This window comes from Pseudomonas sp. SWRI81, assembly GCF_014268545.1.
In the GTDB taxonomy this organism is placed as follows: Bacteria; Pseudomonadota; Gammaproteobacteria; order Pseudomonadales; family Pseudomonadaceae; genus Aquipseudomonas; species Aquipseudomonas hamedanensis.
The window spans coordinates 111,898-169,568 of the sequence record NZ_JABWQS010000004.1 but is presented as its reverse complement, the minus strand read 5'-3'; the positions used below and the strand labels follow the sequence as shown (position 1 = coordinate 169,568).

Genomic DNA, 57,671 nt, shown 5'->3' with positions numbered 1-57,671 from the left:
ACGCGTCGTGTTGTTCGATCACGGCCCGCAAGGCCTGCTGCAAACGCTGCGGCTCAAGGATCACGGTCGGTTTTAGCAACAACGCCTGGTTCCAGTGCTGACGCTGGGGAATCTCGGTATCGAAGAACCAGTGTTGAATCGGCGTCAGGCGCGAGTCGCCGCCCACCAGACCTTGTTCGGCGCTCACCTGCTGCGTGCGGCTGGCGACAGCGGCGAGGGTCTGCACGGTCTGATGCTGAAACAGATCGCGCGGGCTGAAGTGAAAGCCCTGCTGGCGTGCGCGGCTGACCACCTGAATCGACAGAATCGAGTCGCCGCCCAGTTCAAAGAAATTGTCGTTCAGCCCCACCTGTTCGACGTTGAGCACCTCGCACCAGATCTGCGCCAGCGCCTGCTCCATCTCGTTACTCGGCGCTACGTAATCCTGACGATTGAGTTTCGGATCCGGTGCCGGCAACGCGCGGCGGTCGAGTTTGCCGTTGGCGGTGAGCGGCATGCTCGCCAGCAGAATCAGGTGCGTCGGCACCATATAGTCCGGCAGTTGTGCCTTGAGGTGCGACTTGAGGGTTTCGCGCAGTTCAGCCTGTTGCGCTTCGCTGTGTTCGGCGACTTCGGTCGCCAGGTAGCCAACCAGTTGCTTGCCGCTCGGCGCCTCAAGCGCCAGTACCACCGCTTCGCGGATCGACGGGTGATCGAGCAGACGCGTTTCGATTTCGCCCAGTTCGATGCGGAAACCACGGATTTTCACCTGATGGTCAATCCGCCCCAGGTACTCGACCAGACCGTCGGCACGCTGGCGCACGAGATCGCCGGTGCGGTACATGCGCCCGCCGTCAGCAGCAAACGGATCAGCGACAAAACGCTCGGCAGTGATGCCGGGACGGTCGTGATAACCCTGCGCCAGACCGGCGCCACCGACGAACAATTCACCGGTCGCGCCTTGCGGCACCAGGGCCAGATCGGCATCGAGAATATAGGCGACGCGCGCGCCGATCACACTGCCGATCGGCACGCTGCCAGCGCCCTCTTCCAGCACGTCCGGGGCCAGACTGGCCAGCGGCATGACCACGGTTTCCGTCGGCCCGTAGGCGTTGAGAAACGCCGTCGGTTGGAAGGCTGCGCGAATCCGTTGCAGATGTTCACCGGTCAACGCTTCGCCGCCGGTGATGATCATCCGCACCGGCAGGACCTGGTTCTGCGAGGCGAGGAATTGCGCGAGCTGGCTGCCGTAGCTCGGGGTGAAACCGAGGACGTTGATTTGATGGGTACGGATCAAGCCGCAGATTTCTTCGGCATCCCACTGACCCTGCGCACGCAGCACCACCTGCGCACCACTGAGCAGCGGCACCAGCAGACGCTCGGTGGCGGCGTCGAAGTTGATCGAATAGAAGTGCAGTTCGCAGTCGTCCGGGCGCATGGCGAAACGCTCGATCACCGCTTGGCAATGCATGGCGATCTCGCCGTGGGAAACCACCACGCCTTTTGGTTTGCCGGTCGAGCCCGAGGTGTAAATCAGGTAAGCCTGATGCTGCGGCAGGCTGATGAATGGCAGCTCGCCGGCCGGGTAATCGGCCAGTGCCGCGCGGTCGTCTTCCAGGCACCAGCGCGCCACACCTGGCGGCAACTCACCGAGGGCCTGGAACATCGCTCGGTCACTGAGCAGCAAACTAATGCGGCTGTCTTCGATCATGTAATGCAGGCGGTCGAGCGGGTATTCCGGATCCAGCGGCACATAGGCGCCGCCAGCCTTGAGAATCGCCAACAGGCCGATGACCATTTCCAGCGAACGCTCCAGCGCCAGACCGACGCGCACCTGCGGGCCGACGCCGCGCTCGCGCAGCGCCCAGGCCAGACGATTGGCGCGGGCGTCGAGTTCGGCATAGCTCAGGGTCTGCCCGGCGAAGGTCACGGCCGGTGCGTCTTTGCGCGACAGCGCCTGCTCGGCAAACAGATGATGGACGCACTGATCGAGACGATGCACGCCCGGCTCGACGCCAAGGCTGTCGAGCAGTTGCTGTTGTTCCGGCGCATCCAGCAGCGGCAGTTCGCTGAGGCGTTGCTGCGGATCGGCGATCAGCGCTTGCAGCAGGTTGCACCAGTGTCTGGCCATGCGCGCAATGGTCGGTTCGTCGAACAGATCGGTGCTGTAGGTCAGGCAGCAACCGAGGCGATGATCCAGGTCGGTGACTTCCAGATTGAGGTCGAACTTGGTCGCCCGCGCATCGTTGGCCAGGTACTCGACCGTCATGCCGGCCAACGTCCGGCTCTGCTGGAATTCCCAGCGCTGCACATTGCACATCACTTGGAACAGCGGGTTGTAAGCGGCGCTGCGCGGTGGCTGCAAGGCTTCAACCAAATGATCAAACGGTAGATCTTGATGCGACTGGCCTTCGATAACCGTATGGCGCACCTGCTCGAACAGTTCACCCACCGACATCTGCCCGTCGAGCTGGCAACGCAGCACCTGGGTATTGAGGAACGCACCGATCAGCCCTTCGCTTTCCGGGCGAATGCGGTTGGCCACCGGCGCGCCGATGCGCAGATCGGTCTGGCCGCTGTAGCGGTAAAGCAGCGTGGCGAGCGCGGCGGTCATGGTCATGAACAGGGTCAGACCGTGCTGCGCGTTGAAGGCACGAACCCGCGCGGCGAGTTCATCGCTCAGATCAAAGCGGAACAGTTCGCCCTGATGACTTTGCACCGGTGGACGCGGTCGGTCGCCCGGCAGCTCCAGCAGAGGATGTTCATGGCCCAGTTGCGCGGTCCAGTAATCGAGTTGCCGTTGACGCTCGCCGGATTCCAGCCACTGGCGCTGCCAGACGCTGTAATCAAGGTACTGCACCGGCAACGGTTGCAGCGGCGAATCGCGCTCATCGACGAACGCTTCGTACAGCGCGCTGAGTTCGCGGGCGAAAATATCCATCGCCCAGCCTTCGGTGACGATGTGGTGCAAAGTCAGAACGAAGTAATGCTCCTGCTCGGCAGTCTTCACCAGACAGGCGCGCAGCAGCGGACCGGTTTCCAGGTCGAACGGCTGGTGCGCTTCTTCGTCGGCCAGGTGCTGGACGCTCTGCTCACGCACTTCGAGCGGCAATCGGGAGAAATCTTTCCAGCCCATGCGCACGCCCGTCTCGGCATGCACGTGCTGACGAGCAACGCCATCGATGCTGGGGAACGTCGTGCGCAGGGTTTCGTGACGCAGGATCAGCGCCTGCAACGCCGCCTCGAAATGCTCGACATGCAGCACGCCACGCAGGCGCGCCATACCGCCGACGTTATAGGCCGGGCTGTCCGGTTCCATTTGCCAGAGGAACCACATGCGCTGTTGCGAATACGACAACGGCACCGCTTGGCGGCGGTCGACTTTGCCGATCGGCAGTTGCTGGTTGGTGCGGCCGCTGGCCTGGATCAGGCGGATCTGTTCGGCGTAATCGCCGAGTTCGCTGTGCTCGAACAACGTGCGCAGAGGCAACTCGACGTCACAGGCCTGACGGCTGCGGGAGATGATTTGCGTGGCCAGCAGCGAATGACCGCCGAGGGCGAAGAAGTCGTCACGCAGGCCGACCTGGGCCAGGCCGAGCACTTCGCGCCAGATCGCGGCGATCTGTTGCTCCAGCGCGGTAACCGGTTCGACATGCTCACGCACTTGCCACTGCGGCTCGGGCAAGGCGCGGCGGTCGAGTTTGCCGCTGGGGCTCAGGGGCATCGCGTCGAGGCGCAGCAGTTGCGCAGGGACCATATACTCCGGCAACTCGGCAGCCAAAGCGGTTTTCAGGCGAGTGATTTGCTGGTCGGCGTTTTCATCGGCATCGGTCGCCGTGAAGTAGCCAATCAGTTGCGCACCGGCAGCGGTTTCGCGCACCAGCACCACGGCTTGGGCAACGCCGTCCTGAGCGAGCAGACGCGCTTCGATTTCCTGCGGTTCAACGCGAAAACCGCGCAGCTTCACTTGCTGATCGAGACGGCCGAGGTATTCGATCACGCCATCAGCTGTCCAGCGCGTCCGGTCACCCGTGCGGTACAAACGCGCGCCCTGCTCGCCCAGCGGATCGACAACAAAGCGTTCTGCGGTCAACGCCGCGCGACCGAGATACCCCCGGGCCAGACCGATGCCGCTGATGCACAGCTCCCCCGGCACACCGGCAGGCACAGGGTTGAGATCGGCATCAAGGATGCGGCAGACCACATTGCCCAACGGGCGGCCAATCGGCGAGCGCTCACCATCGGCGCTGGTGCAATGCCAATGGGTAACGTTGATCGCGGTTTCGGTCGGGCCGTAGCGGTTGTGCAATTGCACCGCCGGCAGTTGCGCCAGCACACGGTTGCGCAGCTCGGCTGGCAGTGCTTCACCGCCCGAAAATACCCGGCGCAGGCTAGTGCATTCAGCCGTCAGTGGCTCATCGATAAACAGCGCCAGCAACGGCGGGACGAAGTGCAGCGTGGTCACGCCATATTTCTGAACCAGCTGCGCGATGCGATGCGGGTCGCGGTGTTCGCCCGGGGCAGTAATCAGCAGGCGCGCGCCGGTGATCAGCGGCCAGAAGCATTCCCACACCGACACGTCGAAACTGATCGGCGCCTTTTGCATCAGCACGTCAGTTTCATCGAGACCGTAGGTGTTCTGCATCCATTGCAGACGTTCGGCCAGCGCGGCATGAGTGTTGCCGACGCCTTTCGGTTGCCCGGTAGAACCCGAGGTGTAAATCACGTAAGCAAGGTTGTCGCCGTGCAGGTGCAGACCCGGTGCCTGGCTCGGCCAGTTTTCCAGGTGCAACGCGTCCATCGCGATCACACTGACGCCGGCGCTGGCCGGCAAGCGCTCAAGCAGTTCGGTCTGGGTCAGCAGCAATTCGACGCCACTGTCGCCGAGCATGTAGGCCAGGCGCTCCGCCGGGTAATCCGGGTCCAGCGGCACATAGGCGCCGCCGGCCTTGATGATCGCCAGCAGACCGATCAACAGTTGCGGCGAACGCTCGGCGGCGATGGCCACGCACACGTCCGGGCCGACGCCTTTATCGCGCAGGTAATGGGCCAGACGGTTGGACTGCGCGTGCAACTCGGCAAAATCGAGGCTGCCGCCGTCCCACATCAGCGCGGTGCGTTGTGGGCTTTTGCGCAGTTGATCGTCGAGCAGTTCCGGCAGCCACTGTTGCGCGGGAGTGCACGGTGCCACGCTCCAGTCGTCCTGCTGATGTTGCTCGCTGACGGTCAGCAAGCGCAGATCGCCAATCGCCTGCTGCGGCCGTTCGCAGACTTCGCTCACGAGGTTATGGAAATGTTCGGCGAGTCGCTCAATGGTCGCGCCATCGAACAGTTCGCTGGCGTAGTCGAACGACAAGGTCAGCCGACCATTGCGGTCTTCTTCGCTGTGCAGTTGCAGGTCGAACTTGGCTTCGCGGCTGTGCCACGGCAGCTCTTCGGCGAGCAGGCCCGGCAAGCGTTTAAGCGCGCTGAGGTCGCGCTGCTGATGGTTGAACATGACCTGAAACAGCCCCTGCTCACGGGCTTGCGGGAAGGCCTCGAGCAGTTGCTCGAACGGCAAATCCTGATTCGCCTGGGCGCCGAGTGTGGCCTGGCGGGTCTGAGCCAGCAGTTCGACAAACGGCAGGCGCGAATCGATCTGCGCACGCAGCACCTGGGTGTTGATGAAAAAGCCGATCAGGCCTTGGGTTTCCAGACGCGGGCGGTTGGCGTTGGGTACGCCAATGCGAATATCGCGCTGGCCGCTGTAGCGGTGCAACAAGCTCTGGAATGCCGCGAGCAGCAGCATGAACGGCGTGGCTTCATGCGCCTGGGCGGTCTGCCGGATCGCCTCGCTGAGCTTCGCGCTCAAGCGCACACTGTGGCGCGCGGCGCTATGGCTGTGTTGCGCCGAACGCGGGTAGTCGGTGGCCAGTTCCAGCGGCGAATGCTCCTCGCCCAACTGCGCTTTCCAATACGCCAGTTGTCGCTCGCCCTCGCCTTGCGCCAGCCATTGGCGCTGCCAGGCGCCGTAGTCGGCGTACTGGGTAGGCAGCGGCGCGAGTTCGGCGCGCTGGCCTTGCGAAGCGGCGGCGTAGAGGCGCGAGAATTCGTCGATCAGCACGTTCAGCGACCAACCGTCGGCGATGATGTGGTGCATCGTCACCAGCAGTTGGTGGTCTTCGTCATCAAGGCGCACCAGAGTCACCGTGAACAGTGGGCCGTGTTGCAGATCGAATCGGGTGCGTGCCGCGTCTTCGCGGATCTGTTGCGCGCGCACCTCGCGCTGGTCGGCTGACAGGTCGCTGAGGTCGATGCGTTGCAGGTTGAGCTCGGCGGCGGCAACGACTTGCTGCAAAGCCATGCCGTCGCGTTCGAAGAAGCGCGTGCGCAGGGATTCGTGGCGTTCGATCAATTGCTGGAAACTCACGCGCAGCGCGTCTTCATCCAGTTCGCCACGCAGACGCAGGCCGCCGGGGATGTTATAGGCGCTGCTGTGCGGATCGAGTTGCCAGGTGATCCAGAGACGATTTTGCGCCAGCGACTGCGGCAGCGGTTCGCTGCGCGACAACAAGGTGATTGCAGCTTGGGCGCTGACACCGTCCTGTTGCTGTTGCGCCACGGCCGCCGTGAACGTGGACAACGTTGGCGCTTCGAACAGCAAACGAAGGTTCAGCTCCAGCGCGAGTGCTTCGCGGACCCGGGCAATCACTTGAGTGGCGGCGATCGAATTACCGCCGAGCAGAAAGAAGTGGTCGTCGGCGGCGACCTGTTCGACGTTCAGCTGTTCGGCCCAGATTTGACCGATCATCGCTTCGAGGGCTGAGCTGCTGGTAGCCGGGGTTTGGGGTTCGGCGCTCGTCGACGGGAACACTGCGTAACTGTCGAGGCTGCCGTCGGCCAGCCGGCTGCGGCACGCCGAACGCTGGAGTTTGCCGCTGGAGGTTTTCGGCAGTGCGCCCGGATTGAGCAGCACCACCACGCTTGGCGCTTCCTGACAGGCTTCGGCTACAGCTTGGCGAATGGCTTTGATCAGCGCTTCGGGTGGCAGGATTTTCTGCACGCTGCGGCTGATTTCCGCCGCGATGCCGATGCCCTCGGCGCCATTCTGATTGACCGCGAATGCCGCCACCCGGCCCTTGCGCACCACCTCCACTTCGCGCTCGACGGTCTGTTCGATGTCCTGCGGATAGAGGTTGTGACCGCGCACGATGAGCATGTCTTTCAGGCGCCCGGTGACGAACAGCTCGCCGGCGCGGATGAAGCCCAGATCCCCCGTGCGCAGCCAGGTGCGACCGGCGTGCTGAACGAAGGTCTTCGCGCTGGCTTCGGGGTTGCGCCAGTAACCATGGGCAATGCTCGGGCCGGTGGCCCAGACTTCGCCGACGGTATTGTCGGTCAACTCTTCAAGCGTATTCGGTTCGACAATCAGCACCGCGTGTTGCGGCTGGCTGATGCCGCAGCTCATGACCGGGCTGCCGTCGCCCGGCTCGGCGCGGTTTTGCGCCAGCGCCTGATCGTCCACGCGCAATGCGGGAATGCCGGTGCCGCGCGGCGTGCCGGCGACAAACAGTGTGGCCTCGGCCAAACCGTAAGACGCCATGAAACTGTTTTTGCTGAAAGCACACGTGGCGAATTTTTCGGCGAAGCGCTCAAGGGTGTCGAGGCGAATCGGTTCGGAGCCGGAATACGCCACGCGCCAGCGGCTCAGGTCGAGTCGCTCAAGTGCCGATTCGCTGACCCGCTCGCTGCACAAGCGGTAGGCGAAATCCGGGCCGCCACTGATGGTCCCGCCGTATTGGCTGATCGCTTCCAGCCAGCGCAAGGGCCGCCCGAGAAAATACGCCGGCGACATCAGAATGCACGGCACGCCGCTGAAAATCGGTTGCAGCAGACCGCCGATCAAGCCCATGTCGTGGTACAGCGGCAACCAGCTGACGATAACGTCGTCCGGGTTGACGTCGATACCGAAGCCGTGGCGAATCAGCAGTTCGTTGGCGACCAGATTGCCATGGCTGACCTGCACGCCTTTGGGTAATGCGGTGGAGCCGGAGGTGTATTGCAGAAAAGCGATGTGTTCGGGTGGCAGGGGCGGCTCCACCCAGCGCTCGGCCAGCGCGCTGTCGAGGGTGTCGACACACAACAGCGGCGGCGCGCCTTCAATGTGCTGCAAGGCCTCGCGCAGATCGGCACTGGTCAGCAGCAGGCGCGGCTCGGCGTCGGCAATGATCGACAGCAGACGTTCCTGATGATGACGGCGTGCGGATTCCGGCGGATAGGCGGGCACTGCAATCACACCGGCGTACAGGCAACCGAAAAACGCCGCGACGTAGTCCGGACCGCTGGGAAACAGCAGCACCGCGCGATCGCCCGGCTCAGCTTCGGCCTGCAACGCGGCGGCGATGGTGCGCGCCCGCTGATCCAGTTCGCGATAACTGAGTACCACAGCCTGCTCTTCGTTTTCGGCAAGAAAACGCAAGGCCAGTCGGTCCGGTGTCAGCGCGGCGCGGCGCTGCAGGGCTTGGACCAGGGTGCTGGGGAGTTCGAACGCGTCGGTCATGAGGTTTCCTGCCTGAAATCGGCTTGCCAGTGGAATCGGGTTGCTGCAACACGCCCAACGAAAGGCGCGCGGGGCGCGGTCTGGGCCGACCGCGCAGGGCTTCGCAAAGCTGTCTGGCCGGGCGTTGTAGCCCAGACCATTCACCAATGAGAACGGATGACCTCTGGAAATAATTAGTCGGCAGGCTCGACGCCCAACGGGGCCGGGGTGCGGCAGCGTGCCGCAGTTCGCAAAACACATCGACTTACAGCACTACTTCTCTTTCTCATTTGACAATCATTATCATTCAACATAATTTGTCGCTCGATGTGTAGGACGGCCCCGTCCCCCAGGCCCTCCACTAACCTATTGGCAGCAAGGTGATTTCCATGACGGAACAGGTATCCACAAGCAGGTGCGATTCACCGCTACTTCAGGCATTTGTCGACAACCGACTGATTCTGGTAAAGATTGCAGCGCGCATTACCGGCTGTCGGTCACGCGCCGAAGATGTGGTGCAGGATGCGTTTTTCCGCCTGCAATCGGCGCCACCGATCACGTCGTCCATCAAGGCCCAACTGAGCTATCTGTTCCAGATCGTGCGCAACCTTGCCATCGATCACTACCGCAAACAGGCGCTGGAACAGAAGTACTCCGGCCCTGAAGAGGAAGGGCTGAACGTGGTCATTCAGGGTGCTTCGCCGGAAACCTCGCACATCAACTTCTCGACCCTGGAACACATCGCCGATGCGCTGACCGAACTGCCCAGCCGCACCCGCTACGCGTTCGAGATGTACCGTTTGCACGGCGTGCCGCAGAAGGACATTGCCAAGGAGCTCGGCGTATCGCCAACCTTGGTCAACTTCATGATTCGTGATGCGCTGGTGCACTGCCGCAAGGTTTCGGGCAGCCGGCGGGATGCGGTGATCGCGGGTCGTCGTTAAGGTCCAGGTTTGCGTCAAGCCATTCGCGAGCAGGCTCGCTCCTACATTGGTCCTGTGTTCACAGTTCGAGTGTAGGAGTGAGCCTGCTCGCGATGGCGGACTCAAGACCGCAGAAGACCTTGAGGCTGGACACGTCAGGCCAAGCTGCACCGATCAAAAAACCGCTCACGCCCCAAAATCATCAGCGCCGCACGCTTGTGCGGGAAGTCGAATTCCCTTTCGCAATGAAAACACTGGTTGTGCATATGCCCGATCATCTTCGCGTTATCGGCCCGCGGCTCGGCCACCACGCGCTGGGTACGCGGATCATCAAGAAACAGGTAATGCACCAGCGCCGATAACCAGCTCGCGACTTTGTGCGGACCGCGGTGATTTTCCTCGCCGACCAACATGTGAATACCACGGTCGTAATCCCCGGCCTCGTAGAACGGCGCGATGCGATCTTCCTTGGCCCAGTAGGCTTCGAAATAGGCAAACGGCTGATCATCGAAACAGCCGATCAAGGTCAGCGTGTGCGGGTCGGCGTCGAGCTTGCGCAGATACTCGCGGTGTTGCTCAAGACTGCCCTCCTCTTGCCAGAAACTGGCCACGCGGGGGCTGTTCTGCCAGCGATTGAAGCGCGGCAAATCTTCTTCAATCTCAAGTGTGCGCAAAGAAATCCAGGCGCCAAGACGGGCATCGAAGCGCCGATAGACTTCACCCCGCGGTTTCACCGGTCGCCGCGGATGACGCTTGCCCTGACTGATCACCATTTGCTGCGGATAGCTACCGCTGATGGATGTGCCAAGCCAGGGCTGCGGCAATTGCCAGAACAACGTGCGCTCGCAGCGATATTCACCGGCGACCTCGGTGTTCACCAGCAAACCGCTGAGCAAGGCTTCGGTCGGCGGCTGATCCAGTTGCCAGGTCAGTTGCTGGCAATCGGGATCACGAGCAAAAAGCCAATAACAGGCCGCCCACAACGCTTGGCCCGCCGGCAGCGCGTAACGTTCATCAAGCTGGATAGGGCCTTTCGCTTCGCGGTCAAGGCGCAGACGAATCAACGGCTGGCCGTCGAGGCTCAGGCTCAGGCGGCTTTCGCTGGCATCGGCCTGGAGTTGACTGCCCGAAGGCAAGGCCAGCGCAGTCAGGTCATTCAGATGGGACATGGGTCGGGCTCACGGTAATCGTCGACAGTTCAACGATGTGACGTGAGCCGCATGGGGAAATTTAGGCTCAAGGCGAAAACAGCCTTCAGCGCTGAGGCACCGGCACCACCGCAATCTTGTACGGATCGAAGATCTTCAGCATCTCGCCATTGTCGCGTAAGCCCTTGAGCAGTCTGGCAAACGCTTCGCCGGAAATCGGCGCGGCGCTGCGCAAAATGGCGTAGTGGTGATAGACCTGATCGATACGTTGCGAGACCAGCAGCTCGTCGCGCACCTTTTCGTTGCGCATCAGGTAGTCACTCAGATACGAACGGGTCACCAGTGCGATATCGGCGCGTCCGCGCAACACCATCAACAGGTTGCTGTCGTGGGAATAGGTCAGCGTCGCGTTGTAGTTGCGGGCGAGGAATTTCGGGTCGGCGTTGAAGCTGGCGAATTCGTAGTGGTACCCACTGAACAGGGCCAGACGCTTGCCTGCAAGGTCGGCGAAGTAGCTCTGCTGGCGGTTGTCCTGGCGTTGCGCGACGAAAATCTCGGCGTCTTCCAGGCCCATGTCGACATCCGTGTGGGGAATTTCCTTCCAGCCCCATTGCGGATTTTCGAAGATGGCCATGTCGATCCGGCCCTGTTTGAAGTCACCAAAGCGCCGCGGAATCGACGTCGGTACGAGAACGAACTGATAGTCGCTTTGCAAACGGTTCAAGGCCTCGACCAGTTGCGGAAGCAAACCGGTGTCGGCGCCGTTTTCAGGACGAATGGTGTAAGGCGGAAAATGCGCCGCGCCGACCCGAACCAATTGCGCTGCCTGAGCGGGCAATACCCAAAGCGCAGCCAGCCCTGCGAGCATCAGCCCGGCGGCCGTCCGAATTGGCAAAGACTTCAAAACACCCCACTCCCCGAAAAAAGATCGATCAATGCATTCAAGCTAGGCGGTTTCGCCCAGTTAGCCAGTTTCCCGGCCGGATAGAAACTCGCTCAACGCTCTTCAAGGACCAGAATCAGCGCCTCATCGGCCAGTTGATCGAGGCTCAAACTGCCGCCGGCACGGAACCAGGTGGTGGTCCAGGACAGTGCGCCGGTGAGGAAACGTCGAGTAATAAAAACATCGCCGCGAATAAAACCGGCGTCCTTGGCTTCGCCCAGCACTTGCAGCCAGATGTCTTCGTAAATATCGCGCAGCGCGAGGACTTTGGCCTGACCTTCCTCGGACAACGACCGCCACTCATAGACCAGCACCGCCATGGCTTCGCCGCTGCCGCCCATGATCGACTGCAATTCGCAGCGGATCAGCGCCAGCACGCGCTCGCGCACATCGCCGGCTTCGGCCAGCGCTGCTCGCATCAATGCGGTGTTGTAGCGGATGGTTTCTTCCATCACCGCGCGCAGGATTTCGTCCTTGCTCTTGAAGTGATGAAAAATGCTTCCCGACTGAATGCCCACCGCACCGGCCAGATCGCGCACTGTCGTACGCTCGTAGCCTTTGTTGCGGAACAGGTGAGCCGCCACTTGCAGCAGTTTGCCGCGGGCGCTGTCGGGGTCGGTCAACTGGCCCGCGTCGACCAATTGGCGCATGACCCCCAGGGCTTTTTGCTCGTCCACCCGTTCTCTCCTACAGTCGATCAGTGCGTTGCCCCCTGAACCTAAGGGTTGCGCGCAATTTAAGCCGCGCACCGTGACCAAGCAAGCGCTTGGGCAGAAGATAGTTTCAACTGTTTACAAACCAAGCGCTTGCTTGGTAGCCTCCAGACACTTCTGTCGCAGGCTTCTGAGTCGGAGATAAACATGCCAACCACCGTCCGCATCGGATGCGCCAGTGCCTTCTGGGGCGATACATCGACCGCCGCCGCGCAGCTTGTAAGCGGTGGACGCCTGGATTATCTGGTGTTCGATTACCTCGCCGAGATCACGATGTCGATCATGGCAGGGGCACGCATGAAAGACCCGCAGGCAGGCTACGCCAGCGACTTCATCGAAGTGCTTGCACCGCTGTTGCCACAACTGGCCGAGCAGAACATTCGCGTTATCAGCAATGCCGGCGGGGTCAATCCTCACGCCTGCGCCGCCGCGCTGCAAGCGGCCTGCGACAACGCCGGCATTAACCTGAAAATCGCCGTGCTGCTGGGCGATGACCTGCAACCCCGGTTCAAACAACTCACCGGCGTCACCGAGATGTTCAGCGGCGCCCCGCTCCCGCCGCTGTGCGTATCGACCAACGCCTACCTCGGCGCGCCGGGCATCGTCGAAGCGCTGCGCCTGGGCGCGGACATCGTCATCACCGGACGGGTGGTCGACAGTGCGGTAGTCAGCGCCGCGCTGGTCCACGAATTCGGTTGGTCGTGGCACGATTACGACAAACTGGCCCAGGCCGCACTGGCCGGGCATATCATCGAGTGCGGCGCACAATGCACCGGCGGCAACTTCACTGACTGGCGCGACGTGGCGGATTACGAGCACATCGGCTTTCCGATCGTCGAAGTCAGCGCCGACAGCCAATTCATCGTCAGCAAACCCGAAGGCTCCGGCGGGCTGGTCACGCCGCTGACGGTCGGCGAACAGATGCTTTATGAGATCGGCGATCCGCAGGCCTATCTGTTGCCTGATGTGGTCTGCGATTTCTCCCAGGTCAAACTTCAGCAGCAAGGCAAAAACGTCGTCCACGTACACGGCGCAAAAGGCCTGCCGCCGACCGACAAGTACAAGGTCAGCGCGACGTACCCGGATGGTTTTCGCTGCACCGCCAGTTGCCTGATGGCCGGCATCGACGCCGTGGAAAAAGCACGGCGCGTCAGTCAGGCGATCATCGACAAGACCGCTGAAATGTTCAGCCTGCGCGGCTGGTCGCCCTACAGCGAAACCCACATCGAATTGCTCGGCAGCGAAGCCACCTATGGCCCCCACGGTCAACGCCGCGACAGCCGTGAAGTGGTGATCAAAATCGCTGTGCGCCATCCCGAGAAAAAAGCCCTGGTGCTGTTCTCCAGAGAGATTGCCCAGGCCGCGACCGGCATGGCTCCGGGCCTGACCGGTATCGTCGGTGGACGCCCGACGGTTTATCCATTGATCCGCCTGTTCTCGTTCCTGATCGACAAAACCGCCTGCAGCCTGCACGTCGAAATGGCCGGTGAACGCCATCCCTGCGCCCTGCCCTCGCAGGTTGCGCTCGCCAGCGAGGATTTACCGCTCGCCCATCAACCACCCAAACCTCAGGGGCGTGCCGATGCCAGTGTGCCGCTGGTGAAACTGGCAGTGGCGCGCTCTGGCGACAAGGGCAACCACAGCAACATCGGCGTACTGCCGCGCCACCCCGACTACCTGCCGTGGATCGCTGAAGCGCTGACCCCCTCGGTGGTAGTCGACTGGATGCGTCATGTCCTCGATCCGGTCCTGGGCCGCGTCGAACGCTGGTATTTGCCCGGCACTCACAGCCTCAACTTTCTTTTGGAAAACGCCCTCGGCGGTGGCGGCGTAGCCAGTCTGCGCATCGACCCGCAGGGCAAAGCCTTTGCCCAGCAATTGTTGGAAATCCAGATTCCGGTGCCAACAAGCATCGCCGAACAGCTCGATTAAAGGAGGGGTGCGCATGGCTTACGCGTCGATTTTCAAAGCCGATCTGTTCAGCGGCCAGAACGTCATTGTCACCGGCGGCGGCAGTGGTATCGGCCGTTGCACCGCCCACGAACTGGCAGCCCTCGGCGCTAATGTGCTGCTGGTTGGGCGCAAGCCGGAAAAGCTTGAAAAAGTCGCCGCCGAAATTGCCGAGGACGGCGGTCGTGCACATTGGAACGCTTGCGACATTCGCGATGAAGAAGCAGTCAGGCAGTTGATCAAGGATCTGATCGCTGAGCATGGACCGATCCACGGCCTGGTCAACAACGCCGGCGGTCAGTATCCGTCCCCCCTGGCCTCGATCAATCAGAAAGGCTTCGAAACCGTGTTGCGCACCAATCTGGTCGGCGGCTTCCTGATGGCGCGCGAAGCGTTCAATCAATCGATGAGTAAACACGGCGGCAGCATCGTCAACATGCTCGCCGACATGTGGGGCGGCATGCCTGGAATGGGCCACTCCGGCGCGGCGCGCTCGGGCATGGACAACTTCACCAAGACCGCTGCGTTCGAGTGGGGTTACGCCGGGGTGCGAGTCAACGCCGTGGCGCCCGGCTGGATCGCCTCCAGCGGCATGGACACCTATGAAGGCGCGTTCAAAGCGGTGATCCCGACCCTGCGCGAGCATGTGCCGCTCAAACGCATCGGCACCGAGTCGGAAGTCAGTGCAGCGATCGTGTTTCTGCTCAGTCCGGCAGCCGCGTTCATCAGCGGCACCACGGTGAAAATCGACGGTGCCGCCAGCCTCGGCAGTCGCGCCTGGCCGCTGCACAAGGCCAGCCACAGCGAGTCGTTCAACGGCTTTCACCGCGCCTATCTTCCAGAAGTGCTCAAGGACAAGGAATAAGCCATGGCGCACCTACAGTCGCAACTCGACCCGCACAGTGACGCGTTCGCGCGCAATCGCGCGGCCATGCTGGCGGCCATCGAGCAGGTGCAACAGCTGGAACGGAACCTGCTGGGCAAGGCCGCCGAAGCCAAAGCCAAATTCGACAAGCGCGGACAATTGTTGCCCCGCGAACGCCTGAACCTGTTGCTCGACCCCGGCGCGCCGTTCCTCGAACTGGCCAGCCTCGCCGGCTACAAGTTGCACGACGACAAAGACGGCAGCGCGGCCGGCGGCGGCCTGATCGCCGGCATCGGCTATGTGTCCGGCGTGCGCGTGATGGTGGTGGCGAACAACAGCGCGATCAAGGGCGGCACCATCTCGCCAAGCGGGTTGAAAAAATCCCTGCGCCTGCAACAGATCGCCCTGGAAAACAAACTGCCAGTGATCACCCTCGCCGAAAGCGGCGGTGCCAACCTTAATTACGCGGCGGAAATTTTCGTCGAAGGCGCGCGCAGCTTTGCCAATCAGGCGCGGATGTCGGCCCAGGGCCTGCCGCAGATTACCGTGGTGCACGGCTCGGCCACGGCGGGCGGCGCCTACCAACCGGGGCTGTCGGATTACGTGGTGGTGGTGCGCGGCAAGGCCAAGCTGTTCCTCGCCGGCCCGCCACTGCTCAAAGCGGCGACCGGCGAAATCGCCACCGACGAAGAACTCGGGGGCGCCGAGATGCACGCGCAGGTCGCCGGCACTGCTGAATACCTGGCTGAAAACGACGCTGACGGCATACGTCAGGTACGCGACATCATGCGCATGCTGCCATGGAACGAACAATTGCCATGGCGCGCGCAGCCGCCATACAAAGAGCCGCTCTACCCTATCGACGAGCTGCTCGGCCTGATCCCCGATGACCCGAAAAAACCGTATGACGTGCGCGAAATCATCGCACGCATCGCCGACGAATCGTGCTTCCTCGAATTCAAAGGCGAGTTCGATCAGCAGACGATTTGCGGCCACTTGAAAATTCAGGGCCGCGCCTGCGGCTTCATTGGCAACAACGGGCCGATCACCCCCAACGGTGCGAGCAAGGCAGCGCAGTTCATTCAACTGTGCGACCAGAGCCAGACGCCGCTGCTGTTTTTTCACAACACCACAGGCTTCATGGTCGGCACCGAATCGGAACAGCAAGGCGTGATCAAACACGGCTCGAAGCTGATTCAGGCCGTGGCCAACGCGCGGGTGGCGAAACTGACGATCATCGTCGGCGGTTCCTACGGGGCTGGCAATTACGCGATGTGCGGACGCGGTCTCGATCCACGCTTCATCTTCGCCTGGCCGAACAGCCGCACAGCGGTGATGGGCGGCGCTCAGGCCGGCAAGGTGCTGCGCATCGTTACCGAAGCCAAACAGCTCAAGGACGGCCAGGTGCCGGACCCGAAAATGCTCGACATGCTGGAGCAAATGACCGCGCAAAAACTCGACAGCCAATCCACCGCGCTCTACGGCAGCGCCAACCTGTGGGACGACGGCCTGATCGATCCGCGCGACACCCGCACCCTGCTCGGCTATTTGCTGGATATCTGCCACGAAGCCGACCTTCGTAAGCTGCAACCCAACAGCTTCGGCGTCAGCCGCTTCTGAGCGCCACGGATCCTACGGAGAACAACAATAATGATCTTCACCCCGGAACACGAAGCCTTGCGCCGCACCGTCCGCCAGTTCGTCGAACATGAGATCAACCCGCACGTCGATGAGTGGGAGAAAGCCGGGCGCTTTCCCATCCACGAGATTTTCCGCAAGGCTGGCGATCTGGGCCTGCTGGGTATTTCCAAACCGGAAAAATTTGGCGGCATGGGCCTCGATTACAGCTATTCGATCGTGGCTGCCGAAGAGTTCGGCACCATCCATTGCGGCGGCATTCCGATGTCGATCGGCGTGCAGACCGACATGTGCACACCCGCGCTGGCCCGTTTCGGCTCCGATGAACTGCGCGAAGAATTCCTGCGCCCGGCAATCAGCGGCGAGCAGGTGGGTTGCATCGGCGTTTCCGAAGTCGGCGCCGGCTCCGATGTCGCCGGGCTGAAAACCACCGCGCGCAAGGACGGTGACGACTACGTGATCAACGGCAGCAAAATGTGGATCACCAATTCGCCGAGCGCCGACTTCATCTGCCTGCTGGCCAACACCTCGGACGACAAACCGCACATCAACAAGTCGCTGATCATGGTGCCGATGAACACGCCGGGGATCAGCCTCGGCTCGCACCTGGACAAACTCGGCATGCGCAGTTCCGAAACCGCGCAGGTGTTCTTCGACGACGTGCGCGTGCCTCAACGCAATCGCATCGGCCACGAAGGCGCAGGCTTCATGATGCAAATGCTGCAGTTTCAGGAAGAACGCCTGTTCGGCGCGGCAAACATGATCAAGGGCCTGGAATATTGCATCGACAGCACCATCGAGTACTGCAAGGAGCGCAAGACCTTCGGTAACGCGCTGATCGACAATCAGGTCATCCACTTTCGCCTCGCCGAACTGCAGACTGAAATCGAATGCCTGCGCGCGCTGGTCTACCAGGCCACCGAGCAGTACATCAAAGGCCAGGACGTGACGCGGCTGGCGTCGATGGCCAAGCTAAAGGCCGGACGCCTGGGCCGTGAAGTCAGTGACAGCTGCCTGCAATATTGGGGCGGCATGGGCTTCATGTGGGACAACCCGGTGGCCCGCGCCTATCGCGACGTGCGGCTGGTGTCGATCGGCGGCGGCGCTGACGAAATCATGCTGGGGATCATCTGCAAATTGATGGGCATCCTGCCGGGGAAAAAGAAATGAGCCACCTGCCCGAGTGCCAGACGCTGCTGCTGGAACTGCACGGCGGCGTCTTGCACATCACCCTCAATCGCCCGGACAGCCGCAACGCGATGAGCCTGCAAATGGTCGGCGAATTGCGTGCGCTGCTGGCCGCGGTACGCGATGACCGTGCGGTGCGGGCCTTGGTGCTCAGCGGTGCCGGTGGGCATTTCTGCGCTGGCGGCGACCTCAAGGACATGGCCAACGCTCGGGCCCAGGGCGCGGAGGCTTACCGCGAGTTGAACCGCGCCTTCGGGGCCTTGCTCGAAGAAGCCCAGCACGCCGCACAAGTGCTGATCTGCGTGTTGCAAGGCGCCGTGCTGGGCGGCGGTTTGGGTCTGGCCTGCGTCAGCGATATCGCTCTCGCCGATCACCAGGCGCAGTTCGGTTTGCCGGAAACCAGCCTGGGGCTGATCCCGGCGCAAATCGCACCGTTTGTGGTGCAACGCATCGGGCTGACCGAAACCCGGCGACTGGCGCTGACCGCTGCGCGATTCGATGGCGCTGAGGCGCTGCGTTTGGGGCTGGTGCATTTCGTTGAACAGGATGCCCAGGCACTGGCAGAACGACTGGATGAGGTGTTGCAACAGGTGCTGCGCTGCGCACCTGAAGCGAACGCCACGACCAAGGCCTTGCTGCTGGCAAGCGCCGGGCAGCCGTCGAGTGAGTTGCTTGATGAGGCGGCTCAGCGGTTCAGCGCGGCGGTGACTGGCGCCGAAGGTGTGGAGGGAACCATGGCTTTTGTGCAAAAGCGTAAACCGCGGTGGGCCACCTGAAAGCTTCGCGAGCAAGCCCGCTCCCACATTTGGAATGCATTCCCCTGTAGGTTCACCGCCAACACCCAAGGGAAACCCACCATGCCCACCCTTAAGCAAATCCCGGCTTGAAATGCATTCTAAATGTGGGAGCGAGCCTGCTCGCGAAGAGGCCTGCACATTCACCGCCAACCCTTCAGGAAACCCACCATGCCCGCCATTCACAAAATCCTGATCGCCAACCGCGGTGAAATCGCCTGCCGCATCCAGCGTACCGCCCAGGCCCTCGGCTATCGCACCGTCGCCGTGTTCAGCGACGCCGACGCCGATGCGCTGCACGTGCAAATGGCCGATCAGGCCGTGCACATCGGCTCGGCGCCGGTGCAGCAGTCCTATCTCAATATCGCAGCTATCCTCGACGCGGCCCTTCGCAGCGGGGCCGATGCCGTCCATCCTGGCTACGGTTTTCTCTCGGAAAACGCCGAGTTCGCCCGCGCCTGCAAAGACGCCGGCCTGACATTCATCGGCCCCAGCGTCGAAGCAATCGAACTGATGGGCAGCAAACGCCTGTCGAAAATCGCCATGCTTGCGGCGGGCGTGCCGTGCATCGCCGGTTATCAGGGCGCCGCGCAGGACGACGCCACTCTGCTGCGCGAGGCCGCACGCATCGGCTACCCGCTGATGATCAAGGCCAGCGCCGGCGGCGGCGGACGCGGCATGCGTCTGGTGCACGATGCCAGCGATCTGCCGGCGCAATTGCGCACCGCCCGATCGGAAGCCCTGAACGGATTCGGCAGCGACGAACTGATCCTTGAACAGGCGTTGATCGAACCGCGTCACGTCGAAGTGCAACTGTTCGGCGACCAGCACGGCAATCTGGTCTACCTCGGCGAACGCGACTGCTCGATCCAGCGCCGCCACCAGAAAGTCATCGAAGAAGCACCCTGCCCGGTGATGACCGCCGAGTTGCGTCAGGCCATGGGTGAGGCGGCGCTCAAGGCCGGTCGTGCGGTGGATTACGTCGGTGCCGGCACCGTGGAGTTTCTGCTCGACGCGCGCGGCCAGTTCTACTTTCTGGAAATGAATACGCGCTTGCAGGTCGAGCATCCAGTGACGGAAATGATCACAGGAACTGATCTGGTCGCCTGGCAACTGCTGGTTGCCGAAGGGCAGCCGCTGCCGCTGACTCAGGACGAGGTCCAGCTCACGGGTCACGCGATGGAGGTGCGCCTGTACGCAGAAGATCCTGCGCAGGACTTTCTGCCACAAACCGGTCGCATCACGGCGTGGACGCCGGCCGAGCAACACGGGGCGCGCATCGACCACGGTCTGCTTGAAGGCCAGTCGATCAGCCCGTTCTACGACCCGATGCTCGGCAAACTGATCGCCCACGGCGCCACCCGCGAAGAAGCGCGGCGCAAGCTGTTGCGCGCGGTGCAGGACACGGTACTGCTCGGCGTGCAAAGCAATCAACGATTACTCGAAAGCCTATTGCAACATCCGCAGTTCATCAGCGGACAGTTCAGCACCGCTTTCATCCAGCAACATTTTTCCAGCCATGCCTGTCTGAACGCCTATGTACCGACGGCAGAGCAACTGGCGACTGCCGTGGTGTTGTTCTATCAGGCCAGCGCCCTGCCCCATCGCCCGCCGCTGAATGGCTGGCGCAACAACGCCAGCGTGCCTTTGCACTATCGACTGGGCGGTGAAGAACAGGACTGGGCGCTGTCCGTGCTGGCGCGCCAATCCGGCGAATTCTCGGTGCAGGTCAGCGAACGCACGCTGATCGCAAAAGTCATCGAGCTCACCGCACAATCGATAACGCTGGACATCGACGGTTTGCGCCAACGCCACGCCTATCGTCTGGACGCCGAACAGCTTTGGCTGTTCACCCATCCGGGCAGCCTGCGCCTGGAGGATCGAACTCAGGCCGTGATCGGCAGTCAGAGCAGCGTCAGCTCCGGCACACTGAAAGCACCGATGGACGGCGCCATCGTCGACGTACTGGTCAGCGAAGGCAGTGCGGTCAGCAAAGGTCAGTTGCTGGTGGTGCTGGAGGCAATGAAAATGGAGCACCCGCTCAAGGCCGGGATCGACGGCGTGCTCAAGCGGGTGCAAGTCAAGGTCGGCGATCAGGTAAAAAATCGTCAGGTTCTGTTGCAGGTCGAGTAGTCGCCCGGACACCGGCGCGGGGTTTGACTACGCTCTGAACAATCAGAACGCGAAATCAGGAACCCTGCGATGCCACACTGGCTGGTCATAGATCTGGAAGCCACCACCGATGAAGGCGGCTGGCCGGTCACGGAAATGGAAATTATCGAGATCGGCGCCACGCTGGTCGATCGTGCCGGGCGCGAGCAGGATCACTTTCAGCGCTTCGTCAAACCGACACGGCGGCCTTTGCTTACCCCGTTCTGTCGTGAGCTGACGCACATCAGCCAGGCCAATATCGACGCCGCCCAGCCGCTGACCGAGGTCTGGCCGGCGTTCGAACGCTGGCTCGTGCAGCATCAGCCGCGCCTCGAGGGTTGGGCCAGTTGGGGCGATTACGACCGCAAGCAGTTGCTCCAGGAATGGCAGCGCTTGCAACTCGACAGCGGCTTGAGCAAAGTGCCGCACATGAACCTCAAACAGCGCTTCGCCAAGGCCCGCCGCCTCGACCGGCCACTGGGGCTCAACGGCGCTCTGCAACTGGCGGGCATGCAGTTCAGCGGTCAGCAGCATCGCGCCCTGGAAGATGCGCGCAACACGGCCCGGTTGTTGCCGCTGGTGCTGCCGCTATAGGCACGTGACGGCGCTAAACGCCTTGTGCATACTGGCCGCCCCCTTTTAAGCCCTTTTCGAGGAATCGCCCATGTTTAAAGTCAACGAGTACTTCGACGGCACCGTCAAGTCGATCGCCTTTGGCACCGCCGAGGGTCCAGCGACCATTGGCGTCATGGCCCCGGGCGAATACGAATTCGGCACCAGCCAGCGTGAAATCATGCACGTGGTGTCCGGCGCGCTGACGGTCAAACTGCCAGACAGCAGCGACTGGGAAACCTTCGCCGCCGGCAGCCAATTCAACGTACCGGCCAACAGCAAGTTTCAGTTGAAAGTGGCGGTCGACACCGCTTATCTGTGCGAATACCGCGGCTGATCCAGCCGTTTTGACCGCCAAAAAAATGCCCGTGTTCAGCAACACGGGCATTTTTGTTTCAGTGACAGTTATTCGAGAATTTCCACCGGCATGCCGACTTCCAGGCGACCATTGCCGTCGTTGACCAGATTCTGTCCGAACATCGCGCCATCGGCGGTTGTCCGGTACTTTTGCAATGTCGCGAAAGGCTCACGGTCGGCGCTACGCTCACCGGTTTGTGGGTCGACGGTGGTCATGATGCAACGCGAGCATGGCTTGACCACGCGAAACTCGATATCGCCGATGCGAATACGCTTCCAGCCGTCCTCTGCGTAAGCCGCGCTGCCTTCGATAACCAGATTCGGGCGAAAACGCAGCATCTCCAGCGGTCGCCCGACTTTTTCCGACAAGTCCTGCCGGGATGCTTCGCCGATCAATAACAATGGATAACCGTCTGCAAACGCCACTTGGTCGTCGTCCTTGCCGAAACCCGATTGTGTGGTTCGCGCCCGCTCCAACGGCATTTGTACCAGACGCGTCCGCTTGCCAAGAAAATCGCTGACGAAGCGCGCGGCTTCATCCCCGGCGTCCGGCACGCGCAGGGTGTCACGCCAGATCGTCACGCCACGCAGTTCGGCGTTGTCGTCAGGTAACGCAATCTCGATCGAACCTTGCTCAGGAGTGTTGAGGGTCAAGCCGCCACGGGCATTCCACAGGGCCGACAGCTGGCTCATCTTCGCTTCGGCACGCTGGGTCAAAAAGCGGCCGCTGGCCTCGTCCACCAGCATCCAGCGTCGATCCCCCGCCAACCCCAACTTGTCCAGTTCGATGCTTTGCAGCACTTCGCCCTTGCCGGATTTCAACGGGTAACGATAAAGCGCGCTGAGACGCAGCATGGCCAGCTTCCTTGATGGAAAAACGCCACCCTATACGAGCTTGATCAGGAATCAAAGAGCAATAACTGTAGGAGTGAGCCTGCTCGCGATAACGCTGTGTCAGGTAATGATTCGGGGCTGACACAGCGTTATCGCGAGCAGGCTCACTCCTACGATGGGTGTGTGATCAGGCCGGCACTGCGTCGAGCATCAGACGCTGGCGCACCACGTCGACCAGCTTGTCCGGCTGGAACTTGGAGAGGAAGTTGTCGCAACCGACCTTTTTCACCATCGAGTCGTTAAAGCTGCCCGACAGCGAGGTATGCAGCACCACATACAGACCACGCAGACGCGGGTCGTTACGGATTTCGGTGGTCAGGCGGTAGCCGTCCATTTCCGGCATTTCCGCGTCAGTGAAGATCATCAGCAGCTTGTCGGTCATGTGCACACCGGTATCGGCCCAGGCCTTGAGCATGTTCAGCGCTTTCAAGCCGTCGCTGGCGATGTGCATTTTCACCCCGAGCTGGCCGAGTGTGTCGCGCAGCTGCGAGAGCGCCACGTTGGAATCGTCCACCAGCAGCACTTCGCGACCACGGGCGCGCTCCAGCACCGGGTCGTCGAGTTTCTCGCGCGAGACCTTGGCATTGTACGGGACGATTTCAGCAAGGACTTTCTCGACGTCGATAATTTCCACCAACTGATCGTCGACCTTGCTGATCGCCGTCAGGTAGTGCTGACGGCCGGCACTGGCCGGTGGTGGCAGGATGGCTTCCCAGTTCATGTTGACGATGCGATCGACGCCGCCGACAAGAAATGCCTGAACCGAGCGGTTGTACTCGGTGACAATAATCGTGCTGTTGGGGCCCGGCACCAGCGGGCGCATGCCGATCGCCTGGGACAGGTCGATCACTGGCAGCGTCTGCCCGCGCAGGTTGACCACACCGCACACGAACGGGTGACGCTGAGGCATCAGCGTCAGTTTCGGCAGTTGCAGCACTTCCTGCACCTTGAACACGTTGATCGCGAACAATTGGCGTCCGGCGAGTCGAAACATGAGAATTTCCAGGCGATTCTCACCCACCAGTTGCGTGCGTTGGTCTACCGTGTCGAGAATGCCGGCCATCAATGACTCCTGGGCTTGTTCGGGTGAATTCATTAAGAAGGTTTATCGGCTGCCGGGCGCGAATCTTGATCGCACAAAAAACATCCGCAAAATGCCACAGGCGGGCATTGATGTCACATTAACATCATGCTTTACTGGCTCTCGTTATTTCATCTGCTACATTCAATGCGGCGCGACCTCAATTCGCACGTTAGGTTCCCGCGCCTAAGGGATTCCCCTACCCACAATCAGGCCCAACCTGATATTCGCAATATCCAATAGCCATTAATGTGACGCCATTCTCATTGCATGAACGGAGTCAGGCTATTGTGTGCGATCGCAGTTCAGTGGCAACACACCCCCTGGAACCCCTCAGTCTGTGCACCTGCACGTCTGGGCGCGATCTGCCGACGATTCACGATCGTCGCCACACACGGCATTCCCCCATCAGACATGACGTTGTGGAGATAAGCATGCCAATCGACCGCAAAGACTGGGCGCAACGCTTCCCCGAGTTTCTGGTCGAGGCCGAAGCGCTCCTTGCCAAAACCGAAGAATGCCTGAGCCACCTGCAACTGATCAGCAATGACAAGGACGCCATCGATTGCCTGCTCGCTACCCTGCTCAAACTGGCAAACCGGGCCGAAACGCTGGCGCTGGTGGCGATCTCCGAGTTCTGCCAACACCTGCACAGCGTGATCGACAGCGCGCGGGTCCGGATCGACCTGCACGAGCAGGCACTCGATGCCTTGAAGGATTGCCTCACACTGATGGCATGGCAGCTTGAGCTGGTCGACCAGCAGACCGGCCAACTGGATCTGGAAGAAAGCGAACAGGCCGCACTGATCGAAGCGTTCGCCTTCCAGATTGGTCAAGGCACCGTACAGCCGGCCCTGACGGGCAAACGTTTGCCCCAACTGGCTTTTTCCGAGCGTCAGGCCTGATCGAACTTCGGGCGGCTGATCGCGCACAGCCAATAGCTGAATGTCGTAATTGAATAGTTCATGCCCACCCGCGACACATCGATTCAAATAATCTCCCTTGGATACTGCAATTTTTTTCGCGCCGCCATCAGGGTTTGCCTGTCTATCAAGCGTGCGAATTCAGGCGTTATCGATAACTGCCCAACAGCCGCGTTCCGGCTTTTCCCAATTATGGAACTGACGTCCTCGATGGCGTGTTTTCTGCCCCATCGGACCTCTATCGCGTACGCGACCAACGGTATCTTAAGTGGTATTATGCCGCGCAGTCAGTGACCGCCCAGTTAGTGGCAAAGTGACGTCTATCATCGGCCTCAGCCGCAGTGGACAATCAACTACCGCTTACTGAGCCTTGTTGAATCAAGTAGCAGAATCGACAGTATTTCAGACAGAGATCGCCCGCCACCGGCCGGTCTGCCCGCAGCGAACATCCAGTGGCTCCATTCGTTATGTACGCCAGCCTCAAGTCATTCATCACATGGCCACCCTCCCGGGAAAATGCCCGTCGGATCACACTCATACTGTGCCTCGCGGCAGCGCTCGGCAGCCTGCTGACCTACGGTTTTTCTGCGCCAGTGAGCCTCGCCCTGCTGTTGCTCAATATCGCGGCCACAGCGTGCGTCTGGGTGCAATATCGCTTGTCGCGCAAGTCGATCAAGTTTCAGCCACAGGAACTGGCCGATCGTCTGCTTCAGGTTCAGGAGAACGAACGTCATCGGCTCAGCCGCGAATTGCATGACGATATCGGCCAGTTGCTGACCGCCGCCAAATTGCAAGGCGAATGGCTTAAACGGCGCCTGCCGCAAGACCTGCAGGAACAATGTACGGTGCTCTGCGACACGCTTGAAGAAACACTGAACAAGGTGCGCGACGTTTCGGCGATTCTCAATCCGCGTCAATTGACCAGCCTGGGTCTGGAAGCCAGCCTGCGTGCTCACCTGCTCAAGACACTGGCTAATACTTCGGTACACTGGAGCCTCGATTGCCAGCAGCGTCTGAACGGTATCCCGGAGGAAATGGCGGTCGCCGCTTTCCGTATCACCCAGGAAGCGGTGACCAATATCTTGCGTCATGCACAAGCGCAAAACCTGCTGGTGCGTGTTCAGCGACTGCCGCAAGGTCTGACGTTGCTGATCAGCGACGACGGGCTCGGGTTTGCCCCGGCAGCCAATCCGGGACGGGAAGGACAACGGGGCATGGCCGGGATGGCCGAGCGGATCGAACAGCTGGGCGGCACACTGAGCGTCACCAGCGAGCCGGGCAAAGGCACACAAATCGAAGCACTTTTCCCCTGGGCGCCCCGAGCACTCGAGCGGGCCAGTACGAATAAGGTTATGCGTTGACTTGTAACTTACTTCTGGTGGATGACCACTCGCTGATCAGGGCCGGCGTGCGCGCTCTGGTGCTGGATATTCCCGGTTACGCGGTAATCGGCGAAGCCAATGACGGCTCGCAACTGCTCGAAATGGTCGAGCAACTGAGTCCCGACATCGTGTTGCTCGATATCTCGATGAGGGAAACCGGCGGTCTGGAAGCCCTGCAACGCCTCAAGCGGGTCCGCCCGCAGAGCAAGGTCCTGATCCTTTCCATGCACACCGACCCGGCCCTGATCATGCAGGCGCTGGAGTCCGGCGCCCATGGCTACCTGCTCAAGGACACCACTGCCACCGAGCTTGAACACGCGCTGGAAGCCCTGCGCAACAACGAGCGCTACCTGAGCCCGGCCATCGCTCACACCGTGATCAACCAGGCACTGACCCGCAATCAGAAAAACCAGCCGGAAGTTGCCGAGTCGCACAACCTGACAGCGCGCCAGCTGGAAATCCTCAGGCTGATCGTCCGGGGCAAATCCACCCGCGAAATCGCCAATGGCCTGGGGCTGAGCATCAAGACCGTCGAGACCCACCGTTCGCAGATCATGAAGCGCCTGCAAATCTACGATGTGGCCGGCCTGGTGTTGTTCGCCGTGCGCGAGCAGATCATCAGCCTTGATGACTGATTGACGCCGACCGCGCCAGAAGCGGCGAATGCTTGGGCAAATGCACCTGCAAGGCCGCCGGCCGCGCCGCAAACCTCAGGCTATTGCCCTCCAGCGGCTCACCGTCGAGATTGATGTACAGCCCTTCCGCCACCTTGATCTCGACCCAGGGCAGCCGCGCCCGCACAAACATACTGTCGATACCGAAACCTTCCGTGAGCAGATTCTTCAACGTGCCAACCAGCTCCTGCGGGGCCGGCAGAATACTGATGTCCAGCAGCCCGTCATCCACCTGCGCATCGGGGCACAGGACATGCCCGCCTCCGGCCTGGCGACCATTGCCGATGCCCAATGCCAGCAGCTCGCCTTCCCATTGGAAATCCGGCCCCTGCAATTCGCCATAGGCGGCATGCAACTCGCTGAATCGGGACAAACCCGTGAACAGATAGGCCGCACCGCCCAAGACTTTTTTCAAATCTTCCGAGGTATTGGCGGTGACCTGACTGCCGAATCCACCGGTGGCCATATTGAGGAAAATCTGTCCGCCCACTTCGCCCAGATCGATGTCACTGGGCGGCGTATCGAGCAGCTCCAGGGCCTCGGCAGGCTCCAGCGAAATACCGGCGGCACGACAAAAGTCATTGGCAGTCCCCAGCGGCAGCAGGACCAGGCTGGCTTGGCGTGGGTGCATGGCCAGGGCTTCGGCAATATCGCGCAAGGTGCCATCGCCACCGCCGGCAATGATGTGCGTGTATCCAGCTGCCAGGGCTTCTTCCACCAGGCGCTTGGCATCCCCGGCCTCCCAGGTCAGCCGAACCGCCAGCTCCCAACCCCGCTCGCGCCGGTCCAGTACGGCTGCACGAACAGCCTCGTTGAGTGCCTGCTTGCCATGCAGAATCAACAGTGCCCGGCGCTCACTCATAACGTCACTCCCAGAATTGATACGGTTGAATCATCTTGACCACCGCGACGCGCAAAAAAGCCGTCAGCGTCTCAATAAATTCGCCTGTCCGGCTGCAGCGTCCTACACGATGGTACTTTTTCTTACGAAACATGAGGAATCGGCTCAATTGACCCGGCATAAGCATTAGGTCAACGTGTGCCGGCAGTATCGTTTTTCAATCCAACAACACAAGGATGTGCAGGTAATGAGCAGATACGCCCCGAGGGCTGATGACCGTTCGCCAGATGGACCAAACAGCAAGCGTTCACTTGAAATAGCCGGTGGATGTTTCCATGCAAAGTCATGAAGCCAGAATACCAGTGAGTCCGGTCGCCGCCCTCGCCGAAAGTCGCGCAAGTCATCAGTCGGACTTCAATAAAAGCGCCAAGACCCCTGGAGAAATCGAAATGGAACCTCGTGTCACCGAGCTGGAAACCCACCTCAAATATATCCGCCGGGACATGGACGAAGTTCGCAACGATGTCAAAACGATCAAGCATCGACTGGCCTACTCGGCGGGTGCGACGACGATCGTGCTGGGGTTGCTGGGTTGGGTCGCCAATAGCCGATTCGACCAGTTGGTGTCACTGATCAGCAATTGACTCAACGTTTTTTACACGCGCCAGCTTTATCAGCCGACGCGTGTACTGGCTGCAACGGGATCAGCCCAGAAGCTCGCTTAATGGAATGAAAGCAACCTCGTCCCCTTCAGTCAGCGTGCGTCCTTCCAGCACTTCCACCAGCCCGTCGGCCCACGCGGCGCTGCGCAGCACGCCAGAACTCTGATTTTGGTAAATCATCGCCCGACCTTGCTCAAGCCGGCCCCGCAGGTACTCCCGACGGTTTCCGGCCACAGGCCAGACAAAACCCGCCGGCACCGTGAACTTCAGCGGCTCGACGTCCTGTACGCCTTGGCGCCTTAACAAATAAGGGCGTGTCAGCAACGCGAAGGTCACCAGCGTCGAAGCCGGATTGCCAGGAAGACCAATGACCGGAACATTGCGAAAATGTCCGAACGTCAGCGGTTTTCCGGGTTTGATCGCCAGTTTCCACAGCGCCAGCTCACCCTCTTCCCGCAGCGCTAGGCCAAGGAAATCGGCTTCGCCGACAGAGACTCCACCGGTAGACAGGATCAGATCGACATCCTGCAATTCGCCCAGACGAAGCCGGGTCGCGGCCAGATCATCCGGAAGAATGCCCGCATCAATCACTTCACATCCCAGACGCTGCAGCCAACTGCACAGCACCACGCGGTTGCTGTTGTAGATCTGCCCCGGGCCGAGTGCCTGCCCAGGCTCAACCAGCTCATCGCCCGTGGACAATACCGCCACACGCACTTTACGCACCACGCTCAGGCCTGCGCAGCCCAACGAAGCTGACAAGCCTTGCTCGATCGGTCCCAGCCGGGTGCCGGCGGCAAGTACGCACTCGCCCACGGTCGTTTCCTGACCTTGCGGGCGGATGTTCTGACCGGCCTTCATGAGCTGAGTGAACAGCACCCGCCCATCGGCCTGGAGCTCAGTGTTTTCCTGCATCTCGACACAGTCGGCACCCGCGGGTACCGGCGCGCCGGTGAAGATTCGCGCACAGGTCCCAGGCTTTATCGGCTCCGGGGCTTGCCCGGCAAACACCTTCTGGCTGACCGGCATGGGTTCACCCGTCCAATCCGCCACATTCAGGGCGTAGCCATCCATGGCGCTGTTTGGCCAAGGTGGCAGATCCAGTGTGGAAACCAGATCTTCAGCCAGCACTCGCCCTTCGACCTGAGCCAGCGGCAAGTACTCGCGCTCGGCAATCGGCGATGCATCGGCCATTTCCAACAGACGCGCCAGGGCCGCTTCGACCGGCATCAAGCTGGCGGTTTTGCCCGGCTTACCCACGGGATTCACAAGGCGCCGCCTGTTTCAGATGGGTGACGAAGTTGCACGGGCGATGACGCGCGTCCAATTGCTCGCCGAGGATACCGTCCCAACCGGTGCGTACAGCGTTGGTCGAGCCTGGCAGGCAGCAAACCAGCGTGCCGTTGGCCAGACCGGCCAGTGCCCGCGACTGTACGGTCGAGGTGCCAATATCGGCCACGGAGATTTGCCGGAACAACTCGCCAAAGCCGTCTACCTGTTTATCGAGCAGGCACGCGACCGCTTCCGGTGTGCTGTCACGCCCGGTAAAACCGGTGCCGCCGGTGATCAGCACCACCTGCACGACATCATCGGCGATCCAGTTGGCGACTTGCGCGCGAATTTTATACAGGTCGTCTTTGAGCAAGACCCGCTCCGCCAAATTGTGGCCCGCCGCTGTCAAGCGGTCGACAAACACCTGGCCTGAGGTATCGGTTTCGAGGGTGCGGGTATCGCTGACCGTCAACACCGCTATATTAAGCGGCACGAAAGGTACGTCAGCCTTGGCTTTCATAGGCTCATCCAGTTGTAGAAGAAACAGCCCGGTGTTATATCACAGCGCTCGATTTTTTCGCCTTCCCTGTGGAGAGCTGCCATGCCCCAGCCAACGCCATTGCCGCCCTGCTCGATTCTGCTTCTGGCAGGCGGACGCGGCCAACGCATGGGCGGCCAGGATAAAGGTCTGGTGCCGTGGCAGGGCGAACCGTTGATTGCGCATCAGCAACGCAAGGTCCGCACGCTGACTGACGATTTGATCATCTCGTGCAACCGCAATCGTCAGCGCTATGCGCCGTTTGCCGATCAACTGGTGGCTGATGACGAAGGAGACTTTCCGGGACCGCTGGCGGGGATTCTGGCAGGTCTGAAAGTCGCCCGTCATTCACACTTGCTGATCCTGCCGTGCGACGTTCCGCTGATTGACGAAGCCCTGCTGCAACGTATGCGTGAGGCCGCCAGCGAGCAACCTGAAAAACCTTTAATGTTGCGCGAGGGCGCGCATTGGCAACCGCTGCTCTGCGTGATTCCGGTCGGCCTTTTACCGGCATTCGAAGAGGCCTGGAACAGCGGCGAACGTAGCCCCGGCCGGGTGATGCGCAACCTCGGCGCGAACGCCTTGCAATGCCCTGACAATGACCCGCGCCTGGCCAACCTCAATACCCCTGAACTGTTAAATGCGCACAACACTGTGTCAGACTGACAGCATTCAAGGAACTCTCACGCCTTGTGTACGTCTCAAGCTCAGTAACCAGAAGATTTCCCATTCGGAGACACACCCATGACTCAACGGACCCTCGCCACTTTCATGCTCGCACTGGGCCTGGCCACCCTCGCCGGTTGCTCCTCGCCTACAGTGATCACCTTGAATGACGGTCGCGAAATCCAGGCCGTCGACACCCCGAAATACGATGATGATTCGGGCTTCTACGAGTTCCAGCAACTGGACGGCAAAGAAACCCGCATCAACAAGGATCAGGTACGTACCGTTAAAGAGCTGTAAGCTCAGCGGCACGCCGGATACAGAAAAGCCCGCAGATTTGCGGGCTTTTTCATGGGCGCTGAAAAGTACTTGCGCCGTCACCAGTGCAGGCTGATCTGGCTCCGGAACTCGCGCTGTTCACCGGTCACCGGATCGATAAAACGCAACCCCTGGGCGAGAAGCTTGAGTGGATTGGCGTAATCGTCCTCGACGTCTTTCAGCACATCCGGATAAAACGGATCGTTGCAGATGCTCGCCCCCAGCGCGGTCATGTGGACACGCAACTGGTGCTTCTTGCCGGTCACCGGGAACAGGCCATAACGCCAGAGATCGCCGTTTTTTTCCCGCACCTCGACCGCCGTCTCGGTATTGCTGACACCCGGCCCCTCCTGCATGCGAAAGAACGGCTCGCCATCGACCAGACGACTCTTGTGCACCAGGGGAAAGCTCAGATCAGGCAACGCGGGGGCTATCGCCTCGTAATACTTGTCGATCTGCCGTGTCGGAAAAAGCGACTGATAGGCCGAGCGGGTTTGCGGATCGGCCGAAAAGATCACCAGCCCCGCCGTGTGCCGATCAATCCGGTGCAAGGGCACCAGATGCGGATTGTCCAGACGGCGGATCAAGCGACGCAGCAAGGTTTGCTCGACATACTCCCCCGCAGGCGTGACCGGCAGGAAATGCGGCTTGTCCGCGACCACCAGATGTTCATCGGCGTAGAGAATTGTCTCGACTACCGGAATCGGCTTCTCGTCCGGCACCTCACGAAAATAGTGAATCCGCAGGCCTTCCTTGTAGGGCAGGTCCAGCGAGATCGGCTGCCCCTGACCATCAAGCACCCGCCCGCGGGCGATCCTGTCCAGCCATTGCTCACGGCCGATGGCGCTGAAATGCTCGCACAGGCAATCGAGTACGGTCAGCCATGACCCGGGAGGCAGGTAGAGCGTACTCGCCTGGTTCTGAGCAGCAGAAAAGGTAGTGGTGGGCATACGCAAATCGAATCCTCAAGACAGGTCGGCATTATCCCGCACTGCAGGATGCGAACCTAGCGCAGAATCCTCAGGCCGGAATCGTCTTGAGCGCTGCGGCCTCGGTGAATTCCTTGAGCCAGCGCAACACATCCACCGCCTCCCAGCGCCCCGGGTCATACAAGGCGTAGAGCAAGCCCTGATAGCCGACCACATCCAGTTGCTTGTGATAGCCGGCGCGCTGGAACAATGCCTCGATTTCGGCGAAACAGGTGTTGAAATGCAGCTTGTTGAACGGCGTCTTGCCTTCCGTGACCAGCCCGTCCAGGCGCAATTCGAGGACGGCCTCGCGCACCACGTCGACCGACATCCGGTTAACGCTGCTCTTCAACTGTTCGACATTGACCACGGTTCATCCCTCTGACTCGATTGCTGTATGGACATACAGTAACCGAATGAACCGGGAAGTGCCAAGGCATGGTTGTGCAGTTTCGACCGGCGGAGCGGCGCGAACAGCGGATCAGCGAAGAAAGGCCACGACCTCGTTGGCACTGAACGGCCAGTCCAGCTCCGCCCCGGTGTCGATGCGACGCAACACAGGAATTCGCAGGCGATACGCTTCGTACCATGACTCGTCGTCGGTGATATCCACCAGTTCCACCAGCAGACCATGCTCGACAAAAGGCATCAGTTCAGCTTCAGCGAATTCGCATAGGTGACACCCCAGGGTGCCGAACAGCTGACATTCAGGAGGCATGCGTGCTCAACCACAAAATGAGTGCGCCTATTCTAGGCGCCCTTGAAAAACCCGTCGACCCGTGACTGCTCAAAGGTACGATCGGGGCCTGGGGTAAAACCCTGACGCACATCAGTGCGCTCAAATCACCGATCCGTCATCCTCCCGCTCTTTTTGCCTCTACGCTTGAGAGGCCAGAGCCTGACATCGGAGCGTCTCGTGTTTGCCAACCTGTTGATCATCCTCGCCTCGTCCCTCGTGGTGATTGCCCTGTTCCGTCGCCTGCGGCTGCCGCCGGTACTGGGTTACCTGTGCGTGGGATTGCTGGTCGGGCCGAGCGCATTCGACTGGGTCAATGAAAGTGAACACCTGCCCGACGTCGCCGAACTGGGCGTGGTGTTCCTGCTGTTCTCCCTGGGCCTGGAGTTCTCGCTGTCGAAGATGATTGCATTGCGTCAGGTGGTGTTCCGCCTAGGCAGTCAGCAGGTGCTGATCAGTACCGCCGTCCTCGGTCTGTTGCTGATGCTGCTGGGCATGCCAATGACGCCGGCGCTATTGCTCGGCGCGGGGCTTTCGCTGTCCTCCACCGCGATCGTCACCAAGGAGCTGGGCAGCCTCGGCGAAGTATTCAGTAGCCACGGCCAGAACGCGATTGGCGTTCTATTGTTCCAGGATGTTGTCGCAGTTTTGCTGCTGACCCTGGTGCCCGTCTTCGCCGGCAGCAGCGAGCAGGCCTGGTACTGGGCATTGCCGCTGACCCTGGCAAAGACCGTGGTGCTGTTTGTCGGCCTGCTTCTGGCCAGTCGCTGGCTGCTGCCGCGTTTGTTCCATGAAGTAGCGGCCTCGCGCTCGGCGGAGTTGTTTGTCCTGCTGGCGCTGGTGATTGTGCTGCTCACCGCGTGGCTGACCCACTTGCTGGGTCTGTCACCGGCCCTTGGCGCGTTTCTCGCCGGCATGCTACTCGGTGAGAGTCACTATCGACACCAGATCGAAGCCGATATCCGGCCCTTTCGCGACATCCTGCTCGGGGTGTTTTTCGTCAGCATCGGCATGCTGATCGACCTGCAACTGTTTGCCAGTCACGGTCTGTTGATCGTCGGCCTCACCCTCGGCCTGATGCTGATCAAGGGCGTCGTGGTCGCGCTGCTGGTGAAGTGGCGCGGCAGCGACAGTGAAACGGCGTGGCGCAGCGGTCTGGCGTTGGCCCAGGGCGGCGAGTTCTGTTTTGCCCTGATGGCGCAGATGCAGCAAAACCAGCTGATGCCTGCCGAGCTGGGCGCCCTGCTGCTGGCGGCGACATTCTGCTCGATGCTGCTCACGCCTGTGCTGCTGCGCGCGGCGCCACGCATCGCGGCAGCGCTGCACCGCAAGCCTAATCAGGAGGCTCAGATCGAACAGATCAGCGCGCTCAACGCCGACCTCGACAAGCACGTGGTGATATGCGGATACGGTCGCGTCGGCCAGTCGATCGGACGCTTCCTGCGCAACGCCAGTCAACCCTATATCGCGCTGGATAATGACCCCGTGCGTGTCCGGGAGGCCGCGTGCGCAGAAAGCGCCGTGCATTACGGCGACTCGTCGCGCGGTGACTTGCTGACCGCCGTTGGCCTGCTGCGCGCCAGGTTATTGGTGATTGCGGTGGATCAAAGTGACGTGGCCCTGGGCATTCTCAAGGAAGCGCGGCGACTTAACGCACACGTGCCGATTCTGGTCCGCACGCGCGACGACAGCCAATGGGCCGAACTGAAAGCGGCCGGCGCCAGCGAAGTGGTGCCAGAGCTGTTGGAATCGAGTCTGATGCTCGCCTCTCACGCGCTGATCATGCTCGGTCTGCCGGCGCATCAGGTGCAGGCGAAGGTCGATCAGGTGCGCGTCGACCGCTATCGCCTGCTGCACGGTTTTTATCCCGGTGCCGATGATGAAGAGCGTTAGTCCTGACTCACGGCGCCGATCTTGTGCAGCGACAGGTCGGCGCCGTAATACTCTTGTTCCTGAGTCAGGCGCAGCCCATGCAGCGCCTTGATCACGCCGTAAACCACGAAACCGCCGAGCAGCGCCACCGCAACGCCCAGTGCGGTGCCGAGCAACTGGCTGATCAGGCTGACGCCGCCCAGGCCACCCAGCGCGGTCTGGCCGAAAATACCGCAGGCAATGGCGCCCCACACACCGCACACGCCGTGCAGCGGCCACACCCCCAGCACGTCGTCGATACGCCATTTGACCTGCGCGGCGGTAAAGCACCAGACAAACAGCGCGCCCGCTATCGCGCCGGTGACCAGCGCGCCGACCGGATGCATCAGATCGGACCCTGCGCAAATCGCCACCAACCCGGCCAATGGGCCGTTGTGCAGAAACCCGGGGTCATTGCGCCCGACGATCAAAGCCGCCACCGTGCCGCCGACCATTGCCATCAACGAGTTGACCGCCACCAGGCCACTGACGCCTTGCAGCGTCTGCGCGCTCATCACGTTGAAGCCGAACCAGCCGACAATCAGAATCCACGAGCCCAGTGCCAGGAATGGAATGCTCGAAGGTGCAAACGCAACCAATCGTCCGTCGCGATAGCGGCCATTGCGCGGGCCAAGCAGCAGCACCGCGGCCAGCGCCAGCCAGCCGCCCATGGCATGCACCACCACGGAGCCTGCGAAGTCATGAAACGCTGCCCCGAACTGCACCGTCAGCCACGCTTGCACACCGTAGTTGCCGTTCCAGACGATGCCTTCGAAAAACGGGTAGATAAACGCCACGATCAATGCCGTGGCACACAGCTGTGGAACAAAGCGCGCGCGTTCGGCGATCCCACCGGAAATGATCGCCGGAATCGCCGCGGCGAAGGTCAGCAGGAAGAAAAACTTCACCAGTGGGTAACCATGATCGGCACTCAGCACAGCCGCCGGCTGCATGAACGTCACGCCGTAAGAGATCCAATAGCCTATAAAGAAATAGGCGAGCGTGGAGACGGCGAAATCGCTGAGAATTTTCGACAAGGCGTTGACCTGATTCTTCTGCCGGACGGTGCCGACTTCCAGAAAGGCGAAACCGGCATGCATTGCCAGCACCATCACCGCACCGATCAGAATGAACAACGTATTGGAGCTGTGAACCAGCGTGTCCACAGCGCTTTGCAGAGTTTCCATGGGAGGCAGACCTGAAGGCTAAAAAGGCACCAAAGCGGTTCGCTCGCCCATTTCATGCACCAAGTTGCGCCAACGCAGTCACCGCGATCAAGGATCGACGAACCGCTTTGGCGCACAAGATCGATGGGCTGACACGAACCGGGATCATTTGAGTTAAGGTTTTGCACCGGCACGCCCGGCAACAGCGCACGAATGCCAGGCGATGCACCAGCACACAGCAAAAGTTGTACCAGTCATTTGTACTGAACCTTCGCGCAAGGCTCATACTCGAACGCTTCAGACGCCACTTACGGAGATCCACCCATGGCCAGCATCAAGGCAAAGACTGCTCAAGAAATCCTGATGAACGACTTCCAGACTCTGGTCGCCGACACCGAACGGTTGCTCGAGCACACCGCCACCCTGGCCGGCGATCAGGCGGATGAATTGCGTGGGCAGATCCACGAAAGCCTGCTGCGCGCCCGTGAGACCCTCAAGCTCACCGAGGACACCCTGCGCGAGCGCGGCCAGGCCGCCGTGACCGCCACCGAGGATTACGTCTCGGCCAACCCATGGCAGTCGGTCGGCATCGCCGCCGGCGTCGGCTTTCTGATTGGCCTGCTGGCCACGCGGCGCTGATCATGTCGATCGGTGAATCCGGCCCGACTGCGGGCACCGCCTCCTCCACGCGGCGCCTGGGCGCCGCTGTTCTGGGTCTGCTGCACAGTCATGTCGAATTGTTCGGCATCGAATTGCAGGAGCAGAAATCACGCACCGTCAGCCTGCTGCTGTTTGCCGGTCTGGCGCTGGTCTTCGCCCTGCTGCTGTTGGTGGGCCTGTCGACACTGGTCATGATCATCTTCTGGGATACATACCGCCTGGCGGCGATCATCGGCCTGTGTGTCTTCTATACGCTGGCTTCGATTTTCTGCGGATTGCGCCTCAAGGCGGCGATCTTCGATGAATCCTCGCCCTTCCACGGCACGCTCGAAGAGCTGGCCAACGACCGGGAGCGTCTGCTGCCATGAGCCTGCCTGAACTTCCCCACAACAGCTCACGGCGAGAAATGCGCAAGGCGCTGATCCGCCTGCGCATGGAAATGCATCGCCAGGAAATTCGCCACGAAGCCGGGCAAGTGCTGCAGCCACTGCAACGTGTGCGCGGCATGACGCAAAACCTGCAGGATGGCTTCGGCATCAAACACGCGCCGTTATGGGGCGTGGCAGCCGTGACGCTACTGGGTTTTCTGACCGGCAAAGGCGCGAAAAGCGGCGGCACCGGCGGTCTGGGCCGGCTGGTTCGATTGGGCACCACGCTGGGTCCGCTGATCAAACTGGTCCTGCAAACCACGCGTAAACGCTGACGCGATACATCTGGCTACATTCTTGCACTATCGGCGGGATGAACCTCTTTAGCGGGAGGTTCAATCCCGTGCGCCTATCCGGTCGGCGGGTTCAATCAGAACAACAACGACTAAGGAGGCCCCGTGATCGACGGGCAACCGCTCGCCTGCTTTCAGCCTTTCATTGATACCGCCACTGGACGCATCGCAGGCGTCGAGGCATTGGGTCGCCTGCGCCAGGCCGACGGGCAACTGCATTCGGTCGGTCCGCTGTTCGCCGACCCACGCGCGCCGGCCGTGGCCCTGCGCCGGCTCGACCGACAGATCCGCGACAACGCCTTGAGCCGCCTGCATGAGGCCCCCGCCGACTGGTTCCTCGGCCTGAACATGTCACCGCGCTGGATCAGTCGCCTGCGCCCGGATCAGGCGCTGCCCAGCCTCAAGCAATTGGCGCAACACGGTGTCGACCCGCAACGCATCGTGTTCGAAATTACCGAACTGGGCGGCAACAGCCAACGCCTGGCCGACGTCGTGGGACGTTATCGAGAGGCTGGTGCGCGCATCGCCATTGACGATTTTGGCGCCGGCTATTCGCAGCTCGACCGTGTCTTGGCACTGCAACCGGACATCCTCAAACTCGACATGCGCCTGTTCCAGGCCGCGGCACTTGGCGGGCCCAGCAGTGACGTGGTCAAGGCGCTGGCGCAAATGGCCGAGAAAACCGGCTGCTGGATCATCGCCGAAGGCGTCGAGACCGAAGCCCAACTGAATTTCGCCCTTGAGTGCGGCTCACGTTACGTGCAGGGTTTTCTGTTCGCCCGCGCGCAGCAAGCGTTCTTCGCCACCGATGCCTTCGTGCAACACTTCGCCAGACTGCGACAACGCTACGTGCAACAAAAGCTGGCCGAGCGCGGGCGCCTGATGCAAATGCGCCAGCAACTCGGCCAACTCATGAACATTTTGCAAGCCTGGGCCGGCGCGCACGCATCACTCAGTGCGTTACCGCAACTGGAAGCTTTTCCCTGGCTGCTGCGTTTTTATCAATGCGACCGCCACGGCACCCAACTGACGCCCAACCTGGAATGGCGCCACAACGGCTGGGTCGCCGACAACCGTTACCTGGGGCACAACTGGTCGTGGCGCCCGTACTTTTATCAACTGCTCGCCGAAGGCTGGGAAGAGCGCCGCCTGACCCTGTCGACGACGTACCGCGACGCCACCAGCAATCAGTATTGCCTGACGGCCGGGCAGTTTTTCGATAACGGCGAACGGTTGCTGTTGATCGACATTGATGCCGCCGGACTGTAGTTGCGCTTGCAGGCGCCAGCGTGAACCGGGAAGCTAGGGGATCAGTCACCAGACGGAGAGAATCAGCCTTGGATTGGCCAACCCTGCTCAACCGCGAACGCCTCGGCAAGCCGCTGCACAGCCCGCAAGAACTCGGCCGCAGCCCTTTTCACAAAGACCATGACCGCATCATCTTTTCCGGTGCCTTCCGCCGCCTGGGCCGCAAGACCCAAGTGCACCCGGTGACGAGCAACGATCACATTCACACGCGCCTGACCCACTCGCTGGAAGTCAGCTGCGTAGGCCGCTCGCTGGGCATGCGCGTCGGCGAAACCTTGCGCAGCGCCCTGCCGCCATGGTGCGACCCGGCCGATCTGGGCATGGTGGTGCAGTCCGCCTGCCTGGCCCATGACATCGGCAACCCGCCGTTCGGCCATTCCGGGGAAGACGCGATTCGCCATTGGTTCCAGCAGGCAGCGGGACGCGGCTGGCTCGACGACATGAGCGAAGCCGAACGCAGCGATTTCCTCAATTTCGAAGGCAATGCCCAGGGTTTCCGTGTCCTGACGCAACTGGAGTATCACCAGTTCGACGGCGGCACCCGCCTGACCTACGCCACTCTCGGGACTTATCTGAAGTACCCGTGGACGGCACGTCACGCCGACTCTCTGGGTTACAAGAAACACAAGTTCGGCTGCTACCAGAGCGAACTGCCCTTGCTCGAACAGATCGCCAGCAAACTTGGCCTGCCACAACTGGAGGAACAGCGCTGGGCGCGGCATCCGCTGGTGTACCTGATGGAGGCCGCCGACGATATCTGTTATGCGCTGATCGACCTCGAGGACGGCCTGGAAATGGACTTGCTGGAGTACGCCGAAGTCGAGTCGCTGTTGCTCGGTCTGGTCGGCGACGATCTGCCGGAGACTTACCGTCAGCTCGGTCCGCAGGATTCGCGGCGGCGCAAACTGGCGATCCTGCGCGGCAAGGCCATCGAACACTTGACCAACGCGGCGGCACGGGCGTTTGTCGAACAGCAAGAGGCGCTGCTTGCCGGCACCCTGCACGGCGATCTGGTGGAGCACATGCACGGTCCGGCGAAACGCTGCGTGCTGAATGCCAAGGACATCGCCCGCAAGAAAATCTTCCAGGACAAACGCAAGACACTGCATGAAATCGGTGCCTACACGACACTGGAAATCCTGCTCAACTCGTTCTGCGGCGCTGCGCTGGAGCAACACAACGGGCGCACGCCGTCATTCAAAAGCCGACGCATCCTTGATCTGCTGGGCAACAACGCTCCGCATCCACAGGGTTCGTTACACACTTCGTTTCTGCGCATGATCGACTTTATCGCCGGCATGACCGACAGCTACGCCAGCGATATGGCGCTGGAAATGACCGGGCGCTCCAGTCATTGAAACCGCGCCTTCAGCCGGCCGATCCGTCGGCCGGCTGAAGGCGCACGTCTGCACGAGACATAAACGCTTTTCAGACCTCAGCGACTGCCAGTGCGATTCACGCTGAGAGGTCACTGAATAGAACCGGAACTCGCTATTGGCCGATAACTTTTAAACATCTGTGTAAAGACACTGAATCAACACTTGCAAAATTAAAAAGGCCAACTATAAGCCCTTGCCAAGCCCGCACTTCCTTACGCCAATCCTAATTTACATGTAGTCCCTTTCCTTATTGAATGTAGGATTTATCCGATAACGCACCCGAGACACTGTGAGTCCATGCGAGCGCTCATTCAACTGAGCTAAGGTGCGCGCTTTATTCGTGCTTGCATGGGATTTGATTATGAACTCCGTTTTTATCGTCGACGATCATCCGGTCATCCGTCTCGCCGTTCGAATGTTGCTGGAGCATGAAGGTTATAAGGTCGTTGGCGAAACCGACAACGGTGTCGATGCCATGCAGATGGTCCGCGAATGCATGCCTGATCTGGTCATCCTCGACGTCAGCATTCCCAAGCTGGACGGCCTGGAAGTACTGGCCCGCTTCAACGCCATGGGCTCTGCGCTGAAGATCCTGATTCTGACGGCACAGTGTCCGACACTGTTCGGCATCCGCTGCATGCAGTCCGGTGCGTCGGGTTATGTCTGTAAACAGGAAGACTTGAGTGAATTGGTCAGCGCTATTAAGGCGGTACTTTCCGGTTATAACTATTTCCCCAGCCAGGCATTGAATCCGGTACGCAGTGATGACACTCGTTATGCCGAACTTGAACTTTTCAAGTCGGTAAATGACCGCGAACTGATGGTATTGCAATTATTCGCCCAGGGCCGAACCAACAAGGAAATAGCCAAGGGCATGTTTCTCAGTAATAAAACCGTCAGCACCTATAAAAAGCGCCTGATGCAAAAACTCAAAGCCAAATCCCTGGTAGAACTTATCGAGATGGCCAAACGAAACGCACTCGTGTGAGATCCCGCATGTTCAGCCGTTTGAAGGACTTCCTTATCGCGTTGTGTACAGGTCTGTGCCTGAATGCCGGCGTGTCCGCCATGCCCGCCGCTTCGCCGGACTACGCCTTGCTCAGCCGATCGGTAGTCGAGACGTTGCCCGTCACGTTCGAACAGTCCCAGCGGCACTGGCTGCAAGCGCGCGGCGAACTGATACTGGGCACCTCCGCGCCGGATTACCCGCCCTTTGACATGACCGCCAGCGGCAAGGATTACGAGGGTTTGACGGCCGACTACGCAGGGCTTGTCAGTCAGGCCACCGGATTGCCGGTGCGGGTAAAACGCTTCCCTTCCCGGGAGGCCGCGATTCGCGCCCTGGTCGATGGCCAGGTCGATCTGCTCGGCACCGCGAACGGCTACGAAGCGAGTAACGCCAATCTTGCGCTCTCGGTCCCCTATGCCATTGACCAACCCGTCCTCGTGACGCGCGAAGACGAAACCCGCCCGCTCAGCGAAGGCCTGGCGGGGTTGCGCCTGAGCATGGTCTATCACTATCTGCCGCTGCCCGAAGTCAAGGCGCTATACCCAAAAGCGCTCATTACCTGCTACCCCTCTTATCAGAATGCCCTTAATGCCGTGGCATTCGACCAGGCCGATGTCTTTCTCGGCGACACCCTGTCCACCCATTACATGATCAACAAGGGCTACCTCAACAACGTTCGCATGGCCAACTTCGGCAAGCAGGAGGCGCAGGGCTTCAGTTTCGCCGTGCGGCGCGACAACCCGCAACTGTTGAGCATTATCGATACCGTACTCAACGCCGTGCCGAGCGCCGAACGCGACAACATTGCCAAACGCTGGAACGCCGGCAGCGACCTGCTGCTTACCGACAAGAAACTGCAACTGACCCAACGCGAAGAACACTGGCTCAAGCAGCATCCGGTGGTCAGTGTGGTGGTGAACGAGGCATTCGCGCCGCTGACGTTCTTCGACAGCGATGGCAATTTTCGCGGCATCAGCGCCGACCTGCTCGAACTGATCCGGCTGCGCACCGGCCTGCGCTTCGACATCCGCCGCAGCCGTAACGACGCCGAAATGATCAAACAGATCGATAACCACCAAGTCGACCTGATTGCGGCGCTGCTGCCCACCCCCGAACGCGAGAAGACCCTCAACTTCAGCCGCCCGTATCTGGAAAACTCCTATGTTCTGTTGACCCGAAAGAGCGCCGACGGCCCGAGCAATCTGAATCAGCTCAAAGGCAGACAGGTGGCGATTGCCCAAGGCAATCCGATGGTCCAATACCTGCGCAGCGAGTACCCCGGCATTCGCCTGATCGAAACGCCCGATACGTTCAGTGCAGTCTCATTACTGGCGGAAAATCATGTCGACGGCGCCGTGAGTTCACTGGTGATTGCCAACTACTTCATTTCTTCACGGATCTTCGACCGGGCGTTGCAGATCACCACCACCATCGGCACCGGTCAGGCAGCGTTTTCGCTGGTGACGGCACGGGACAGCACGGAGCTGGCGTCGATCATCAACAAGGCGTTGCTGAGCATTGCCCCGGAAGAGCTGGGGGTGATCAACGGGCGCTGGCGCGGCTATTCCACTGCCTCGCAGAATATCTGGCAAAACTACCAACGCCTCTTTTACCAAGTCATCGCCGCGGCGTGCCTGATATTGCTGCTGTTACTGGTGTGGAACGCTTATATGCGACATCAGATCAAACAGCGCCAGGCAGCCGAGCGCGCCCTCAACGACCAACTGGAATTCATGCGTTCTCTGCTCAACGGTACGCCGCATCCGATCTACGTACGTGATCGCGAAGGACTATTACAGAGCTGTAACGACAGCTACCTCGAAGCATTCAACGCCAGACGCGAAGACGTCATCGGCAAAACCGTCGTTCAGGGCAGTCTGAGCAACGCGTTCGAAGCCCAGGCCTTCCATGCCGATTATCAACGAGTCGTCACCGAGGGCACCCCGCTGCTGCTCGACCGTCCGCTGCATATCGGCAACCGGCGGCTGACGATCTATCACTGGATACTGCCCTACCGCGACTCCAGCGGCGAGGTCAAAGGCATTATCGGTGGCTGGATCGACATCAGCGAACGCCGCCAGTTGTGCGAGGACTTGCGCGCAGCCAAGGAACAGGCCGATGAGGCCAATCGGGCGAAAAGCACCTTCCTGGCAACCATGAGCCATGAAATCCGCACACCGATGAATGCCGTGATCGGCATGCTCGAACTGACGCTGCGGCGCATGGACCCACACCATCCGGATCGTGCCTCGATCGACACGGCCTATCAGTCGGCCAAGGATCTGCTGGGCTTGATCGGCGACATTCTCGACATTGCTCGCATCGAGTCCGGTCGCCTGAGTCTTTGCCCTGAATGGGTGAACCTTGGCGATACGGTGAAATCCGTTGCAAGAATCTTCGACGGGCTCGCCCGCCAGAAAAATCTTGCCTTGCAAGTCGTCTTCAACCCGCCGGACGTTGCCGTGGATGTGCAGATTGACCCACTGCGCTTCAAGCAAGTGCTGTCCAATCTTGTCAGCAATGCCATCAAATTTACCGATCACGGACACATCAGGATCACCCTGGACCTGATGAGTTCGAACACCCCCGGCCGCGCCCTGATGCAACTTAGCGTCCAGGACAGCGGCATCGGCATCAGTGCCGAAGACCAGCAACGTTTGTTCGAGCCTTTCGCCCAGGCAGAAAACGGCAATCGTCAGGCGAAGAGCGGTGCCGGGCTGGGGCTGGTCATCAGTCGCAACCTCTGCGAAATGATGGGCGGACAGTTGCAACTGAGCAGCCAGCCCGGCATCGGCACGCAAGTCTGCGTGTCCCTGCCACTGGACACCGCGCCGGCGCAGATCATTGCACCCCGAACCGAGTCGGCGATCACGCCCGCGACGACGCCCCTGAGCGTACTGGTGGTGGACGACCATCCGGCAAACCGCTTGTTGATGTGCCAGCAGCTGGAATTCCTCGGCCACCGTTTCAGCATTGCCGAAGACGGCTGCAGCGGCCTCGAACTGTGGAAAAACGGCCAGTTCGATCTGGTGATTGTCGACTGCAACATGCCCTTGATGAACGGCTACGAGCTGACCCGCGCAATTCGTCAACAAGAGCTGCAGACACGCAGCCCGCCCTGCACCGTGCTGGGATTCACAGCGAACGCCCAACCCGAGGAAATACAACGCTGCAAGCAGGCCGGCATGAACGACTGTCTGTTCAAGCCATTGAGCCTGAGCCTGCTCAGCCAGTGGGTCGACGGCATCACGCCAACCGCAACGGCGCCGGTATTCAGCCTGGAGAATCTGCGCATGCTCACCGGCGGCAATCCTGCGCAGACGCGACGAATGCTGGTGGAGTTGCTCAAAAGCAGTCGTCTCGACCGCGAAGAGCTGCTCGCACTGTCACCGCAGCATGATCGCGACGCGCTTGCCGTGGTCGCCCACAAGATCAAGGGGGCGGCGCGCATTGCCCAGGCCACACGCCTGATCGAATGTTGCGATGCGCTTGAACACGCCTGCATGCAAGGGTTGGCGACTGACGAGGTCGCCCGTCGAAGCGAGGCAAGCAATCAGGCGATGCTGCAACTGGAGCAGGCCCTGCAGGCGCAATTGGCGGCATTTGACCAAAGCACAATGTGCCGGCCTTAACTATGCTTGAACGCTGAGCAGTGAGTTAAACGTCATGGAGTGTCTGAAATGCCCAGCCCACTGCGCCCGGAGCAACGCCGGTTACCGCTGCACGTGCACATCAGCGTCATGTTCACGTTTTTGCTGTTGCTGACGGGCGTGGTGCTGGGGCTGTTCAATTACCACCAGACCACTAAGATCATCCTGTCGAGCAGCGAAAAACTGTTCACCCGTATCGAGCAGGATGTACGCCTCGATCTACAGGCAACGTATCAACCGATACGCCACCTGTTGAGCCTGCTCGCCGAGAACCCGGCGACTCAGGCCGAGCGCCTCGACCAACGCCTGCCACTGCTCAGGCCGTTCAGCCAATCACTCACCGACAATCCGGATCTGGCCTCTTTGTATCTGGGTTATGCCAACGGCGACTTCTTCATGGTCCGCCCGCTGCGCAGCGCCGCCCTGAAATCCTTGCTCAAGGCCCCGGAAGCGGCGACTTACCAGGTCTGGAGCATCGAGCATGGCCCGCAGGGCGAAGTGCATTCGCAATCGTTGTTCTTCGATCAGGCGCTGGCGCCGATCAGTCGCCGGGACAATCCGCAAGACCGCTACGACCCGCGCGAGCGAGCCTGGTTCACCGACGCCCGTCAGCAGACCGGGCAGATCACCACCGAGCCCTATGTGTTTTTCTCCACCCATACGGTGGGAACCACCCTGGGCCGGCGCAGCGGCAAAAACGCCGTCATCGGCGCCGACCTGACACTGGCCGCGCTGTCGGCAACGCTGGATAAACATCGCGTCACCCCATCGACCGAAGTCGCCTTGTTCGATGCCGACGGCAATGCCGTGGCCTACCCCGACAGCAGCCGCTTGATCGTTGACGACCGCACCGCGCGCCTGGCCCGGGTGACCGATCTGAGCCCGGCGCTGCACGCATTGCTGACCGGCAAGCCCCATGGCATGCGCCTGCACGCCGATGGCCGGCATTGGATTGTCGCCCGCAGCCATATTCAGGAGGGCGGACCGAAAGGCTTGCAGTTGGCGCTGCTGGTGCCGGAAGACGAGTTGCTGATCGATGCCTACCGGATGCGCTGGCAGGGCGCGCTGATCACCCTCGCCACCTTGCTGTTATGCCTGCCACTGGGTTGGGTGATTTCGCGGATTCTGGTCAAGCCGTTGCACGCCCTGGTCAAGGAAGCCGACGCCATTCGCAGTTTCGACTTTAATTTCCCGCTGGCCCGGCGTTCGCCAGTGCTTGAAGTCGACCAGTTGAGCCTGTCGATGGCGCGGATGAAAGACACCTTGGGAAGTTTCTTTCGCATCACCGACAGCTTGTGCGCCGAGACCCGGTTCGCCCCTTTGCTGCAACGGGTCCTCTTCGAAACCGTGCAGATCGCTCAGGCGCAGGCAGGCCTGATCTACCTGCGCGAAAATGATGGCAATCGCATGGAGCCTTACGGGCTGGTGATCGAGGGGGCGCCGCAAGCGCTGGAGGCGTTCGAAGTCGAGGGTCACGACTTGCACAAGAACAACGGCCCGGCATGGTTCGAGCAATTGGTCAGCGCCAATAACGTCGTCAGCCACCTGGGTTTCGATCAGGCCGGTGATCTGCAGAAAATCCTGCTGGCCATGGCAGCCCCGAGAGTCCATCTGATCGGCATCCGTCTGCACAACCGCCACAACGAAACCATTGGCCTGCTGGTGTTGCTGGTGGAAGACAGTGGCAGCGCGGCCGATCTGGAAAAGCTGCGGCCTGATCGCATCGCCTTCCTCCAGGCGGTTTCCGGCGCTGCCGCCGTGAGCATTGAAAGCCAACGCCTGCAAGCCAGACAGAAGCAATTGCTCGACGCGTTTATCCAATTGCTCGCCGGGGCCATCGACGCAAAAAGCCCCTACACCGGCGGCCACTGTCAGCGCGTGCCGGAGCTGACCCTGATGCTTGCCCAGGCGGCGGCCGCCAGCCACGATCCCGCCTTCAACGCGTACCGGCCGAGCGAGGATGAATGGGAAGCCTTGCACATCGCCGCCTGGCTGCACGATTGCGGCAAGGTCACGACCCCGGAATACGTAGTCGACAAGGCCACCAAACTGGAAACCATCAACGACCGCATCCACGAGATCCGCACGCGTTTCGAAGTGCTCAAGCGCGATGCCTGGATCAGCTATTGGCAAGCGCTGGCGACGGGCGGTGACGAGGCAGCACTGGCATGCCTGCGCGATGCCTCGCTGATGGCGCTGGACGACGACTTTGCCTTTGTCGCGCGCTGTAACCTGGGCAGCGAGGCCATGGCCGAAGCGGATTTGCAGCGCCTTGGCGAACTGGCCCAGCGTACCTGGACGCGCACCCTGGACGACCGCCTCGGTGTGTCATGGGAAGAAAACCAGCGTCAGACGCGTACGTCTGCGCCGGTGCTTCCGGTCACGGAAAAGCTGTTGGCGGACAAACCCGAGCACCTGGTCGAGCGCGACCCAAGTGAGCTGATCCCCGAAGACAATCCCTGGGGTTTCAAGCTCGATGTGCCCCGCTACAAATACAATCGTGGCGAACTGTACAACCTGAGCATCGCCCGCGGCACGCTGACCCGCGAGGAGCGCTACATCATCAATCACCACATGGTGCAGACCATCATGATGCTCAGCCACTTGCCCTTCCCCGGGCATCTGGAGAGCATTGCCGAGATCGCCGGCGGCCATCACGAAAAAATGGACGGCACCGGTTACCCCAAACGCTTGAAGCGCGAAGACATGAGCCTGCCGGCCCGGATGATGGCGATTGCCGACATTTTCGAGGCGCTGACGGCCGCCGATCGGCCCTACAAGAAAGCCAAGTCTTTGAGCGAGGCCCTGGGCATCATGGCCACCATGTGCCGCGAGGCCCATATCGACGCCGACTTGTTTGGCCTGTTCATCAACGAGGGGGTGTACATGGCCTACGCCACGCGTTTTCTCGATCCGCAACAAATCGATGCCGTGGATCCGGCCAGCCTGTTGCACAAGGCTGGCCTCACGGCGTGATCAGCAATCGGTCAGACGCAGGAAGATCGCTGCCAAATGTTCGATTCCGGCCTGGTCGTCGACACCAAAACGGGCGAGCTTCGGGCTGTCCAGATCGAGAACGCCGATCAGCCGACCGTCCTTGACCAACGGCACCACCAGTTCGCTGTTCGAGGCACTGTCGCAGGCAATATGACCGGGGAAGGCATGCACGTCCTCAACGCGTTGGGTCTGTCGACTGGCCGCTGCCGCGCCACACACACCGCGGCCGAACGGAATCCGCACACAGGCAATCTGCCCCTGGAACGGACCGAGCACCAGCTCGTCGTTGCGATTGAGATAAAAACCGGCCCAGTTCAGATCGTCGAGCTGGTTGAACAGGAACGCCGAAAACTGCGCGGCATTGGCGATAAAATCGCGCTCGTCCGCCAGCAGCGATTCCAGTTGTGCGGCCAACATGCCGTAGCCTTCGAGGCCCTGGCCGCTTTGTTGCAAATCAATCATGCCTTCTGCTCCAACAATTTCAGTCCCACCCAATATCGGGCGAATTGGTACGCGCAACGTCCGTTACGATTACCGCGGCCGGTGGCCCAGCGCACCGCAAGGATGTCCAGCGCTTCGTCGCGCTGCCAGCTCAAGCCGGCCCTGGCGGCCAACTGGCCGATCCAGTGTTCGACGACGTTGAGAAAATGCTCTTGGGTAAACGGGTAGAACGACAGCCACAGGCCGAAGCGGTCCGACAGCGCGATCTTGTCTTCCACCGCTTCGCTGGGGTGCAGTTCACCGTCGACGCGTTTCCAGTTTTCGTTATCGCTTTCTTTCTCGGGCACCAGGTGCCGGCGGTTGGACGTTGCGTACAGCAAGACGTTGTCCGGCGCCTGCTCCAGCGAGCCGTCGAGCACGCTTTTGAGGACGCGGTAGTCGCCTTCGCCGGACTCGAACGACAGGTCATCGCAAAACAGCACGAAACGCTGCGGCAGCTTGGCGATCTGCTCGACCACGCGCGGCAAATCGGCGAGATGATCGCGCTCGATCTCGATCAGGCGCAGGCCGGCCCCGGCGTGTTCAGCGAGCAGCGCGCGTACCAGCGAAGACTTGCCGGTGCCGCGCGAGCCCCACAGCAAGGCGTGGTTGGCCGGCATGCCGTCAAGGAACTGTTGAGTGTTGCGGCCGAGTTGCTCCAGTTGGCGATCGACGCCGATCAGGTCCGACAGGCGCATGTCGAGGCTGACTTCAAGCGGCAGCAAGTAACCGCTGCGCCCGTCACGCTGCCAGCGCGCCGCCAGGCACGTGTGCCAGTCAATGACGGGACGCGGGGCCGGCAACAGGGGTTCGATTCGCGCCAGAACCGACTCGGCGCGTTCAAGAAAAGCATTCAATCGGGAATCCACGTCTTTTCCTCGGGCAGGTTCACAGTGATGATGACGATCCAGCGCCGACACACAGACCCCAATCCCCGCCTCGAGCCTTGTTACAAGGCGATTCGGGAACCTCGGTATCCATACATGATCGACTATGCTTGAGCAGCGAAGGGAAACGGAAGTGGTTCAACACCCCATGGATATCAAATTCACCCACCGGCTGTCGTACAAGCAAGCCAGGCTTACCGTGCTGGTCGGGTTCATTCTGGGCACGCTGCTCAGCCTGCTGCAAATCGGTATCGATTATGCCAGCGAAGACGCGTCCATCAACCGGGAAATCCTCTCGTTGCTGGAAATCAGCCACAATCCGGCGTCACGCATTGCCTATAACATTGACGCCGAACTCGCCCAGGAACTCACCCTGGGCCTGCTGCGCTCGCCCGCGATCATTTCTGCACAGCTGACCGACAACAACGGCACGGTACTGGCCAACGTCAAACGACCGGAGCTGCAGAGCGGTTACCGGATGATCAGCGACTTTCTGTTCGGCGCCAAACGCCAGTTCGAAGACCGCTTGTACCTCGACCACTTGCCCAACGAGTCCCTCGGTGTCTTGAGCCTGGAAGTTGACACCTATGCCTTCGGCAGCCGCTTCCTGCGGCGGGCCGAAGTCACTTTGCTCAACGGTTTCGCCCGCAGCCTGCTCCTGACCGGGATTCTGCTGGCGCTGTTTTATGTGATGCTGACCAAACCGCTGGTACGGGTGATTCGGGAACTCAGCGGCCGCGATCCGCGCGCCGCGGTGCCGACCATTCTGGAATGCCCGGCCGGGCACAGCAATGATGAAATCGGTGTCCTGGTCAAAGTCGCCAACCAGCAGTTCGAGAATATCGCGACCGAGATCCAGCAACGGCGCAATGCCGAAAACCGCTTGACCGACTACCTCGGTCAACTGGAAAACATCGTCTCGGCGCGCACCGCCGAACTCAAGGCGATCAACGCCCGGCTCAGTCAATCCAACGAGGAACTGGAAATCGCCCGCGGCACCGCGCTGGAAATGGCCGAAGCGCGCTCGGCATTCCTCGCCAACATGAGCCACGAGATCCGCACACCGCTCAATGGCCTGCTGGGCATGATTGCACTGTCGCTCGACGGCCCGCTGAACGCCGAACAGCAGCAACAGCTGTCGATCGCGCACGACTCCGGCAAGGTGCTGGTGGAGCTGCTCAACGATATTCTCGACCTGTCGAAGTTCGACGCCGGGCAACTGGAGCTTGAACATATTCCGTTCGACCTCGGCGCCCTGATCGAAGACACCGCCAACCTGTTGTCGCAGAATGCCGCCCCCAGTGTCGAATTGAGCTGTCTGATCGATCCGCACTTTCCGGCGCTGGTGCTGGGCGATCCGACCCGGGTTCGCCAGATCGTCAGCAATCTGTTGTCCAACGCGCTGAAATTCACCCGGTTCGGCCGGGTGGACGTGCGCCTGAGCACTTACCAGGAGGGCGTGCGCATCGAAGTCTGCGACACCGGCATCGGCATCGCCCAGGAAGCCCAGGTGAAAATTTTCCAGCCCTTCACCCAGGCCGGAGCCGGGATCACTCGCCAGTACGGCGGCACCGGACTGGGCCTGGCGTTGACCTACAACCTCTGCGAAGCCATGCAGGGGCGCCTGACCATCAGTTCGGAGACCGGTTTCGGCAGTCAGTTCTGCGCCGAGCTGCCGCTGCCCTGCCACACCCGGGCGTTGGCTCCTGCCCCGCTGCAGGGAAAAGTCCTGGCAATCACCGCGGCCAGCAGCGGCCTGGCCGAGTTGTTGAAGAGTTTGCTGCCGGTGTGGGGCCTCGAATATGAACAACGCACCATCGATGACTCGTTGCTGGGCCTCAAGCCTGACGTGCTGATCACTGATTGCCCGGAGTGCCTGTTCGGGCTGCGACCGACCATCGTCGCACCGATTCTACTGGTGACCGCCTACGGCAGTTTCCTGCCCAGCGAAGAGGCGGCCGCCCTCGCCCCGTTGCAGCAACAGGCACGACCGCTGGCGCGCAATGCGCTTTATCAGAATTTGCGTCGGACCCTGCAGCCAGACACCGCCACGACCGACGATGCGCGCCTCGAGGCGGCGCCCAGCGCGCGCCGCGCACGGGTCTTGCTGGTCGAAGACAACCCGGTCAATCAATTGGTGGCCAAGGGCATGCTGGGCAAGCTCGGCTGCGAGGTGGTGGTGGCCGCCCATGGTGTCGAGGCGCTGGATCAACTGGAAGTCCAGGCATTCGATCTGGTGTTGATGGACTGCAACATGCCGGTGATGGATGGCTACGAAGCCAGCCGGCAGATTCGTCAAAGCGGGCGCTGGCCGAACCTGCCGATTGTCGCCCTGACCGCCAACGCCATGTCCGAGGAGCGCGAGCGCTGCCGGGCCGCGGGCATGAGCGACTATCTGGCGAAGCCGTTTCGCCGCGAAGAACTGGCAGCGCTGCTCGATCAGTGGATTGCGGCTACGCCAGCGCCTTGATCTGTCCCAACAAGTGATCGAGGCCGTCGCGCAAATCATTGAGGCGGTCCAGATCGACACCGCTGTCACACAGCAGCCGGGCCTTCAACGGTCCGACCTGCGCACGCAACGCCTGTCCGGCAGCGGTCAGGCTCAAATGCACTTCGCGCTCATCGAGGGCCGAGCGCTGGCGCTGCACCAGGTGCAACTGCTCCAGACGCTTGAGCAAGGGCGTCAGCGTGCCGGAGTCCAGCGCCAGACGCTCGCCAAGGGCCTTGACCGTCGGTTGCTCCGGGGCGGTCTCCTGCCACTCCCACAACACCAGCATCGCCAGATACTGCGGGTACGTCAGACCAAGCTGATCGAGCATCGGCTTGTAGGCGCGAATCACCGCGCGGGACGCGGCGTACAGCTTGAAGCACAGCTGGCTGTCGAGCTTCAGCGAATCGACGCTCATTTGAGCAGGGCTTCGATCTCGTGGCTCAGGTCCTGCGGCTTGGTCGCCGGGGCGAAACGCTTGACCACCTGGCCGTCCTTGCCGATCAGGAATTTGGTGAAGTTCCACTTGATGCCCTGGGAACCAAGTACGCCCGGGGCGCGCTTCTTCAATTGCGCGAACAACGGATGAGCGCCGGCACCGTTGACCTCGACCTTTTTGAACAGAGGGAAACTGACGCCGAAATTCAGCTCGCAGAATTCGCTGATCGCGCCCTCGTTACCCGGTTCCTGCTTGCCGAACTGATTGCAGGGAAAGCCCAAAACCACCAGCCCTTGATCCTTGTAGGTTTGCCACAACGCTTCGAGGCCTTTGTACTGCGGGGTGAAACCGCATTTGCTCGCGGTGTTGACCACCAGCACCGCTTTGCCAGCGAAATCGGCCAGGGTCTTCTGCTCACCCTTGATGGTGATGCAAGGGATGTTCAGCAAGTTGTCGCTCATGGGGCGGGCTCCGCAAGAAATGGGAAAGACCAAACATAGCGAGCAATTAAATTGTGTGCAATTTAATTATCCGAAAGGCGACACCCTGTCGCCTTGTCCCTTACTCGCGCGGCTCGAGATTCAGGCACACCGAGTTGATGCAATAACGCAGGCCGGTTGGCGGCGGGCCGTCCGGGAACACATGGCCCAGATGCGCATCGCAGCGCGCGCATTTCACTTCAGTGCGGATCATGCCGTGGCTGGTATCGCGGATTTCGGTCATCGCGCTTGCGCCGATCGGCTGATAGAAGCTCGGCCAGCCGCAGCCGGAATCGAACTTGGTCGTGGAGTCGAACAGCGGCTCATTGCAGCAGACGCAGTGGTAGACACCGTCGGTTTTGGTGTCGTTGTATTTGCCCGAAAACGGTCGCTCGGTCGCGCTCAGACGGCAGACGTTGTACTGCTCGGGGTCGAGCATGGCTTTCCATTCTTCCAGGGGTTTTTGCAACTTTTCCATCATCACACCTCAGCGGCTGAAAAAGCCCGATCTGTACCTTTTCCACGGATCGGGCGGCACGTATGATTGCGCCTCGTCACGCACCAGTCTGGCAGTCAGACCGGGCGCATTCAAACGGATTATGGGAGCCACGGCTCAAGACGTCCGCCTGTGTGAAAACACAGGAATCCCAGCACGGTTGTCCATTCGCCGTCTGGATCGTTCATTTTCGGGATCACATCGCCATGCAGTTCAGCAAATCGAACAAGCTCGCCAACGTCTGCTACGACATTCGCGGTCCGGTGCTCAAGCACGCCAAACGACTGGAAGAGGAAGGCCAGCGCATCCTCAAGCTGAACATCGGCAACCCGGCACCGTTCGGTTTCGAAGCGCCTGATGAAATCCTTCAGGATGTGATCCGCAACCTGCCGACCGCACAAGGCTACAGCGATTCCAAAGGTCTGTTCAGCGCGCGCAAGGCGGTGATGCAGTACTACCAGCAGAAGCAGGTCGAAGGTGTCGGCATCGAAGACATCTACCTGGGCAACGGCGTGTCCGAACTGATCGTGATGTCGTTGCAGGCGCTGCTCAACAACGGCGACGAAGTGCTGGTGCCGGCGCCTGACTATCCGCTGTGGACGGCGGCCGTCAGCCTGGCCGGCGGCAACGCCGTGCATTACCTGTGCGACGAAGGCGCCGACTGGTTCCCGGACCTGGCCGACATCAAGGCCAAGATCACCCCGAACACCAAGGCTATGGTGATCATCAACCCGAACAACCCGACGGGTGCGGTGTATTCGAAGGAAGTGCTGCTGGGCATGCTGGAAATCGCCCGTGCGCATAACCTGGTGGTGTTCTCCGACGAGATCTACGACAAGATCCTTTACGACGATGCCGTGCACATCTGCACCGCGTCCCTGGCGCCGGACCTGCTGTGCCTGACCTTCAACGGCCTGTCCAAATCCTACCGCGTGGCCGGCTTCCGTTCCGGCTGGATCGCTATCTCGGGGCCGAAACACAATGCCCAGAGCTACATCGAAGGCATCGACATGCTGGCCAACATGCGCCTGTGCGCCAACGTGCCGAGCCAGCACGCCATCCAGACCGCGCTGGGCGGTTACCAGAGCATCAACGATCTGGTGCTGCCACAGGGCCGTCTGCTGGAACAGCGCAACCGCACCTGGGAGCTGCTCAACGATATTCCGGGGGTAAGCTGCGTCAAGCCGATGGGCGCGCTGTATGCCTTCCCGAAAATCGACCCGAAAGTCTGCCCGATCCACAATGACGAGAAATTCGTCCTCGATCTGCTGCTTTCCGAGAAGCTGCTGGTGGTGCAAGGCACGGCGTTCAACTGGCCATGGCCGGACCACTTCCGCGTGGTCACCCTGCCCCGCGTCGACGACCTGGAAATGGCCATCGGCCGTATCGGCAATTTCCTCAAATCCTACCGCCAGTAGCTCGCAGTCAGTGCGCAACGGCAGAACGTTGCGCACTGTCTGATTCAGCAACACTTCTACATTCCGCACGTGTGCATGCCTTCTACACTTGCGGTTCAGCCCCGTTTAGCGCACACAACACAATGGCGACGGGGCGCAACTGGCTGCGGTTCATGCCTTAATCTGCCGTGCGAGCTGTGCTGTACACCGAAGAATCAGCTGTAGGACACAGTTTGAAATAGTCACTCAGTTGAATAGCCCGTGGCAGCACCTTATATACCCCGCAGTACGCTACATCTTTAGCTTGAGGAGATTTCTACAACCATGATGCGCATCCTGCTGTTTTTGGCCACTAACCTGGCGGTCGTGCTGATAGCCAGCATCACCCTGAGCCTGTTCGGCTTCAACGGGTTCATGGCGGCCAACGGGGTCGACCTCGACCTCAGTCAGCTGCTGGTATTCTGTGCGGTCTTTGGTTTTGCCGGTTCCCTGTTCTCGCTGTTCATCTCCAAGTGGATGGCGAAGATGAGCACCGGTACCCAGATCATCAGCCAGCCACGCACTCGGCATGAGCAATGGCTGCTGCAAACCGTCGAGCAATTGTCCCGCGAAGCCGGGATCAAGATGCCCGAAGTCGGTATTTTCCCGGCCTACGAGGCGAATGCCTTCGCCACCGGCTGGAACAAGAACGATGCACTCGTTGCCGTCAGCCAGGGCCTGCTGGAGCGCTTTTCGCCTGATGAAGTGAAAGCTGTTCTGGCCCACGAGATCGGCCACGTCGCCAATGGTGACATGGTCACGCTGGCGCTGATTCAGGGCGTGGTGAACACCTTCGTGATGTTTTTCGCACGGATCATCGGCAACTTCGTCGACAAGGTGATCTTCAAGAACGAAGAAGGCCAGGGCATCGCCTACTATGTGGCAACCATCTTCGCCGAACTGGTACTGGGCATCCTCGCCAGCGCCATCGTCATGTGGTTCTCGCGCAAACGCGAATTCCGTGCCGACGAAGCCGGCGCACGCCTGGCCGGGACCAGCGCGATGATCGGCGCCCTGCAACGCCTGCGCGCCGAACAGGGCATGCCGGTGCACATGCCGGACACCCTGAACGCGTTTGGCATCAATGGCGGCATCAAGCAGGGCTTCGCCCGCATGTTCATGAGCCACCCGCCACTGGAAGAGCGTATTGACGCGTTGCGTCGTCGCGGTTGACTGCATCGGTGTAAAAACGAAGGCCTGCAGTGATGCGGGCCTTTTTGCGTTTTCCTGGATGTTTTTCGGCGCCTGATATGGCCTCATCGCGAGCAGGCTCACTCCTACAGGATTTGTGGTATTCACGTAATCCTTGATCCACCAGAAATCAATGTAGGAGTGAGCCTGCTCGCGATGAGGCCGGAACTGCCTGCACAGAACTAACGGCTGGAAAGCCGGTAAACCCGCTCCACCAACGACGTCACCCCCGCATCGGAAAACCTCGGGCTCTCGGCCAACACATCCTGCTGCGCAAGCCTCTGCACCTGCCAGCCCTGACTGAACAACCGCTGCACCTCTTGATCATCCACCGCAAACGGTGGCCCGGGCATTTGCGCCTGAGGGTAATCGAGGGTAATCAACAACCCCTGCACGCCGGGCGCGAGGATTTGCTGGAGATGCGCCGCATAACGTTCACGCATCGGCGCCGGCAAGGCGATCAACGCGGCGCGGTCGTACAACGCCGTGCAGCCTGCAGCATCCTGGGCCGTCAGCGCGAAGAAATCCCCGCACCACAGTTCGATGGCATCACTGCGGTAAACCTTGAAAGCGCCCTCTTCGCTGATCTGCGGTTCGATACGATGCTCGTCGAAAAAACCCTCAACGGCCCTATCCGACAGCTCCACGCCAAGCACCTGATGGCCCTGACCCGCCAGCCACAGCAGGTCCAGGCTTTTCCCGCACAGCGGCACCAGCACACGCGCCGATGGCGTCAGCGCCATCTGCGGCCAATAGCGCTGCAAGTACGGATTCGCTTCAGGTTGATGAAAGCCGATCTGGTTTGAAGCCCATTTCTCGTGCCAAAAGTCAGCCTGCATGTATCCCTCCCGGAAAACCGATGATAAAGCGTTAAAACTTATATTAGATTCATATGAACGATCTGACTGAAGATGGAGCATCTTAACGCTCAGGAACCCTCGCATGTTTCCCAGCCTGTTTATCTCCCATGGTTCACCGATGCTGGCGCTGGAACCCGGCGCCAGTGGCCCGGCATTGACGCGACTGGCCGCCGAACTGCCGCGCCCCAACGCCATCGTCATCGTCTCGGCACACTGGGAAAGCCAGGAACTGCTGGTCGCCAGCCACCCGCAACCGGATACCTGGCACGACTTCGGCGGTTTTCCCCGCGCGCTGTTTGAAGTGCAGTATCCGGCGCCGGGCAATCCGCAGTTGGCGGCCGATGTGGCCGACTTGCTGACAGCGAACGACCTGCCAGCGCGCCTCGATCCGCAACGTCCGTTCGACCATGGCGTGTGGGTGCCCCTGTCGCTGATGTACCCGCAGGCGGATGTTCCGGTGGTGCAAGTCTCGCTGCCGAGTCGCGGCGGGCCGGCATTGCAGACGCGGGTTGGCCGTGCGCTGGCGAGCCTGCGTGAACAGGGCATCCTGATCATCGGCTCCGGCAGCATTACCCACAACCTGCGAGAACTGGACTGGCATGCCGGCCCGGAAAGCATCGAGCCGTGGGCGCGGGATTTCCGTGACTGGATGATAGACAAGCTTACGGCCGACGATGAAGCGGCGCTGCATGACTATCGCCAGCAGGCGCCGAATGCGCTGCGCAGTCACCCGAGTGATGAGCATTTGTTGCCGTTGTACTTTGCGCGCGGTGCCGGTGGGATATTCAGCGTGGCGCATCAGGGCTTTACGATGGGTGCGCTGGGTATGGATATTTATCGCTTCGGTTGAAGCATTCGCGAGCAGGCTCGCTCCCACAGAAGCCAAAAAAAGGCAAAAAAAATCCCCGAACCAGTCGGGGATTTTTTATGTGCGATCAATCAGCCCGAGGGCGGATCAATCTTCGCGGTAGCGACGCAGCTTGAGCTGCTTACCGGCCACGCGAGTGTCCTTCAGCTTGGTCAGGAGTTTCTCCAGACCTTCTTCCGGCAGCTCGACGAGGCTGAAGCTGTCACGCACCTGGATGCGACCGATCGCTTCACGGGCCAGACCGCCTTCGTTGAGGATGGCGCCCAGCAGGTTTTTCGCAGCGATACCGTCACGCGCACCCAGCGCGGTACGGCAACGAGCACGGCCTTCGCCCAGCGGCATTGGCGCGCGACGCTCGCGGTCACCACGGTCAGGACGATCGCCGGAACGCTCAGGACGGTCGCCACGCGGTGCGTTGTTCGGCACCAGTGGACGTTCCTTCTCGATCGCTGCCAAGGTCAGCGCTTGACCGTTGGTAGCCTTGCGCAGCAGCGCTGCGGCCAGTGCACGCG

The 57,671-nt window shown here is 60.9% G+C and carries 48 protein-coding genes (2 of these 48 only partly in view); 28 read left to right on the top strand and 20 right to left on the bottom strand.

All coding sequences use genetic code 11. The annotated features are described in order from the left end of the window. A protein-coding gene (locus HU765_RS04525) for a non-ribosomal peptide synthetase (protein ID WP_186619191.1) crosses the window boundary here: on the bottom strand, positions 1–8,518 show its 5' portion. Its footprint begins 4,481 nt before the window's first position; 8,518 of the gene's 12,999 nt are visible here — the first part of the coding sequence; it begins with the start codon at positions 8,516–8,518; its stop codon lies off the left edge, out of view. 368 nt (positions 8,519–8,886) lie between these two features. Between HU765_RS04525 and HU765_RS04520 the strand changes: the two genes are divergently transcribed. Then, positions 8,887–9,441, top strand: coding sequence for an RNA polymerase factor sigma-70 (locus HU765_RS04520; RefSeq protein WP_008088195.1), 555 nt, complete (start codon positions 8,887–8,889; stop codon positions 9,439–9,441). A 134-nt stretch (positions 9,442–9,575) separates the two neighbouring features. Here the strand turns inward: HU765_RS04520 and HU765_RS04515 are convergent, their stop codons facing one another. From HU765_RS04515 to HU765_RS04505, 3 genes are all read right to left on the bottom strand, one after another. After that, positions 9,576–10,589, bottom strand: a complete 1,014-nt coding sequence (locus HU765_RS04515; RefSeq protein ID WP_186619190.1) for a GNAT family N-acetyltransferase — start codon at positions 10,587–10,589, stop codon at positions 9,576–9,578. 85 nt (positions 10,590–10,674) lie between these two features. Further along, positions 10,675–11,472, bottom strand: coding sequence for a transporter substrate-binding domain-containing protein (locus tag HU765_RS04510; RefSeq protein WP_186547139.1), 798 nt, complete (start codon positions 11,470–11,472; stop codon positions 10,675–10,677). 92 nt (positions 11,473–11,564) lie between these two features. Beyond that, positions 11,565–12,188, bottom strand: coding sequence for a TetR family transcriptional regulator (locus HU765_RS04505; RefSeq protein WP_186619189.1), 624 nt, complete (start codon positions 12,186–12,188; stop codon positions 11,565–11,567). Between the two features lie 183 nt (positions 12,189–12,371). Between HU765_RS04505 and HU765_RS04500 the strand changes: the two genes are divergently transcribed. From HU765_RS04500 to HU765_RS04465, 8 genes are all read left to right on the top strand, one after another. Continuing rightward, positions 12,372–14,156, top strand: a complete 1,785-nt coding sequence (locus HU765_RS04500; RefSeq protein WP_186619188.1) for an acyclic terpene utilization AtuA family protein — start codon at positions 12,372–12,374, stop codon at positions 14,154–14,156. 13 nt (positions 14,157–14,169) lie between these two features. Beyond that, positions 14,170–15,039 (top strand): SDR family oxidoreductase, encoded by an 870-nt coding sequence (locus tag HU765_RS04495; RefSeq protein ID WP_186619187.1) that lies wholly within the window; start codon positions 14,170–14,172, stop codon positions 15,037–15,039. A 3-nt stretch (positions 15,040–15,042) separates the two neighbouring features. Next, a complete protein-coding gene (locus HU765_RS04490) occupies positions 15,043–16,659 on the top strand; it encodes an acyl-CoA carboxylase subunit beta (protein ID WP_186619186.1) in 1,617 nt (538 codons plus the stop codon). A 30-nt stretch (positions 16,660–16,689) separates the two neighbouring features. Beyond that, complete coding sequence (atuD, locus tag HU765_RS04485) at positions 16,690–17,847, top strand: citronellyl-CoA dehydrogenase (protein WP_186619185.1); 1,158 nt, start codon at positions 16,690–16,692, stop codon at positions 17,845–17,847. After that, entirely contained in the window at positions 17,844–18,641 is a 798-nt protein-coding gene (locus HU765_RS04480) for an enoyl-CoA hydratase-related protein (protein ID WP_186619184.1), read from the top strand. The genes atuD and HU765_RS04480 overlap by 4 nt, the downstream gene beginning before the upstream one ends. A gap of 189 nt (positions 18,642–18,830) precedes the next feature. Then, on the top strand, positions 18,831–20,792 hold the full coding sequence (locus HU765_RS04475; RefSeq protein WP_186619183.1) for an acetyl/propionyl/methylcrotonyl-CoA carboxylase subunit alpha: 1,962 nt from the start codon (positions 18,831–18,833) through the stop codon (positions 20,790–20,792). 69 nt (positions 20,793–20,861) lie between these two features. Continuing rightward, positions 20,862–21,404, top strand: coding sequence for an exonuclease domain-containing protein (locus tag HU765_RS04470; protein ID WP_186619182.1), 543 nt, complete (start codon positions 20,862–20,864; stop codon positions 21,402–21,404). 70 nt (positions 21,405–21,474) lie between these two features. Continuing rightward, positions 21,475–21,759 (top strand): pyrimidine/purine nucleoside phosphorylase, encoded by a 285-nt coding sequence (locus HU765_RS04465; protein WP_007940055.1) that lies wholly within the window; start codon positions 21,475–21,477, stop codon positions 21,757–21,759. Positions 21,760–21,827: 68 nt separating this feature from the next. Here HU765_RS04465 and HU765_RS04460 read toward each other — a convergent pair whose 3' ends face one another. Both HU765_RS04460 and HU765_RS04455 read right to left on the bottom strand, forming a co-directional pair. After that, positions 21,828–22,634: an MOSC domain-containing protein gene (locus HU765_RS04460; RefSeq protein WP_186547130.1), complete on the bottom strand. Its 807-nt coding sequence runs from the start codon at positions 22,632–22,634 to the stop codon at positions 21,828–21,830. A 166-nt stretch (positions 22,635–22,800) separates the two neighbouring features. After that, the gene (locus tag HU765_RS04455; protein WP_186547129.1) at positions 22,801–23,736 is read right to left on the bottom strand and encodes a chemotaxis protein CheV; all 936 of its coding nucleotides are present in this window, start codon (positions 23,734–23,736) and stop codon (positions 22,801–22,803) included. Positions 23,737–24,188: 452 nt separating this feature from the next. On the opposite strand from HU765_RS04455, the gene HU765_RS04450 reads away from it, so the two are divergent. The 3 genes from HU765_RS04450 to HU765_RS04440 all read left to right on the top strand — a co-directional run bounded on the left by HU765_RS04450 (position 24,189) and on the right by HU765_RS04440 (position 26,694). After that, positions 24,189–24,659 (top strand): hypothetical protein, encoded by a 471-nt coding sequence (locus tag HU765_RS04450; protein WP_186619181.1) that lies wholly within the window; start codon positions 24,189–24,191, stop codon positions 24,657–24,659. Positions 24,660–25,144: 485 nt separating this feature from the next. Then, positions 25,145–26,038, top strand: coding sequence for a sensor histidine kinase (locus tag HU765_RS04445; RefSeq protein WP_186619219.1), 894 nt, complete (start codon positions 25,145–25,147; stop codon positions 26,036–26,038). Next, entirely contained in the window at positions 26,035–26,694 is a 660-nt protein-coding gene (locus HU765_RS04440) for a response regulator transcription factor (RefSeq protein ID WP_186619180.1), read from the top strand. The genes HU765_RS04445 and HU765_RS04440 overlap by 4 nt, the downstream gene beginning before the upstream one ends. On the opposite strand, the gene yegS is transcribed toward HU765_RS04440, so the two are convergent. Further along, positions 26,678–27,595 (bottom strand): lipid kinase YegS, encoded by a 918-nt coding sequence (yegS, locus tag HU765_RS04435; RefSeq protein WP_186619179.1) that lies wholly within the window; start codon positions 27,593–27,595, stop codon positions 26,678–26,680. The genes HU765_RS04440 and yegS overlap by 17 nt on opposite strands. A gap of 314 nt (positions 27,596–27,909) precedes the next feature. Between yegS and HU765_RS04430 the strand changes: the two genes are divergently transcribed. Continuing rightward, entirely contained in the window at positions 27,910–28,218 is a 309-nt protein-coding gene (locus tag HU765_RS04430; RefSeq protein ID WP_186547125.1) for a hypothetical protein, read from the top strand. A 60-nt stretch (positions 28,219–28,278) separates the two neighbouring features. Here HU765_RS04430 and glp read toward each other — a convergent pair whose 3' ends face one another. Next, positions 28,279–29,505 carry a gephyrin-like molybdotransferase Glp gene (gene glp / locus HU765_RS04425; RefSeq protein ID WP_186619178.1) on the bottom strand — a complete coding sequence of 409 codons (1,227 nt, stop codon included), beginning with the start codon at positions 29,503–29,505 and terminating at the stop codon, positions 28,279–28,281. Beyond that, positions 29,489–30,028 carry a molybdenum cofactor biosynthesis protein B gene (gene moaB / locus HU765_RS04420; protein WP_122591925.1) on the bottom strand — a complete coding sequence of 180 codons (540 nt, stop codon included), beginning with the start codon at positions 30,026–30,028 and terminating at the stop codon, positions 29,489–29,491. The genes glp and moaB overlap by 17 nt, the downstream gene beginning before the upstream one ends. A gap of 81 nt (positions 30,029–30,109) precedes the next feature. Here moaB and mobA point away from each other — a divergent pair, with 81 nt between their 5' ends. Continuing rightward, on the top strand, positions 30,110–30,712 hold the full coding sequence (gene mobA / locus HU765_RS04415) for a molybdenum cofactor guanylyltransferase MobA (RefSeq protein WP_186619177.1): 603 nt from the start codon (positions 30,110–30,112) through the stop codon (positions 30,710–30,712). Between the two features lie 78 nt (positions 30,713–30,790). After that, the gene (locus HU765_RS04410; protein WP_016770600.1) at positions 30,791–31,012 is read left to right on the top strand and encodes a YgdI/YgdR family lipoprotein; all 222 of its coding nucleotides are present in this window, start codon (positions 30,791–30,793) and stop codon (positions 31,010–31,012) included. A gap of 77 nt (positions 31,013–31,089) precedes the next feature. On the opposite strand, the gene HU765_RS04405 is transcribed toward HU765_RS04410, so the two are convergent. The 3 genes from HU765_RS04405 to HU765_RS04395 all read right to left on the bottom strand — a co-directional run bounded on the left by HU765_RS04405 (position 31,090) and on the right by HU765_RS04395 (position 32,716). Next, positions 31,090–31,980, bottom strand: a complete 891-nt coding sequence (locus HU765_RS04405; protein ID WP_186547122.1) for a pseudouridine synthase — start codon at positions 31,978–31,980, stop codon at positions 31,090–31,092. A 70-nt stretch (positions 31,981–32,050) separates the two neighbouring features. Beyond that, positions 32,051–32,368, bottom strand: coding sequence for a transcriptional regulator (locus HU765_RS04400; RefSeq protein ID WP_186547121.1), 318 nt, complete (start codon positions 32,366–32,368; stop codon positions 32,051–32,053). A 111-nt stretch (positions 32,369–32,479) separates the two neighbouring features. Next, the gene (locus tag HU765_RS04395) at positions 32,480–32,716 is read right to left on the bottom strand and encodes a glutaredoxin family protein (RefSeq protein WP_186619176.1); all 237 of its coding nucleotides are present in this window, start codon (positions 32,714–32,716) and stop codon (positions 32,480–32,482) included. A 198-nt stretch (positions 32,717–32,914) separates the two neighbouring features. Here HU765_RS04395 and HU765_RS04390 point away from each other — a divergent pair, with 198 nt between their 5' ends. Further along, on the top strand, positions 32,915–34,627 hold the full coding sequence (locus HU765_RS04390; RefSeq protein WP_186619175.1) for a monovalent cation:proton antiporter-2 (CPA2) family protein: 1,713 nt from the start codon (positions 32,915–32,917) through the stop codon (positions 34,625–34,627). Here HU765_RS04390 and HU765_RS04385 read toward each other — a convergent pair. Next, entirely contained in the window at positions 34,624–35,832 is a 1,209-nt protein-coding gene (locus tag HU765_RS04385) for an ammonium transporter (protein WP_186619174.1), read from the bottom strand. The two genes, HU765_RS04390 and HU765_RS04385, sit on opposite strands and share 4 nt — an antisense overlap. A 303-nt stretch (positions 35,833–36,135) precedes the next feature. Here HU765_RS04385 and HU765_RS04380 point away from each other — a divergent pair, with 303 nt between their 5' ends. The 8 genes from HU765_RS04380 (at position 36,136) to HU765_RS04345 (ending at position 47,514) form a co-directional block, all read left to right on the top strand. Next, positions 36,136–36,450 (top strand): YqjD family protein, encoded by a 315-nt coding sequence (locus tag HU765_RS04380; protein ID WP_186547117.1) that lies wholly within the window; start codon positions 36,136–36,138, stop codon positions 36,448–36,450. Positions 36,451–36,452: 2 nt separating this feature from the next. Further along, a complete protein-coding gene (locus tag HU765_RS04375; protein ID WP_008079909.1) occupies positions 36,453–36,839 on the top strand; it encodes a phage holin family protein in 387 nt (128 codons plus the stop codon). Then, entirely contained in the window at positions 36,836–37,174 is a 339-nt protein-coding gene (locus HU765_RS04370) for a hypothetical protein (protein ID WP_186547116.1), read from the top strand. The genes HU765_RS04375 and HU765_RS04370 overlap by 4 nt, the downstream gene beginning before the upstream one ends. 123 nt (positions 37,175–37,297) lie before the next feature. Continuing rightward, a complete protein-coding gene (locus HU765_RS04365) occupies positions 37,298–38,461 on the top strand; it encodes an EAL domain-containing protein (RefSeq protein WP_186619173.1) in 1,164 nt (387 codons plus the stop codon). 68 nt (positions 38,462–38,529) lie between these two features. Continuing rightward, a complete protein-coding gene (locus tag HU765_RS04360) occupies positions 38,530–39,858 on the top strand; it encodes a deoxyguanosinetriphosphate triphosphohydrolase (protein ID WP_186619172.1) in 1,329 nt (442 codons plus the stop codon). Between the two features lie 382 nt (positions 39,859–40,240). Then, positions 40,241–40,867: a response regulator transcription factor gene (locus HU765_RS04355; protein ID WP_186547177.1), complete on the top strand. Its 627-nt coding sequence runs from the start codon at positions 40,241–40,243 to the stop codon at positions 40,865–40,867. An 8-nt stretch (positions 40,868–40,875) separates the two neighbouring features. Continuing rightward, positions 40,876–44,520: a transporter substrate-binding domain-containing protein gene (locus tag HU765_RS04350; protein WP_186619171.1), complete on the top strand. Its 3,645-nt coding sequence runs from the start codon at positions 40,876–40,878 to the stop codon at positions 44,518–44,520. Positions 44,521–44,568: 48 nt separating this feature from the next. Beyond that, positions 44,569–47,514: an HD domain-containing phosphohydrolase gene (locus HU765_RS04345; protein WP_186619170.1), complete on the top strand. Its 2,946-nt coding sequence runs from the start codon at positions 44,569–44,571 to the stop codon at positions 47,512–47,514. Here HU765_RS04345 and HU765_RS04340 read toward each other — a convergent pair whose 3' ends face one another. Next, positions 47,515–47,997 (bottom strand): GAF domain-containing protein, encoded by a 483-nt coding sequence (locus tag HU765_RS04340; RefSeq protein ID WP_186619169.1) that lies wholly within the window; start codon positions 47,995–47,997, stop codon positions 47,515–47,517. After that, a complete protein-coding gene (locus tag HU765_RS04335; protein WP_186619168.1) occupies positions 47,994–48,884 on the bottom strand; it encodes a DUF815 domain-containing protein in 891 nt (296 codons plus the stop codon). The genes HU765_RS04340 and HU765_RS04335 overlap by 4 nt, the downstream gene beginning before the upstream one ends. Positions 48,885–49,050: 166 nt before the next feature. On the opposite strand from HU765_RS04335, the gene HU765_RS04330 reads away from it, so the two are divergent. After that, positions 49,051–51,372: a response regulator gene (locus tag HU765_RS04330; protein WP_186619167.1), complete on the top strand. Its 2,322-nt coding sequence runs from the start codon at positions 49,051–49,053 to the stop codon at positions 51,370–51,372. Here HU765_RS04330 and HU765_RS04325 read toward each other — a convergent pair. From HU765_RS04325 to msrB, 3 genes are all read right to left on the bottom strand, one after another. After that, positions 51,356–51,808 carry a MarR family transcriptional regulator gene (locus HU765_RS04325; protein WP_186619166.1) on the bottom strand — a complete coding sequence of 151 codons (453 nt, stop codon included), beginning with the start codon at positions 51,806–51,808 and terminating at the stop codon, positions 51,356–51,358. The genes HU765_RS04330 and HU765_RS04325 overlap by 17 nt on opposite strands. Then, positions 51,805–52,290 carry a glutathione peroxidase gene (locus HU765_RS04320; protein ID WP_186619165.1) on the bottom strand — a complete coding sequence of 162 codons (486 nt, stop codon included), beginning with the start codon at positions 52,288–52,290 and terminating at the stop codon, positions 51,805–51,807. The genes HU765_RS04325 and HU765_RS04320 overlap by 4 nt, the downstream gene beginning before the upstream one ends. A 100-nt stretch (positions 52,291–52,390) precedes the next feature. Next, positions 52,391–52,786, bottom strand: coding sequence for a peptide-methionine (R)-S-oxide reductase MsrB (gene msrB / locus HU765_RS04315; RefSeq protein WP_186619164.1), 396 nt, complete (start codon positions 52,784–52,786; stop codon positions 52,391–52,393). A gap of 224 nt (positions 52,787–53,010) precedes the next feature. Here msrB and HU765_RS04310 point away from each other — a divergent pair, with 224 nt between their 5' ends. Beyond that, entirely contained in the window at positions 53,011–54,222 is a 1,212-nt protein-coding gene (locus HU765_RS04310; protein ID WP_016770856.1) for a pyridoxal phosphate-dependent aminotransferase, read from the top strand. A gap of 303 nt (positions 54,223–54,525) precedes the next feature. Further along, the gene (gene htpX / locus HU765_RS04305) at positions 54,526–55,413 is read left to right on the top strand and encodes a protease HtpX (protein WP_186547105.1); all 888 of its coding nucleotides are present in this window, start codon (positions 54,526–54,528) and stop codon (positions 55,411–55,413) included. A 200-nt stretch (positions 55,414–55,613) separates the two neighbouring features. Here the strand turns inward: htpX and HU765_RS04300 are convergent, their stop codons facing one another. Beyond that, positions 55,614–56,270, bottom strand: a complete 657-nt coding sequence (locus HU765_RS04300; protein ID WP_186619163.1) for a thiopurine S-methyltransferase — start codon at positions 56,268–56,270, stop codon at positions 55,614–55,616. A 103-nt stretch (positions 56,271–56,373) separates the two neighbouring features. On the opposite strand from HU765_RS04300, the gene HU765_RS04295 reads away from it, so the two are divergent. Then, positions 56,374–57,141, top strand: a complete 768-nt coding sequence (locus tag HU765_RS04295; protein WP_186619162.1) for a class III extradiol ring-cleavage dioxygenase — start codon at positions 56,374–56,376, stop codon at positions 57,139–57,141. A 105-nt stretch (positions 57,142–57,246) separates the two neighbouring features. Here the strand turns inward: HU765_RS04295 and HU765_RS04290 are convergent, their stop codons facing one another. Further along, positions 57,247–57,671, bottom strand: partial view of a DEAD/DEAH box helicase gene (locus HU765_RS04290; protein ID WP_186547102.1) — the end only. Its footprint extends 1,249 nt past the window's final position; only the last 425 of its 1,674 coding nucleotides appear in the window; its start codon lies beyond the right edge, outside the window; the stop codon is at positions 57,247–57,249.

Bases quoted from the DNA above. Each gene is read 5' to 3' on its own strand.
- HU765_RS04520 (WP_008088195.1), top strand. From the start codon at position 8,887: ATGACGGAACAGGTATCCACAAGCAGGTGCGATTCACCGCTACTTCAG.
- HU765_RS04515 (WP_186619190.1), bottom strand. From the start codon at position 10,589: ATGTCCCATCTGAATGACCTGACTGCGCTGGCCTTGCCTTCGGGCAGT.
- HU765_RS04500 (WP_186619188.1), top strand. From the start codon at position 12,372: ATGCCAACCACCGTCCGCATCGGATGCGCCAGTGCCTTCTGGGGCGAT.
- HU765_RS04495 (WP_186619187.1), top strand. From the start codon at position 14,170: ATGGCTTACGCGTCGATTTTCAAAGCCGATCTGTTCAGCGGCCAGAAC.
- HU765_RS04490 (WP_186619186.1), top strand. From the start codon at position 15,043: ATGGCGCACCTACAGTCGCAACTCGACCCGCACAGTGACGCGTTCGCG.
- atuD (WP_186619185.1), top strand. From the start codon at position 16,690: ATGATCTTCACCCCGGAACACGAAGCCTTGCGCCGCACCGTCCGCCAG.
- HU765_RS04480 (WP_186619184.1), top strand. From the start codon at position 17,844: ATGAGCCACCTGCCCGAGTGCCAGACGCTGCTGCTGGAACTGCACGGC.
- HU765_RS04475 (WP_186619183.1), top strand. From the start codon at position 18,831: ATGCCCGCCATTCACAAAATCCTGATCGCCAACCGCGGTGAAATCGCC.
- HU765_RS04470 (WP_186619182.1), top strand. From the start codon at position 20,862: ATGCCACACTGGCTGGTCATAGATCTGGAAGCCACCACCGATGAAGGC.
- HU765_RS04465 (WP_007940055.1), top strand. From the start codon at position 21,475: ATGTTTAAAGTCAACGAGTACTTCGACGGCACCGTCAAGTCGATCGCC.
- HU765_RS04460 (WP_186547130.1), bottom strand. From the start codon at position 22,634: ATGCTGCGTCTCAGCGCGCTTTATCGTTACCCGTTGAAATCCGGCAAG.
- HU765_RS04455 (WP_186547129.1), bottom strand. From the start codon at position 23,736: ATGGCCGGCATTCTCGACACGGTAGACCAACGCACGCAACTGGTGGGT.
- HU765_RS04450 (WP_186619181.1), top strand. From the start codon at position 24,189: ATGCCAATCGACCGCAAAGACTGGGCGCAACGCTTCCCCGAGTTTCTG.
- HU765_RS04445 (WP_186619219.1), top strand. From the start codon at position 25,145: ATGTACGCCAGCCTCAAGTCATTCATCACATGGCCACCCTCCCGGGAA.
- yegS (WP_186619179.1), bottom strand. From the start codon at position 27,595: ATGAGTGAGCGCCGGGCACTGTTGATTCTGCATGGCAAGCAGGCACTC.
- HU765_RS04430 (WP_186547125.1), top strand. From the start codon at position 27,910: ATGCAAAGTCATGAAGCCAGAATACCAGTGAGTCCGGTCGCCGCCCTC.
- moaB (WP_122591925.1), bottom strand. From the start codon at position 30,028: ATGAAAGCCAAGGCTGACGTACCTTTCGTGCCGCTTAATATAGCGGTG.
- mobA (WP_186619177.1), top strand. From the start codon at position 30,110: ATGCCCCAGCCAACGCCATTGCCGCCCTGCTCGATTCTGCTTCTGGCA.
- HU765_RS04410 (WP_016770600.1), top strand. From the start codon at position 30,791: ATGACTCAACGGACCCTCGCCACTTTCATGCTCGCACTGGGCCTGGCC.
- HU765_RS04405 (WP_186547122.1), bottom strand. From the start codon at position 31,980: ATGCCCACCACTACCTTTTCTGCTGCTCAGAACCAGGCGAGTACGCTC.
- HU765_RS04395 (WP_186619176.1), bottom strand. From the start codon at position 32,716: ATGCCTCCTGAATGTCAGCTGTTCGGCACCCTGGGGTGTCACCTATGC.
- HU765_RS04385 (WP_186619174.1), bottom strand. From the start codon at position 35,832: ATGGAAACTCTGCAAAGCGCTGTGGACACGCTGGTTCACAGCTCCAAT.
- HU765_RS04380 (WP_186547117.1), top strand. From the start codon at position 36,136: ATGGCCAGCATCAAGGCAAAGACTGCTCAAGAAATCCTGATGAACGAC.
- HU765_RS04375 (WP_008079909.1), top strand. From the start codon at position 36,453: ATGTCGATCGGTGAATCCGGCCCGACTGCGGGCACCGCCTCCTCCACG.
- HU765_RS04370 (WP_186547116.1), top strand. From the start codon at position 36,836: ATGAGCCTGCCTGAACTTCCCCACAACAGCTCACGGCGAGAAATGCGC.
- HU765_RS04355 (WP_186547177.1), top strand. From the start codon at position 40,241: ATGAACTCCGTTTTTATCGTCGACGATCATCCGGTCATCCGTCTCGCC.
- HU765_RS04350 (WP_186619171.1), top strand. From the start codon at position 40,876: ATGTTCAGCCGTTTGAAGGACTTCCTTATCGCGTTGTGTACAGGTCTG.
- HU765_RS04345 (WP_186619170.1), top strand. From the start codon at position 44,569: ATGCCCAGCCCACTGCGCCCGGAGCAACGCCGGTTACCGCTGCACGTG.
- HU765_RS04340 (WP_186619169.1), bottom strand. From the start codon at position 47,997: ATGATTGATTTGCAACAAAGCGGCCAGGGCCTCGAAGGCTACGGCATG.
- HU765_RS04330 (WP_186619167.1), top strand. From the start codon at position 49,051: ATGGATATCAAATTCACCCACCGGCTGTCGTACAAGCAAGCCAGGCTT.
- HU765_RS04325 (WP_186619166.1), bottom strand. From the start codon at position 51,808: ATGAGCGTCGATTCGCTGAAGCTCGACAGCCAGCTGTGCTTCAAGCTG.
- HU765_RS04320 (WP_186619165.1), bottom strand. From the start codon at position 52,290: ATGAGCGACAACTTGCTGAACATCCCTTGCATCACCATCAAGGGTGAG.
- msrB (WP_186619164.1), bottom strand. From the start codon at position 52,786: ATGGAAAAGTTGCAAAAACCCCTGGAAGAATGGAAAGCCATGCTCGAC.
- HU765_RS04310 (WP_016770856.1), top strand. From the start codon at position 53,011: ATGCAGTTCAGCAAATCGAACAAGCTCGCCAACGTCTGCTACGACATT.
- htpX (WP_186547105.1), top strand. From the start codon at position 54,526: ATGATGCGCATCCTGCTGTTTTTGGCCACTAACCTGGCGGTCGTGCTG.
- HU765_RS04300 (WP_186619163.1), bottom strand. From the start codon at position 56,270: ATGCAGGCTGACTTTTGGCACGAGAAATGGGCTTCAAACCAGATCGGC.
- HU765_RS04295 (WP_186619162.1), top strand. From the start codon at position 56,374: ATGTTTCCCAGCCTGTTTATCTCCCATGGTTCACCGATGCTGGCGCTG.